General features: G+C 67.9%; 47 protein-coding genes (2 of these 47 cut by a window edge). 37 read left to right on the forward strand and 10 right to left on the reverse strand.

Annotated elements, in window-relative coordinates; all coding sequences use genetic code 11:
* The 3 genes from cobN to P0Y43_RS13555 form a co-directional block, all read left to right on the forward strand.
* Window positions 1-1,071: the end of a cobaltochelatase subunit CobN gene (gene cobN, locus P0Y43_RS13545; protein ID WP_275637756.1), read on the forward strand. The gene continues 2,691 nt to the left of window position 1, outside the view; the window shows 1,071 of its 3,762 coding nt (coding positions 2,692-3,762); its start codon lies off the left edge, out of view; it ends in the stop codon at window positions 1,069-1,071.
* 1 nt (window position 1,072) lies between these two features.
* On the forward strand, window positions 1,073-2,074 hold the full coding sequence (locus P0Y43_RS13550; protein WP_275637757.1) for an ATP-binding protein: 1,002 nt from the start codon (window positions 1,073-1,075) through the stop codon (window positions 2,072-2,074).
* An 83-nt stretch (window positions 2,075-2,157) separates the two neighbouring features.
* Entirely contained in the window at window positions 2,158-2,745 is a 588-nt protein-coding gene (locus P0Y43_RS13555) for a vWA domain-containing protein (RefSeq protein WP_430540250.1), read from the forward strand.
* Window positions 2,746-2,851: 106 nt separating this feature from the next.
* Here P0Y43_RS13555 and P0Y43_RS13560 read toward each other — a convergent pair whose 3' ends face one another.
* Complete coding sequence (locus tag P0Y43_RS13560) at window positions 2,852-3,118, reverse strand: hypothetical protein (RefSeq protein WP_275637758.1); 267 nt, start codon at window positions 3,116-3,118, stop codon at window positions 2,852-2,854.
* A gap of 333 nt (window positions 3,119-3,451) precedes the next feature.
* Between P0Y43_RS13560 and P0Y43_RS13565 the strand changes: the two genes are divergently transcribed.
* The 22 genes from P0Y43_RS13565 to P0Y43_RS13670 all read left to right on the forward strand — a co-directional run bounded on the left by P0Y43_RS13565 (window position 3,452) and on the right by P0Y43_RS13670 (window position 27,758).
* The gene (locus P0Y43_RS13565) at window positions 3,452-4,777 is read left to right on the forward strand and encodes a sigma-54 dependent transcriptional regulator (protein WP_275637759.1); all 1,326 of its coding nucleotides are present in this window, start codon (window positions 3,452-3,454) and stop codon (window positions 4,775-4,777) included.
* A 281-nt stretch (window positions 4,778-5,058) separates the two neighbouring features.
* Window positions 5,059-10,905, forward strand: a complete 5,847-nt coding sequence (mnxG, locus tag P0Y43_RS13570; protein WP_275637760.1) for a manganese-oxidizing multicopper oxidase MnxG — start codon at window positions 5,059-5,061, stop codon at window positions 10,903-10,905.
* 19 nt (window positions 10,906-10,924) lie between these two features.
* Window positions 10,925-12,901: a cytochrome D1 domain-containing protein gene (locus P0Y43_RS13575; RefSeq protein ID WP_275637761.1), complete on the forward strand. Its 1,977-nt coding sequence runs from the start codon at window positions 10,925-10,927 to the stop codon at window positions 12,899-12,901.
* Window positions 12,898-13,545 (forward strand): SCO family protein, encoded by a 648-nt coding sequence (locus P0Y43_RS13580; RefSeq protein WP_275637762.1) that lies wholly within the window; start codon window positions 12,898-12,900, stop codon window positions 13,543-13,545. Before P0Y43_RS13575 ends, P0Y43_RS13580 begins: the two co-directional genes overlap by 4 nt.
* Entirely contained in the window at window positions 13,542-14,198 is a 657-nt protein-coding gene (locus tag P0Y43_RS13585; protein WP_275637763.1) for an SCO family protein, read from the forward strand. The genes P0Y43_RS13580 and P0Y43_RS13585 overlap by 4 nt, the downstream gene beginning before the upstream one ends.
* A 5-nt stretch (window positions 14,199-14,203) precedes the next feature.
* Complete coding sequence (locus P0Y43_RS13590; RefSeq protein ID WP_275637764.1) at window positions 14,204-15,757, forward strand: cytochrome c/ABC transporter substrate-binding protein; 1,554 nt, start codon at window positions 14,204-14,206, stop codon at window positions 15,755-15,757.
* A gap of 12 nt (window positions 15,758-15,769) precedes the next feature.
* On the forward strand, window positions 15,770-16,399 hold the full coding sequence (locus tag P0Y43_RS13595) for a SurA N-terminal domain-containing protein (protein ID WP_275637765.1): 630 nt from the start codon (window positions 15,770-15,772) through the stop codon (window positions 16,397-16,399).
* Window positions 16,400-16,627: 228 nt separating this feature from the next.
* On the forward strand, window positions 16,628-17,161 hold the full coding sequence (locus tag P0Y43_RS13600) for a response regulator (RefSeq protein ID WP_275637766.1): 534 nt from the start codon (window positions 16,628-16,630) through the stop codon (window positions 17,159-17,161).
* A gap of 60 nt (window positions 17,162-17,221) precedes the next feature.
* Window positions 17,222-18,895: a GspE/PulE family protein gene (locus P0Y43_RS13605; RefSeq protein ID WP_275637767.1), complete on the forward strand. Its 1,674-nt coding sequence runs from the start codon at window positions 17,222-17,224 to the stop codon at window positions 18,893-18,895.
* Window positions 18,876-19,658, forward strand: a complete 783-nt coding sequence (locus P0Y43_RS13610; RefSeq protein WP_275637768.1) for a hypothetical protein — start codon at window positions 18,876-18,878, stop codon at window positions 19,656-19,658. Before P0Y43_RS13605 ends, P0Y43_RS13610 begins: the two co-directional genes overlap by 20 nt.
* Before the next feature lies 1 nt (window position 19,659).
* Window positions 19,660-20,202: a pilus assembly protein gene (locus P0Y43_RS13615; protein WP_275637769.1), complete on the forward strand. Its 543-nt coding sequence runs from the start codon at window positions 19,660-19,662 to the stop codon at window positions 20,200-20,202.
* Window positions 20,189-20,740 (forward strand): type 4a pilus biogenesis protein PilO, encoded by a 552-nt coding sequence (gene pilO, locus P0Y43_RS13620; protein WP_275637770.1) that lies wholly within the window; start codon window positions 20,189-20,191, stop codon window positions 20,738-20,740. The genes P0Y43_RS13615 and pilO overlap by 14 nt, the downstream gene beginning before the upstream one ends.
* The gene (locus tag P0Y43_RS13625; RefSeq protein ID WP_275637771.1) at window positions 20,740-21,255 is read left to right on the forward strand and encodes a hypothetical protein; all 516 of its coding nucleotides are present in this window, start codon (window positions 20,740-20,742) and stop codon (window positions 21,253-21,255) included. Before pilO ends, P0Y43_RS13625 begins: the two co-directional genes overlap by 1 nt.
* Window positions 21,252-23,111 carry a secretin N-terminal domain-containing protein gene (locus P0Y43_RS13630; RefSeq protein ID WP_275637772.1) on the forward strand — a complete coding sequence of 620 codons (1,860 nt, stop codon included), beginning with the start codon at window positions 21,252-21,254 and terminating at the stop codon, window positions 23,109-23,111. Before P0Y43_RS13625 ends, P0Y43_RS13630 begins: the two co-directional genes overlap by 4 nt.
* The gene (locus P0Y43_RS13635) at window positions 23,108-23,581 is read left to right on the forward strand and encodes a type II secretion system protein (protein ID WP_275637773.1); all 474 of its coding nucleotides are present in this window, start codon (window positions 23,108-23,110) and stop codon (window positions 23,579-23,581) included. Before P0Y43_RS13630 ends, P0Y43_RS13635 begins: the two co-directional genes overlap by 4 nt.
* A gap of 5 nt (window positions 23,582-23,586) precedes the next feature.
* The gene (locus P0Y43_RS13640) at window positions 23,587-23,961 is read left to right on the forward strand and encodes a type II secretion system protein (RefSeq protein ID WP_275637774.1); all 375 of its coding nucleotides are present in this window, start codon (window positions 23,587-23,589) and stop codon (window positions 23,959-23,961) included.
* The gene (locus P0Y43_RS13645; RefSeq protein ID WP_275637775.1) at window positions 23,936-24,454 is read left to right on the forward strand and encodes a type II secretion system protein; all 519 of its coding nucleotides are present in this window, start codon (window positions 23,936-23,938) and stop codon (window positions 24,452-24,454) included. Before P0Y43_RS13640 ends, P0Y43_RS13645 begins: the two co-directional genes overlap by 26 nt.
* Window positions 24,451-24,846 (forward strand): curli production assembly/transport protein CsgE, encoded by a 396-nt coding sequence (gene csgE, locus P0Y43_RS13650; protein WP_275637776.1) that lies wholly within the window; start codon window positions 24,451-24,453, stop codon window positions 24,844-24,846. The genes P0Y43_RS13645 and csgE overlap by 4 nt, the downstream gene beginning before the upstream one ends.
* Window positions 24,843-25,256, forward strand: coding sequence for a curli assembly protein CsgF (locus P0Y43_RS13655; RefSeq protein WP_275637777.1), 414 nt, complete (start codon window positions 24,843-24,845; stop codon window positions 25,254-25,256). The genes csgE and P0Y43_RS13655 overlap by 4 nt, the downstream gene beginning before the upstream one ends.
* Before the next feature lie 29 nt (window positions 25,257-25,285).
* The gene (locus tag P0Y43_RS13660; RefSeq protein WP_275637778.1) at window positions 25,286-26,128 is read left to right on the forward strand and encodes a CsgG/HfaB family protein; all 843 of its coding nucleotides are present in this window, start codon (window positions 25,286-25,288) and stop codon (window positions 26,126-26,128) included.
* A 236-nt stretch (window positions 26,129-26,364) separates the two neighbouring features.
* Window positions 26,365-26,835, forward strand: coding sequence for a YbjN domain-containing protein (locus P0Y43_RS13665; RefSeq protein WP_275637779.1), 471 nt, complete (start codon window positions 26,365-26,367; stop codon window positions 26,833-26,835).
* A complete protein-coding gene (locus tag P0Y43_RS13670; RefSeq protein ID WP_275637780.1) occupies window positions 26,832-27,758 on the forward strand; it encodes a peptidylprolyl isomerase in 927 nt (308 codons plus the stop codon). Before P0Y43_RS13665 ends, P0Y43_RS13670 begins: the two co-directional genes overlap by 4 nt.
* A 115-nt stretch (window positions 27,759-27,873) precedes the next feature.
* On the opposite strand, the gene alkB is transcribed toward P0Y43_RS13670, so the two are convergent.
* The 5 genes from alkB to P0Y43_RS13695 form a co-directional block, all read right to left on the reverse strand.
* The gene (gene alkB, locus P0Y43_RS13675) at window positions 27,874-28,518 is read right to left on the reverse strand and encodes a DNA oxidative demethylase AlkB (RefSeq protein ID WP_275637865.1); all 645 of its coding nucleotides are present in this window, start codon (window positions 28,516-28,518) and stop codon (window positions 27,874-27,876) included.
* 180 nt (window positions 28,519-28,698) lie between these two features.
* Window positions 28,699-30,144 carry a curlin gene (locus P0Y43_RS13680; RefSeq protein WP_275637782.1) on the reverse strand — a complete coding sequence of 482 codons (1,446 nt, stop codon included), beginning with the start codon at window positions 30,142-30,144 and terminating at the stop codon, window positions 28,699-28,701.
* Between the two features lie 16 nt (window positions 30,145-30,160).
* Window positions 30,161-30,631, reverse strand: coding sequence for a curlin (locus tag P0Y43_RS13685; RefSeq protein WP_275637783.1), 471 nt, complete (start codon window positions 30,629-30,631; stop codon window positions 30,161-30,163).
* A gap of 18 nt (window positions 30,632-30,649) precedes the next feature.
* Window positions 30,650-32,881 (reverse strand): Ig-like domain-containing protein, encoded by a 2,232-nt coding sequence (locus P0Y43_RS13690; RefSeq protein WP_275637784.1) that lies wholly within the window; start codon window positions 32,879-32,881, stop codon window positions 30,650-30,652.
* Between the two features lie 32 nt (window positions 32,882-32,913).
* Entirely contained in the window at window positions 32,914-34,260 is a 1,347-nt protein-coding gene (locus tag P0Y43_RS13695; RefSeq protein ID WP_275637785.1) for a hypothetical protein, read from the reverse strand.
* 408 nt (window positions 34,261-34,668) lie between these two features.
* On the opposite strand from P0Y43_RS13695, the gene P0Y43_RS13700 reads away from it, so the two are divergent.
* The 4 genes from P0Y43_RS13700 to qhpG are packed head-to-tail and all read left to right on the forward strand — an operon-like array spanning window position 34,669 to window position 40,274.
* Complete coding sequence (locus P0Y43_RS13700) at window positions 34,669-36,579, forward strand: sigma-54-dependent Fis family transcriptional regulator (protein WP_275637786.1); 1,911 nt, start codon at window positions 34,669-34,671, stop codon at window positions 36,577-36,579.
* Between the two features lie 3 nt (window positions 36,580-36,582).
* Window positions 36,583-38,316 carry an ABC transporter ATP-binding protein gene (locus P0Y43_RS13705; RefSeq protein ID WP_275637787.1) on the forward strand — a complete coding sequence of 578 codons (1,734 nt, stop codon included), beginning with the start codon at window positions 36,583-36,585 and terminating at the stop codon, window positions 38,314-38,316.
* Window positions 38,306-38,983 carry a subtilisin-like serine protease QhpE gene (qhpE, locus tag P0Y43_RS13710; protein ID WP_275637788.1) on the forward strand — a complete coding sequence of 226 codons (678 nt, stop codon included), beginning with the start codon at window positions 38,306-38,308 and terminating at the stop codon, window positions 38,981-38,983. The genes P0Y43_RS13705 and qhpE overlap by 11 nt, the downstream gene beginning before the upstream one ends.
* Window positions 38,973-40,274 (forward strand): flavin-dependent monooxygenase QhpG, encoded by a 1,302-nt coding sequence (gene qhpG, locus P0Y43_RS13715; RefSeq protein WP_275637789.1) that lies wholly within the window; start codon window positions 38,973-38,975, stop codon window positions 40,272-40,274. Before qhpE ends, qhpG begins: the two co-directional genes overlap by 11 nt.
* Window positions 40,275-40,341: 67 nt before the next feature.
* On the opposite strand, the gene P0Y43_RS13720 is transcribed toward qhpG, so the two are convergent.
* Window positions 40,342-41,835 carry an aldehyde dehydrogenase family protein gene (locus P0Y43_RS13720; RefSeq protein ID WP_275637790.1) on the reverse strand — a complete coding sequence of 498 codons (1,494 nt, stop codon included), beginning with the start codon at window positions 41,833-41,835 and terminating at the stop codon, window positions 40,342-40,344.
* 501 nt (window positions 41,836-42,336) lie between these two features.
* Here P0Y43_RS13720 and peaA point away from each other — a divergent pair.
* From peaA to P0Y43_RS13745, 5 genes are all read left to right on the forward strand, one after another.
* Complete coding sequence (gene peaA / locus P0Y43_RS13725; protein ID WP_275637791.1) at window positions 42,337-43,902, forward strand: quinohemoprotein amine dehydrogenase subunit alpha; 1,566 nt, start codon at window positions 42,337-42,339, stop codon at window positions 43,900-43,902.
* A gap of 48 nt (window positions 43,903-43,950) precedes the next feature.
* Window positions 43,951-45,381, forward strand: coding sequence for a quinohemoprotein amine dehydrogenase maturation protein (gene peaB / locus P0Y43_RS13730; RefSeq protein WP_275637792.1), 1,431 nt, complete (start codon window positions 43,951-43,953; stop codon window positions 45,379-45,381).
* A 1-nt stretch (window position 45,382) separates the two neighbouring features.
* Entirely contained in the window at window positions 45,383-45,706 is a 324-nt protein-coding gene (qhpC, locus tag P0Y43_RS13735) for a quinohemoprotein amine dehydrogenase subunit gamma (protein WP_275637793.1), read from the forward strand.
* Window positions 45,707-45,738: 32 nt separating this feature from the next.
* A complete protein-coding gene (gene peaD, locus P0Y43_RS13740; RefSeq protein ID WP_275637794.1) occupies window positions 45,739-46,866 on the forward strand; it encodes a quinohemoprotein amine dehydrogenase subunit beta in 1,128 nt (375 codons plus the stop codon).
* Between the two features lie 95 nt (window positions 46,867-46,961).
* Complete coding sequence (locus P0Y43_RS13745) at window positions 46,962-48,644, forward strand: fatty acid CoA ligase family protein (RefSeq protein WP_275637795.1); 1,683 nt, start codon at window positions 46,962-46,964, stop codon at window positions 48,642-48,644.
* 73 nt (window positions 48,645-48,717) lie between these two features.
* Here the strand turns inward: P0Y43_RS13745 and mobA are convergent, their stop codons facing one another.
* The 3 genes from mobA to P0Y43_RS13760 form a co-directional block, all read right to left on the reverse strand.
* The gene (gene mobA, locus P0Y43_RS13750) at window positions 48,718-49,290 is read right to left on the reverse strand and encodes a molybdenum cofactor guanylyltransferase MobA (protein ID WP_275637796.1); all 573 of its coding nucleotides are present in this window, start codon (window positions 49,288-49,290) and stop codon (window positions 48,718-48,720) included.
* Window positions 49,291-49,351: 61 nt separating this feature from the next.
* Complete coding sequence (locus tag P0Y43_RS13755; protein ID WP_275637797.1) at window positions 49,352-52,474, reverse strand: efflux RND transporter permease subunit; 3,123 nt, start codon at window positions 52,472-52,474, stop codon at window positions 49,352-49,354.
* Between the two features lie 11 nt (window positions 52,475-52,485).
* On the reverse strand, window positions 52,486-53,661 hold the full coding sequence (locus tag P0Y43_RS13760; RefSeq protein ID WP_275637866.1) for an efflux RND transporter periplasmic adaptor subunit: 1,176 nt from the start codon (window positions 53,659-53,661) through the stop codon (window positions 52,486-52,488).
* 193 nt (window positions 53,662-53,854) lie between these two features.
* Between P0Y43_RS13760 and P0Y43_RS13765 the strand changes: the two genes are divergently transcribed.
* The 3 genes from P0Y43_RS13765 to P0Y43_RS13775 all read left to right on the forward strand — a co-directional run.
* Window positions 53,855-54,556 carry a response regulator transcription factor gene (locus tag P0Y43_RS13765; protein WP_275637799.1) on the forward strand — a complete coding sequence of 234 codons (702 nt, stop codon included), beginning with the start codon at window positions 53,855-53,857 and terminating at the stop codon, window positions 54,554-54,556.
* Between the two features lie 6 nt (window positions 54,557-54,562).
* Window positions 54,563-55,861, forward strand: coding sequence for an ATP-binding protein (locus P0Y43_RS13770; protein WP_275637800.1), 1,299 nt, complete (start codon window positions 54,563-54,565; stop codon window positions 55,859-55,861).
* A 278-nt stretch (window positions 55,862-56,139) separates the two neighbouring features.
* Window positions 56,140-57,671 carry the 5' end (the start) of an RHS repeat-associated core domain-containing protein gene (locus P0Y43_RS13775; RefSeq protein ID WP_275637801.1) on the forward strand. Its footprint extends 6,097 nt past the window's final position, so only the first 1,532 of its 7,629 coding nucleotides appear in the window; the start codon lies at window positions 56,140-56,142; its stop codon lies beyond the right edge, outside the window.

Raw genomic sequence — 57,671 nt, forward strand, 5'->3', positions numbered from 1 at the left:
CAGCTCGGCCTGTCGGTGTGGGGCACCGCGACCATGCGCACCGGCGGCGACGACATCGCACAGGCCCTGGCGCTGATGGGCGTGCGCCCGGTATGGGCCACTGGCAGCCAGCGCGTCGACGATTTCGAGATCCTGCCCCTGAGCCTGCTCGACCGCCCACGGGTGGACGTGACCCTGCGCGTGTCGGGGTTCTTCCGCGATGCCTTCGGCAACCTGATCCGCCTGTTCGACGCGGCGGTGCAGGCGGTGGCGGGGCTGGATGAGCCGGACGACCTCAACCCCCTGGCCGCCCGCGTGCGCGCCGAGCGCGTAGCCTTGCAGGCCGAGGGCGTGGACGCTGAGCAAGCGGCACGGCAGGCCGGCTGGCGGGTGTTCGGCGCCAAGCCTGGGGCCTACGGCGCCGGGGTGCAGAACGCCATCGACGGGCGCCTGTGGCAGGACCGCGCCGACCTGGCCGAGGTCTACCTCAACCACGGTGGCTACGCCTACGGCGGCGCCGACGACGGCACCCCGGCGCGCGCCCAGTTCGCCCAACGCCTGGCCCAGGTGCAGGCGGTGCTGCAGAACCAGGACAACCACGAGCATGACCTGCTCGACTCCAACGACTACTACCAGTTCCAGGGCGGCATGCTGGCCGCGGCCGAAACCCTGGCCGACACCCGCCGAGCGAGCTACCACGGCGACCATAGCCAGGCCGACCGCCCGCGCATCCGCACCTTGAAAGAAGAGCTCAACCGGGTGATCCGCGCCCGCGCGCTCAACCCCAAGTGGATCGACGGCGCCAAGCGTCATGGCTATAAAGGTGCTTTCGAGCTGGCGGCGACGGTCGACAACCTGTTCGCCTTCGACGCCACCACGCACCTGATCGACGACCACCACTACCAGGCCCTGGCCGATGCCTACGTGCTCGACCCGGCGACCCGTGACTTCATGCGCCAGCACAACCCCCACGCCCTGCACGACCTCACCGAACGTTTGCTGGAAGCTCAGCAGCGCGGCCTGTGGCAGGCGCCGGGCGATTACCAGGAAGCCCTCGAACAGCAGCTGCTCGACGGCGAGGAAGCGTCTTGAAATGAGTGAACCCCTGCAATTCCCCCTGGCCGCCGTGGTCGGCGCCGACGACCTGAAACTGGCGCTGTGCCTGACCGCTATCGACCCGAAGATCGGCGGTGTGCTGATCGAGGGCCCGCGCGGCATGGCCAAGAGCACCCTGGCACGCGGCTTGGCCGACCTGCTGGGTTCCGGCCCGTTCGTCACCTTGCCGTTGGGCGCCACCGAAGAGCGCGTGGTCGGCACCCTCGACCTCGACGCTGCGCTGGGGCAGGGCCAGGCGCGTTTCTCGCCCGGCGTGCTGGCGCAGGCCGACGGCGGGGTGCTGTACGTCGACGAGGTCAACCTGCTGCCCGACCCGTTGGTGGACCTGCTGCTGGACGTGGCCGCCAGCGGCACCAACCGGGTCGAGCGCGACGGTATCTCTCATCGGCATGACGCGCGCTTCGTGCTGATCGGCACCATGAACCCCGAGGAAGGCGAGCTGCGCCCGCAGTTGCTCGACCGCTTCGGCCTGAACGTCGCCCTCGCGGGGCTGCCCGCGCCGGACGCGCGCCAGCAGATCATCCGTCGGCGCTTGGCGTTCGACAGTGACCCGCAGGCCTTTTGCGCGCAGTGGGCCGATGCCCAGGCCGAACTGCGTGCGCGTTGCCAGGCGGCGCGCGAGCGGCTGGGACGGATCGCGCTGGACGACCTGGCCCTGGCCTGGATCACCGAGCGCTGCTTCGCTGCTGGCGTGGACGGCCTGCGCGCCGACCTGGTCTGGTTGCGCGCCGCCCGCGCCCATGCGGCCTGGCGTGGTGGCCAGGCGATCGAGGAGGGCGATGTGACGGCGGTGGCCGAGTTCGCCTTGCGCCACCGCCGTCGCGAGCCGCAGCCCGCGCCCGCCAGCACCGCGCCGCCGCAGGGCGGTGGCCAGCGCGCCGAGGGCCAGGGCGGGCAGGGCGATTGGGGGGCGCTGGCGCCGCAGCCGGTCAGCAGCAGCGCCCGGCGCGAGGTGCCCAGCTGGGTAAAAAAGCCCTGAGCATCCGCCCGCGTGACGCCCTGGCGGCGGATGCCAGACCCCGCGTCGGCAGCCTGATCGGCGCCAGCCGTGGGCGCGCACAGGTGGCCGCGCGTGGCCACAAGGTCGCCTGGGCCGCCACCTTGCAGAAGGGGCGCCCACGCCAGTTTCAGGACCTGCGCTGGCAACAGCGCCATGCTCAGGCCCCGCAACTGTGGCTGGTGATCGTCGATGCTTCGGCGTCAACCCGCCGTCACCAGTCCCTGGCCCAGGCCAAGGGCGCTTTGGCCGAGCTGTTCGACCAGGCCTACCGCGCCCGCGCGCGCCTGGCCTTGCTCACCGCCAGCGGGCACTCGCCGCAGTGGCAGCGCCATGGGCTTAAGGCCTCGGCGGCCTTGCAGCCGTGGTTGCGCGCGCTGGGGGCGGGGGGTGGCACGCCATTGTTCGCCGCCCTGGAGCAGGCCCGCCAGTGGCTGCTCACCCGGCGTCAACGCTACCCGCAGGAGCTCCAGCGCTGCCTGGTGTTCACCGATGGGCGCCTGCAACGTTGGGACGCGCCACGGCCGCTGCCGTGCCCGTGCCTGCTGGTGGACATCGAGACCGCGCCGGTGCGCCTGGGGCGCGCACGCTTGCTCGCCGAGCAACTGCAGGCCCAGTACCAGCATGTCGAACAGTTCAAAGTGCTTGATTGAGATAACAAAAGTGCGACGCGCTGTGGCACTTTCAAAGTTGCCGTGGTGGCAGAAGGGAAGTTGCCCAAGTGCGTGACAAGACACGCACTTTGGGTGATCGCCGTTATTACTTAGGCATCGACCAGGGTTGCAGGGCGTAACCTTTCTCGAAGAGTTCGGCACGGACTTCCTCGATCAGGCTGGCCCATTGCGCCGGGTCGGAATAAACGCGCGAAGATACCTGCTTGCTGCCAATGCGGGTGCTGGTCCGGTCAATCACTGCCAGGCTTAGCTCGCCGGTGCCGTTGGGGGCATCCCAGGCGACGCACTGGAAGGGTTCGAAAGCGTGGTCGGCGATCAGCAGGGCTTCGTTGACACGCAGCGGAGCATTCATGGTTCGGTCTCTCTTGTTGTCCCAAACAGCAACAGGTGTGTCCGCGGTGCTATAGAAAGTAAAGGTGGCAGCGCGGGGTTATTCGTACTGATGCTCCGAGTCGAAGGTGAAGTCACACGGGCGTTGAAATTTTTTTTGCAGGCCTGGAAGTTGGCCCGGTGTGTGCCGCCTCAGACGCCAACCCTTGAAAAAGATTCCCGGATTATCCTGGGGCGAGGGTAATTGGCAGACAAACGGTAGTGGGCGCCGTCAGGTTCGTTGCTACTGTTAATTCGGGCGCCGCAACTTACTGTTTCTAATTAAAAAACTGAAAATTGGCGCCAAGGATAGGTCATGCTTGAACCTGCATCCCAACGCCGCCTGCTGATTGTCGACCCCTGCGACGATTGCCACCGTCTACTGCCAGGCCTTAGTGGCTCGGGTTGGGATGTGCGCAGTTGTACCCTGGGTATGGCCCTGGAGCACCCCTGCGATGTCGGCCTGCTGCGTTTGCAGGCCTCGCACCTGCGCCACCCGGATGCCGTCAAGGATTTGATCAAGCGCAGCAACACCGAATGGATCGCCGTGCTCAGCGCCGAAGAGTTGCGCATGCAGAACGTCGGTGATTTCGTCTGTGAATGGTTCTTCGACTTCCATACCTTGCCGTTCGATGTGTCGCGGGTGCAGGTCACCCTCGGCCGCGCCTTCGGCATGGCGCGCTTGCGCGGCAAAGGCGCGGTGCGGGTCGATGAGCCCGAACACGAGTTGCTGGGCGAGAGCCGACCGATCCGCGAATTGCGCAAGTTGCTCGGCAAGCTGGCGCCCACCGAGTCGCCGGTGTTGATCCGCGGCGAGAGCGGCACCGGCAAGGAACTGGTCGCGCGCACCTTGCACCGCCAGTCGCAGCGCCACGACAAGCCGTTCATTCCAATCAACTGCGGGGCGATTCCCGAGCACCTGATCCAGTCCGAGCTGTTTGGCCACGAGAAGGGCGCTTTCACTGGCGCGCACCAGCGCAAGGTCGGGCGCATCGAGGCGGCCAATGGCGGTACGCTGTTCCTCGACGAGATCGGTGACTTGCCGCTGGAGTTGCAGGCCAACCTGCTGCGCTTCCTGCAGGAGAAGCACATCGAGCGGGTCGGCGGCAGCCAGCCGATCGCGGTCGACGTGCGGGTACTGGCGGCGACCCATGTGGACCTGGAGCAGGCGATCGAGCGTGGGCGCTTCCGTGAAGACCTGTATTACCGGCTCAACGTGCTGCAGGTGGTGACCGCGCCGTTGCGTGACCGGCATGGCGACCTGTCGATGCTGGCCAACCATTTTTCCCATTTCTACAGCCTGGAAACCGGGCGCCGGCCGCGCTCGTTCAGCGACAATGCATTGGCGGCCATGGGCCGGCATGACTGGCCAGGCAATGTGCGCGAGTTGGCCAACCGCGTGCGCCGTGGGCTGGTGCTGGCCGAAGGGCGGCAGATCGAGGCGCAGGACCTGGGGTTGCAGGTGCTCGAGCAGCAAGACGAGCCGCTGGGCACCCTGGAGGACTACAAGCACCGCGCCGAACGCCAGGCCCTGTGCGACGTGCTCAACCGGCACAGCGACAACATGAGCATCGCGGCCAAGGTGTTGGGGGTGTCGCGGCCCACGTTCTATCGGTTGTTGCATAAGCATCAGATTCGTTGAGGCGCTGGCCTGTCTTGAGTTCTATGGTGGTTTCGAGATCGAGCCCCGCGCGGGCGGCGCTCGATTTCAGCGGCACTAAACAACTCAAGCACCCCTTCGCGATACCCCTATAGAACCCACGCCAGCCCATTCCCCCCACCCCGATTCAGGGGAACCCACTGGGGAATCTTCCCCAACTCCCTCCGCAATCCCCCGCAACCAACTGAAAAACCAAACGATTTTTTATGGCATGCGCCTTGCTCCGGCCCTTCGCAGAGTCCCTGTGTACCCGGAGGTGCAGCATGAAGACCCCGCTCAAAGGCTCCGTCCTGACGTCCCTCGTGCTCGCCCTGCTGGGCTGGCAGGCCACCAGCGAAGCGGCGGTGCAGTGCCAGCGCACCCTGGTGGCCAACGTGGTGGCCCTGGACCAGCCGCTGATGTTCAACCGCCTCGGCGCGCAGAACGCCAATGGCATGATGTTCGCCCTGCGCCAGGACGTGGTCGACGAACACCACGTGCCGCTGACCCGCGGCGGCGCCGCCGTGCCGGGCAAGGTCACCCTGCGCCCCGACAAGCGCCCACGGCCGATCGTGCTGCGCGTCGCCGCCGGCGACTGCCTCACCGTCAACCTCGCCAACTTGCTCGCCTACCAGGCCAACCCCAACAAGCACGGGGTCGACCATGACGAAAACGAAGTCGAGGGGGAGGAAGAAGAGGGCGTGGAGGTCGAGAACGAAGGCGACGAGCATTTTGTCGCCGACGAGCAGGTCAGCGACCGTCATGTGGGGTTCCAGGTCAACGGCCTGCAGGCGGTCAACAGCATTGGCGACATCGCCGCCAACACCGGGCGTAACGGCAATTTCCTGATCGCCCCGGGCGCTACCCGCAGCTACACCCTGTACGCCGAGCGCGAAGGTGCGTTTGCCGCCACCAGCCAAGGTGCCACTTTTGGCGGCCAGGGCGGGGCGGGCAACGTCGCCAACGGCCTGTTCGGCCAGGTGGTGGTGGTGCCCAAGGGCGGGCGCACCTACCGCAATACCCTCAGCGAAGAGGAAATGCGCCTGGCCACTACTGGCCGTACCCCCACCGGTCAGCCGGTGATCGACTACGAGGCGCGTTACCCGCAGGCCGAGCCGTGGCTCGCCGAAGGCAAGGCCGGCAAGCCGATCATCGCCATGCTCGACGGCAACGAGATTCTTCACAGCGAGGCCGACGCCATCGTCATGGGCCCCAACCCGGACGGCAGCTTCCCTCGCTCGACCTACCCGCTGGAAAGCGTCGGCAAGCGCAACCCGGCGCTGCCCAACCGGCTGGAGGCGTTTCGCGACTTCACCGCGCAATTCGCCGACGAGGTGGCCGGCACCCAGGCCTTCCCCGGCTACTGGGCGGACCCGGTGATGGGCCATGTGCTGGAACCGGCGCGCGACTCGTTCATGATCAACTACGGCTCCGGCGGCATGGGCGCCGAGGTGGTGGCCAACCGCCTCGGCGTGGGGCCGATGCACGACTGCCTGTCGTGCGCCTACGAGGAATTCTTCCTCAGCGCCCACACCGTCGGTGACATCGGCACCCTGGTGGACGTGCCGGCCAACGTCGGGCTGGAGCGCATCCGCCCCGGTGAAACGCCACCGGCCAGCGCGGTCGGGGTCAAGGCCAGCATGGCCCTGTACCCCTCGGAGCCGGCCAACGTGCACCACAGCTACATCGGCGACTTCACCAAGTTCCGCAACACCCACAACGGCCACGAGCAGCACATCTTCCACCTGCACGGGCACCAGTGGCTGTTCAACCCCAACGACGACAACTCCGACTACATCGACGCCCAGGGCATTGGCCCGGGCGTGGGCTACACCTACGAGATCGCCAATGGCGGTTCGGGCAACCGCAACCGCGTGGCGGGCGATGCCATCTACCACTGCCACTTCTACCCGCACTTCGCCCAGGGCATGTGGGCCATGTGGCGGGTGCACGATGTGTTCGAGCCTGGCACGCGCCTGGAGGTCAGCGGCGACAGCGAAAACGGCTTCCACACCACGCCGTTCGCCCTGCGCAGTGGCAAGCCGGCGATCGGCGCACGGGCGCTGCCCGATGGCGAGATCGTCGCCGGCACACCGATCCCGGCCATCGTGCCGCTGCCAGGCAAGGCCATGGCACCGATGCCGGGCAAGGTCGTGGTAGTGCCCAAGCTGGCCGAGGAAAGGGTGGCCGAGCACGACGATGAACAGGAGCACGAGGAGGAGGGTGGCGACGACCACGGCGCCGCGCCCCGGGCCATTGGCTCGCTGGCCCTAGTCGACCGCAGCGAGACCAACCGCAACGCCGACGGCAGCCTGAAGAACCCCGGCTACCCCTTCTGGATCGGCGGCATGGAAAGCAGCGTCGGCCAACGCCCACCGACTCCGCCATTGGACATGCTCGACCCGGCGTTGGCGCGCCAGCTCAAGGACAGCGGCAACGCCCTGTGGGCCAACCTCGACCCCAACCAGGTCGACGGCTGGGACGGCGGCCTTGGCCGACACACGCTGGACGGCGTGGCCTCCGGCGGCGAGGCGGTGACCACCACCACCAAGCTGGACTTCTCCAAGGTGGTGCACAAGGCCAAGCCGATCTACCTGCCCGAGCAGGGCACCGACGTCGAGCAGGCCGCCATGCAGTTCCACGCCAAGGCCGAGCATGCCAGCTATGCCCTGGTCCCCGGCAGTGCGCCGGTGGCCAAGGCGTTCCGCACCAACGGCGCGCTGCCCACCGCCGGCGCGCCGTTCTACGAGCCGTGCATGGACGACCGGGGCAAGCGCCTGACGCAAGGCTCGGGCGTGGGCGAGTTCTTCAGCGGCGAGAGCCTGAACGGCCTCAACTTCCGTGGCACCTCGACGTTCACCGCCGACCGCCCGCGTATCTACAAGGGCGCCAACATCCAGTTCGACGCGGTGTACAACAAGGTCGGCTACCACTTCCCGCAGGCACGCATCCTCGCCTTGTGGGAGGACGCCTGGCCGGTGATCACCAAGCAGCGCCCGCCAGAGCCGCTGGTGATGCGCATGAACACCTTCGACTGCACCATGTACCAGCACACCAACCTGATCCCGTCGTTCTATGAAATGGACGACTACCAGGTGCGCACGCCCACCGATGTGATCGGCCAGCACATCCACCTGCCCAAGTGGGACCTGACCGCCGCCGATGGCTCGGCCAATGGCTGGAACTACGAGGATGGCATCCTCTCGCCCGGCAGCGTGGTCGAGCGCGTGCACGCCATCCGCAGCTTCAACGGCTGCACCCAGGGCGATGCCCGCGACGGCAGCGCCGCCTGCCCGAACGCCAAGCAACACCCGTACTTCGGGCGCTTCGGCCGCGCCGACTGGCTCGGCGCGCGCACGGCGATGCAACGCTGGTTCGCCGACCCGCTGGTCAACGTGCACAACGTCGACCGCGGCCTGGGCACCATCTTCACCCACGACCACCTCGGCCCATCGACCCACCAGCAGCTCGGGCTGTACGCCACCGTGCTGGCCGAGCCTGCCGGCTCCACCTGGTACCACGCCGAAACCGGCGAGCAGCTGTACAACCCGGCGGTGCGCCAGGACGGCGGGCCGACCTCGTGGCAGGCGGTGATCCAGACCGGCGACCACGATGGCGACGGGCGCAACGACAGCTACCGCGAGTTCTTCCTGGAATACAGCGACTTCCAGCATGCCTACGAGGCCGGTGTGTACGTCGGCGCCGGCCCCGACGGCATCCCCAACGGCCAGGCCTACCCGGCCACCGCCGACAGCTTCCGCTTCGCCATCAACCCGCCGGTGCGCCAGGCCGCCTCGAACCTGCTCGAGTCGGTGGTCGAGTCGCGAAGCGGGCTGAGCCCGGGTTGTCCGACCCGGCCATGCCCGCAGGCGATCTCGGTGGACGACCCCGGCATGTTCGTCGTCAACTACCGCAACGAGCCGCTGGCCCTGCGCGTGTTCGACCCGAACAAGGTCGGCCCCGACGGCAAGCGCGGCATGCAGGCCGACGGCCTGGGCGGCGATCTGGCCTACGCCCTGCAAACCCGCACCGACCGCGCCATCCCGGCGATGAACCTGGCGCCCTCGGCGATCACCTCGGCGGTCGGCCCCACGGGCGGCACCACGCTGTTCCCGCCGCACATCAACAAGGGCAGCGAGCCGGGCGACCCGTTCACCCCGATGCTGCGCACCTACTCGGGTGACAACGTGCGCCTGCGGGTGCATGCCGGCGGCCACGAAGAGGAGCACAACGTCAGCCTGCATGGGGTCAAGTGGCTGCAGAACGGCTCGGGCTTCGGCAGCAGCTCCAACTCGGGGTGGAAGGCCTCGCAGATGGTCGGCATCTCCGAGCAACTGGGCTTCATGGCGCCGGTGTCGATGATCTCCAGCGCCGCGGCCACCAACGGTGACTACCTGTACACCCTCGACGCTGCCCTGGAGGGCTACTGGAACGGCATCTGGGGCGTGATGCGCAACTACACCGCGCAGCGCCCGGACCTGTTCCCGCTGCCGAACAACCCACAGCCGGTGGCCATGCGCAACACCGTGGCGTTCGACGGCATCTGCCCCCGCACCACCGCCAACCCCAATGGCATCGGTACTCGGCCAACGGTCAAGCGCAGCTACGAGATCGTTGCCGCGCTGGCCAACGACATCCTGGAGAACCGCCACGGCGTCAGCATCGCCGACCCGGCCGGGGCCAACCAGCATGTCGGCGGGCCACTGAAGGCTGGCGGCGGCACCCTGGTGTTCAACAGCCGCCGCACCAGCATCCCGCTGGCCACGGTGACCGACGAGGAAGACGGTGCCACCTTCACCGTCGGCGGCCACAGCGCCCCGCTGCACGACCCGACCGCCGTGCTGTACGTGCGCAAGGCCGACCTCGACCCTGCCACCGGCAAGCTCAAGGCGGGGGTGCCGATCGAGCCGCTGGTGCTGCGCGCCACTGCTGGCGACTGCATCAGCATCACCCTGGAAAACCGCCTGCCGCTGGTGATGCCAGACCTGCCCAGCACCGCCGTGATGCAGAACGTGGTCAAGCGCGACCGCAACGGCAGCGAAGGCGCCACGGCGTTCAACAACAACCTGATGCGTCCGTCCAGCCACGTGGGCCTGCACGCCCAACTGCTGGCCTACGACATCACCAAGTCCGATGGCGCCAACGTCGGCACCAACCCGGTGCAGACCGTGCCGCCGCGCGCGGGCAACAGCGGCGCCTACCCGAGCAAGGTCTACCAGTACTACGCCGGGCACCTGGAACGCGAAGGCAAGCCGGTGCTGCAACTGGGCCGCACGGTGGACAACATCAACACCACCGCCATCGAGTTCGGCGGCCTCAACCTGACCCCGGCGGACGTCATCAAGCAGCCGCAGAAGGGCTTGGTCGGTGCCATGAGCGTGCTGCCACAGGCCGCCACCTGGACCGAGGACGGCGCCAGCCGTGCCCAGGCCACGGTCAAGGTCAGCGGCCAGGCCGACTACCGCGACTTCGTCACCGTGTGGCAGCGCGCGTTGAACATGCGCTGGGCCGATGGCCGACCGGTGGAAGGCATCGCCACCGAAGGCAACGGCGTGCCGGGCGATCCGAAGGACAACGGCAACATGGCCATGAACTACAAGACCGAGCCGCTGTGGCTGCGCTTCGGCCTGGCCCCGGACGCGCCGTTCGGCCGCGCCGACGGCCACGGTTTCGGGGATGTGCCCAACGCCCACATGGCCTACAGCAACGCTCTGGTCGGCGGCGACCCGCAAACCCCGGTGCTCTGGGCCAAGCCCGGCCAGCCGGTGCGCAGCCACGTGCTGATGCCCAGTGGGGGCAGCCGCGGCATCACCTACCAGCTCGACGGGCACCTGTGGCCGCTGCACGCCTACCAGGCCGAGAAGAACGACGTGGATGGCTACCCCATGGGCCTGCCGGGCATCGGTTCGGTGCGCTTCGGCTACAACCCGATGTCGGTGTACATCGGGGCCCAGGAAAGCGTGCTGCCGGCAGCGCACTTCAGCTTCATGCTGCCCAGCGCCGGCGGGGCCAACGGTGTGCCGGGGGACTACCTGTTCCGCGACTACGCCGCCTACGGCAACGTCTCGGGGTTGTGGGGGATCCTGCGGGTGACTAACGAAACGCCGCCCGCCACCGCGCCGGCGCAATGAGCAAGGGGGAACGCGAGCCATGAACAAGAAGACTCGCCCCGCGTACCTGGGGCTGTTGCTGGGGGTGGCGCTGATCGGCCTGGGGGTGGCCTACGAAGAACTCTGGTGCGACCCCCGCGAGCTGCTGCAAGCGCCTGCCGACCCGCAGGCCCTGCACCGGCTCAGCCGGGACGGCGTGACCGTGGAGTTCGAGGCACGGCCACTGGTCGGCGAGCAGCTGCGTGAAGGCGGCTTCGCCAACGTGCGCTTCAAGGTCAGCGACCAGAACAGCGGCCAGCCGCTCTCGGGCATGGCCCCAGGGGCCTGGCTGGACCCGGCGCAGTCGGCCCCCGCGGGCGACCGCGACAGCAGCTGCAAGGCACGGGTGGCGCTGTTCCTGAAAAGCAGCATCGGCGCGCGCCCGCTGCTGGACCTCAATAGCTACTTCCTGCTGGTGCTGAACAAGGACGCCAGCCTCACGGTGATCGATCCCACGGTGTCGGTGGGCGGGGTCACCAGCACCTTGGCGCGCATCGAGCTGCCGGGCCGGCCCATGGACTGGGTGGCCACCGGCGACGACAAGCAGGTGTTCGTCTCGCTGCCCGAGCGTGGCCAGGTGGCGGTGATCGACACCGAGACCTTCCGCCGGGTGGCCACCCTGGAGGCTGGCGAGCAACCGCTGCGCGTGGCCCTGCAACCGGACCAGCGCCGGCTGTGGGTCGGCAACAACAGCGCCGACCCGGCCAAGGGCGGGGTGACGGTGATCGACGTGCCCAGCCGGGCGATGCTCAAGTCGTTCGCCACCGGCTCCGGCCACCATGAAATCGCCTTCAGCGCCGATTCGCGCTACGCCTTCGTCAGTAACCGCGACGGCGGCACCCTGAGCATCATCGACAGCGCCGAGATGCGTCTGGTCAAGACCCTCGAGGTTGGCCCGCACCCACTGTCGGTGGCGTATTCGCCACTGTCCCAGGCGGTGTACGTGGCCGACGGGCGCGAAGGCACGGTGCGGGTGATCGATGCGCGCAGCCACCAGTTGCGCCACGTGGTCAAGGCCGAGGCGGGGCTGGGGCCGATGCGCTTCAGCAGCGACGGGCGCTACGGCATCGTGCTCAACACCCTGGAGCACCAGGCGCTGGTGATCGACGCCAGCAACGACCGCTTGATCCACCGCATCCCGGTGGCCGCCGAGCCCTACCAGCTGACTTTCACCAAGGGCTATGCCTACGTGCGTGGGCTGGCTTCGCCCAAGGTCAGCATGATCAACCTTTCAAGCCTCGGCGAAGGTCGCCAGCCGATCGTCCAGGGCTTCGAGGCCGGGCCCGCCGCGCCGCGCCAGGCCGGTGACCTGCCGTTGGCCCAGGGCCTGAGCGTGGCCCGTGACGACAATTCGGTGTTCGTGGTCAACCCGGTGGACAACACCACCTACTTCTACGCCGAAGGCATGAACGCGCCGATGTCCGGCTACAACAACCGCGGCCACCAGGCCCGCGCGGCGATCGTCATCGACCGCAGCCTGCGCGAGCTGGCCCCGGGCGTCTACGGCTCGACGGTCAAACTGCCAGCGGCGGGCCAGTTCGACGTGGCCTTCCTGCTCAACCAACCGCAGATCATCCACTGCTTCAGCACCGAGGTGGCCGAGGCGCCCGAGGCGCACGCGCACAAAGGGGCGCGCGCCGAGTTCATCGGAGCCGAGCAGCCATTGCTGCAGCACACGCCCTTCGTCGCCCAGGTGCGCATCCTCGGTGATGACGGCAAGCCCCGCCTGGGCCTGCGCGACCTGAGCCTGCGCTACTTCCTGGCGCCGTCGTCGCTGCCACGCAGCCTGGCGCTGGAAGAGGTGGGCGAGGGCGTGTACCAGGCCTCGCTGCAACTGGCCGAGGCCGGGGCGTGGTACCTGCACGTGCAGTCGCCGAGCCTCGGGCGCAGTTTTGCCGAAAACAACTACACCAGCCTGCGCGTCCTGCCGGCCGCAGCGCCCACCGCTTCCCAAGGGGAACCCAGGAGTGTGCGATGAACCGCCCAAACCACTTGATCGCTTGCAGCCTGCTGCTGGTCAGCAACCTGGCCCTGGCGCACGCGGGGCATGACCACGACGGGCACGCTGAGCAAGCGCCGCCCGCTGCGCACCAGGAAAAGGCCAGCGTGCGTTTCGCCGACGTGCCGTTGCTCGACCAGGACGGCATGCCGGTACGCTTGGAGAAAGACCTGGTAGGCGAGCGCCTGGTGGTCATGGGGTTCATCTACACCAGTTGCACCACGGTGTGCCCGGTGGTCTCGTCGATCATGAGCAAGGTTCAGCAGCAGTTGGGCGGGCGGGTGGGCGAGGACGTGCAACTGGTGTCGATCAGCGTCGATCCGCAGCGCGACGACGCCAAACGCCTGCAAAGCTACGCCCGGGCTTTCCAGCATGGGCCGGGTTGGCGCTGGCTGACCGGCTCGCCCTACGCCGTGACCGAGACCCTCAAGGGGCTGGGCAGCTTCAGCGCCGACCTGACCCAGCACCCGCCGTTGATCCTCGTCGGCGACGGGCGCAGCGGCCACTGGACACGCTTCTACGGCTTCACCGACCCCAGCGTGCTCATCGCCGAAGTCAACCGCCTGAGCGCCCGCCGAGTGCACGCCAAGAGCACCGCCATCGCCCACGAGGTGCAGCCATGAGTACCTTCAGCCCCCGGCGCAATGGCATGCGCGGCCTGGACTGGCTGGCCCTGGCCGGCTGCTTGTGGATCCTCGCTTCGGTGGCCTGCGCCCACGAAGGCCATGCCCCGCAAGCGCAGCCGGCGCCGCAGCCGATGGTCAGCGGCGTCGGCACTCGCGACGCCCAGGCCTGGTTCACCGACACCGTGCTCAAGGACCAGGACGGTCGTGAACTGCGCTTCTACAGCGACGTGCTCAAGGACAAGGTGGTGATGCTCAACGTGATCTTCACCCACTGCAACGACGCCTGCCCGTTGATCACCCGCAAGTTGCGCGAGGTACGCGAGGCCATGGGCGCGGAGCTGGCCGCGCAGGTAACCTTCGTCTCGGTCAGCAGCGACCCGCTCAACGACACCCCTGAAGTGCTCAAGGCGTTCGCCCGGAAGCAGGGGGTGGACGGCCCGAATTGGCTGTTCCTGACCGGCGACAAGGCCAGCGTCGACCTGGTGCTGGGCCGCCTGGGCCAGTTCCTGCCCAGCCCCGAGCAGCATTCCACACAACTGATCGCCGGTGACGTGGCCGGCAAGCGCTGGAGCAAGATCCGCCCCGATGCGCCGCCCACCGCCATCGCCCAGCGCCTGCGGTTGCTGGCCCAACCGCTGGCCGGGCGGTGAGTGCGATGGCCCGTGCAGTTGGCAAAGGCAAACCGAAAGGGCCCAGCCGCCTGGCGCTTTGGCTCATCCTGGTCCTGTGCCTTCCAGCCCTGGCCCTGGACCTCAGCCCCCAGGAGCAGGCCGGCAAGCGTCTCTACCGCGAAGGCCTCTCCAGCAGCGACGCCCAGCTCACCGCCCGGGTCGGCGCCAGCGACCTGAGCGTACCTGCCAGCGTGCTGCCTTGCGCCAGCTGTCACGGCATCGACGGTCGCGGCCGCGCCGAGGGTGGGGTACGCCCCCCCAGCCTCGACTGGCAGCGCCTGGCTGCCGGCCAGGGTCTGCGCCAAGCCAATGGCCGCCGCTACCCTGCCTACCGCGAGGCCACCTTGGCCCGTGCCATCCACCAGGGCCTGGACCCCGCTGGCAATCGCCTGGACCCCGCCATGCCGCGCTTCGACCTGACCGCCACCGACCAGCGCAACCTCGCCGCCTATCTCAAGCGCCTGGCCGACGAGCGTGACCCCGGCGTGGAGGAGGGCGCCTTGCGCCTGGGCACCCTGTTGCCCGCCAGCGGCCCCCTGGCCGAGCCCGCCCAGGTGATCCGCGCCGTGCTCGAAGATGGCCTCGAACAGCTCAACCAACAGGGTGGCCTGCATGGCCGGCGCCTGGAGCTGCGGGTCGTGGACCCAGGCGAGACCCCAGCCAGCGCCGAAAAGGCCCTGGCGCGGTTGGTGCAAACCGAGCAGGTCTTCGCCCTGGTCATGCCCCTGGCGCCGATGCTCGACGAGCGACTGGCCGCCTTGCTCGACCAGTACGGCATACCCTGGGTCGGCAGCACGCCCCGCGCCGGCGGCGGCCTGCTGATCTTCGACCCCTTGCCCGGCGTGCCGGCACAACTGCTCAGCCTCGCCAGCCATGCCCGTGAGCGCCTGGGGCTGGCCCTGGGTGCCCTGCAAGTGGTCTACGCCGATGCCGAACAGGCCGCCGCCGCCGAGGCGGTGCGCACCCGCCTGCAACAGTGGGGCGCGGCCCCGCCAGCGGCCCAGGCTTTCGACGGCCAGGCGCCGACGGGCGAGGGTATCTTGTTCCTCGGTCGCCCCCAGGCCTTCGCGCGCCTCGCCGAGGCCTTGCGCGAGCGCGGGCGCACGCCGTATCTGTTCGCGGCTTCGAGCCAAGTTGCCAGCGTCGTGGCGGACTTGCCCGCGCAATGGTCGGACAGGCTGTTCCTGGCCTATCCCTTCGTGCCTGGCGATTGGACCGACCAGGGCCGTGCCACCCTGGCCGGCCTGCAACAGCGCCAGGGCCTGGACCCACGCCAGGCATCGCTGCAGATCAACACCCTGTGCGCCCTGCGCCTGCTCACCGAGGCCCTGCGCCAGGTCGGCCGCGACGCCAGCCGCGAAGGGCTGGTGCGCGCCCTCGAAAGCCTGCACGGCGTCGACATCGGCCTGACCCCGCCCCTGGGCTTTGGCCCCGGCCGTCGCCAGGGCCTGGCCGGCGCCCACGTGGTGGCCGTGGCGCTGCCCGGCCCGCGTTTCCAGCCCGTCGCCGCCTACCGCCCGCTGGCGGACAACCCTTGAACGGAGGTGCCCATGCGTATCGTGCTGCTGTGTGTGTTGCTGGCCCTGGCCAGCGCCAGCCACGCCGACCAGCCGGCGGCGCGGGTCAATGGCGTGGAGATCGGCGTCACCCGCCTGGAGCGCTACTTCAGCGAATACCTGCAAGCCCAGGGCAGGGCGCTGACCAGCATCCGCAACCCCAACCTGTACAAGCGCCTGCGGGACGAAGCATTGGACGAGTTGATCGACAAGGAATTGTTGTGGCAGGCCGCCCAGCGCGAAGGTATCGCCATCGACGACACCCAGGTCGCAGCCCAGGTCGCGCAGCTGGAGCAGGCATTTGGCGGCCCCGAGGTGTTTACCCGGCGCCTGGCCGAGGCCGGCTTCGATAGGGCAGGCTTCGCCGACTACACTCGTCACGAGATGGCCGCCCAGCAGGCCTATGCGCGGATGAGCGCCATTGACCCGCCCAGCGAGGCGCAGGTCGAGGCCTTTCGCCGGCAACTACAAGACATGCAGAACCAAAGTGATAACACTTCGGTCATAGGGGAACAGGGCCTGGCCCTGGCCAGAACCCTGCTCGTCGAGCAGTTGCAGGCCCAGGCCCGGCAGACGGTGCGCCAACGATTGCGCGAGGGGGCACGCATCGAACGTGCGCAGTGACGGTATTCCCCAACACTGGGGAATGCGCCCAGGGCAAAGTGCCATCTAGTTCCCCGTAACTGGGGAAAAGATTGCACGCCTGGCTTTCCCGCACTGGGCCAGCCCTGCAATATCAACGACTTGAACGTGGTGCGACATGACTATTCACGCCTGGCACGAAGCCTGCTCAAGCCTCTACAAGGCCGCACTTCGCAGACCGGGAAACCGGGCAGTTCATGGGAGTGGACCTTGGTGAACAGAGTTTTGGTGGTCGATGACGAGCAGACCCTTGCGCAGAACTTGCAGGCTTACTTGCAAGCGCAAGGCCTGGACGTCCAAGTTGCCCACGACGGTGCCACGGGGATTGGCCTGGCCGAACGCCATGCACCGGACGTGATCGTGCTGGATTACCGCTTGCCCGACATGGAGGGGTTTCAGGTCCTGGAGACCGTGCGCAGGAACAGGCAATGCCATTTCGTGCTGATCACCGCCCACCCGACCGTCGAGGTCCGTGAGCGGGCCGCCGAGCTTGGCGTCACGCATGTCCTGTTCAAGCCGTTCCCGTTGGCGGAACTGGCCCGCGCGGTGTTCGACCTGATGGGCATCGAGCGCCAGCGCAGGGCCACGGACACCCCGGCCGAAGGGTTCGTCGAGCGACGCCAGAACAGGAACCAGACGTTCCCCCTGCAGTTGTACGATGGCAGCTGGGTCCTGGCCGACCGCCGACGCAATGGCGCCAAGCCCCCCGAACCTGACGACGACCAACTGCTCACCGGGGAATAGCGGCGCCCGCGGCCTTCCCTGAACCAGCCTGCGACGCGCCCCTGAGCGGAGTCGCAGGTCATGAGCCTTGATGCAGCCCCCAGCGTCGCCTACCCCCGCGAACTGCTCAACCAGGCCCGTGCCGAGGCCAGCGACGAGCGCCTGCTCAGCCGCCTTGAGCGCCTGAGCGGCGACGCCCCGGCGACCTTCCTCCAGCGCCTGGCCGCCACCCTGCATTACCCGGCGCTGGACACCCAGGCGCTGTTCGCCAGCCAGCCCTGTTTCGAGCAGGTCGGCCTGGCCCAGTGCCTGAAGCGCGAAAGCGTGCTGGTGGAGCAGGGCGGCCATCGCCTCGGCGTGTTCGCCGACCCCTTCGACAGTGCCCGCCTGGCCTGGATCGACGACTGCCTGCAAGGCGCGCCGCTGTACCTGGCCCACGCCGCCGACCTTGCCGCCTTCCTGGCCCGCCACGAAGAAGCCTTCCACGCCGTCGACGCCCTCGGCCAGGACGCCGAGCCCGGCACCGAGGCCGACGCCTTGCAACGCCTGTCGCTGACCAGCATCAGCGAAGACCAGAGCCGCGTGGTCAAGCTGGTCAACTCGACCCTGTACGACGCCCTCAAGCTGCATGCCAGCGACATCCACCTGGGCATGACCGGCCAGGGCCTGACCATCAAGTACCGCATCGACGGCGTGCTCAACGGCGCCGGCAAGGCCAGTGGCAGCGCCTTCGCCGAACAGGTGATCTCGCGCATCAAGGTCATGGCCGAGCTGGACATCGGCGAGAAGCGCGTGCCCCAGGACGGTCGTTTCAAGGTGGCGATCGGTGAACGGCAGATCGATTTCCGCGTGTCGATCATGCCCAGCATCTTCGGCGAGGACGCCGTGCTGCGTGTGCTCGACAAGCAGGACCTGTCCGACCAGGTCAGCGGCGTGCGTCTGCAAGCCCTGGGCTTCGCCGACGACACCCTGCGTGCCCTGCGCCGGCTGGCCAGCGAACCCTACGGCATGATCCTGGTCACCGGCCCCACCGGCAGCGGCAAGACCACCACCCTCTACGCCATGCTCAGCGAGATCAACCACGGCATGGACAAGATCATCACCATCGAAGACCCGGTGGAGTACCAGTTGCCGGGCGTGTTGCAGATCCCGGTCAACGAGAAGAAGGGCCTGACCTTCGCCCGGGGCCTGCGCTCGATCCTGCGCCACGACCCGGACAAGATCCTGGTCGGTGAGATCCGCGACCCGGACACCGCGCAGATCGCCGTGCAGTCGGCGCTCACCGGGCACCTGGTGTTCACCACCATCCACGCCAACAACGTGTTCGACGTGATCGGCCGCTTCAGCCAGATGCAGGTCGACCCCTACAGCTTCGTCTCCGCGCTCAACGCCGTGCTGGCCCAACGCCTGATCCGCCTGGCCTGCCCGCATTGCGCGGTGCCCTGCGAGGCCGATGACCCGGCCCTGGCCGCTTCTGGCCTGACCCGCGAGGCAGTGGCCGGCTGGCGCTTGGTCCGCGCCCAGGGCTGCGGCCAGTGCCGTGGCAGCGGCTACCGCGGGCGCAGCGCGATCGCCGAGCTGCTGCACCTGGACGACGACCTGCGGCAGATGATCGTCGAGCGCCGCCCGCTTTCGCAGATCAAGACGCTGGCCTGCCAGCGTGGCCTGCGCCTGCTGCGTGCTTCGGCCTTGGACCTGGTCCGCGAGGGCCGCACCACACTCGAGGAGATCAACCGTGTCACATTCATCGCTTGATCGAAACCACACCGGCTACTGCGCCGTGCTCGGCGCCGACGGCGTGGGCCTGGGCAACCGCCGGCAGTGGCTGGGCAGCCAGGCCTTCGCCGCCGAGGCCGCGCAACCGGCCTGGGCCCCGGCCCTGGAGGCCCTCGGCGCGCTGCTCGAGGCGCACGGGGCCAGTGCGGCGCCTTTGCAGGTGCTGCTGTCGGCGCGCTACAGCCGCTTCTGCCTGGTGCCCTGGAGCGAGGCCATTGGTCACCCGCGCGAACTGCACGCCTATGCCCGAGCCTGCTTCGAGCAGCTCTACGGCCAGGCGCTGGACGACTGGCGCATCGTGTTGTCAGCGGAACCGGCGGGCGCACCGCGCATCGCCACGGCCTTGCCCGAGGCGTTGCTGCAAGGCCTGCAAGCCTTGGGCAAGCGTCGCCGGCTGCGCCTGCATTCGGTGCAGCCATACCTGATGGCCGCCTACAACCGTTGCTTGGCGCAGCTTGCGCAGGGCGACTTCCTGTTCGTGCTCGCCGAACCCCGGCGCAGTGTGTTGCTGCTGGCCGCCGGCGGCGCCTGGCAGCAGGTGCTGGCCCAGGGCTGCGCCGACAGCGACCAGGCCCTGCGCGCGCTGATCGAGCGCACCTGCGAGTTGTATGGCGAGCACCTGCCACGGGTCTACCTGCATGCCCCAGGGCGCCAGGACGCGGTGGGCCTGGGGGCGGTGCAGTTGTGCGCGGCCGGTGGTGACAGCGACCCGCTGTGCGCCATGTGGCGGGCGGTGGCCTGACATGCGCCGCCTGGACCTGGAATTCCAACCACGGCGCAGCAGCCCGCTGGCCTGGTCGCTGCTGGCCTTGGGTAGCGCGGTGCTGGCGCTGTTGCTGCTGGCCCAGCAGCACTTGCAACGCGAGCAAGTCGAGCTGGAAGCGCGAGTGCACCAGCTCGAACTCAAGCTCGGCCGCCGCCCGGCCACCGCCGCGCCGCAGAGCAGCGCCGCCAGCCGCGAGCAGGCCGAGCAACTGGCGCAGATGCGCAGCGTCTCGCAGCAGTTGCAGCGGCCCTGGGAGCAACTGTTCGCCATGCTCGAAGCCCAGCCCCAGGAAGACGTGGCGCTGCTCAGCCTGACCCCGGACGCGCGCAAGGGCCAGGTGCGCATCGCCGCCGAGGCCCGCAGCCTGGAGGCGATGCTGCAGTACCACCAGCGCCTGGAACGCAGCGCGGAGCTGGCGGATGTGTCGCTGCTCAACCATGAGGTGCTGGCCGGGCAGGCCGCGCACCCGGTGCGCTTCAACCTCACCGCCACCTGGGAGACCGGCCATGCGCGTCCCTAGCCTGATCCTTCACGAACGCCTGCGCGGCCTGGGCCGGGCAGGGCAGGCGGCTTTGCTGGTCGGTGCGCTGGCCGTGCTGTTCGCCGTCGCCGCAGTGCTGCCGCGGTGGCAGGCGGTGCGCACGCTGCAGGCCAGCGAGGCGGATGCCCGAGCGCAGGTGCAACGGGTGCTGCGCGGCGAGCTGAAGGTGGCCGCCAGGCCTGAGCAGCAGACGCTGGACAGCCTGCGCCAGCAACTGCCCGGCCAGCCGCAGGCCAGCGAACTGATCGAGCGCCTGTACCGCCTGGCCAGCGCCGAGCGCATCAGCCTGGCGCGGGGTGAATACGCCTTGGGCGTGGACCCCAAGACCCAGCTGGCGCGCTACCAGATCGTGCTGCCGGTGCGTGGCAGCTACCCACAGATCCGTGGCTTCCTCCAGGCGTTGCTCGGCCAGTTGCCGACCCTGGTGCTCGAAGACCTGGAGCTGCAACGCAAACGCATCGGCGACAGCGAGCTCAATGCCCGGCTGCGCATGACCCTTTACCTGTCGAGGTCGTGATGAACACTCAACGCGTGGTGAGGTGGGTGGGCTTCCTGGGCGTGAGCGCGGTGTTGGCGTGGGCGCCAGGGCATTGGTTCGGTGGGGAAGAGGGGATGGCCCTATCACGGGGCAAGCCCGCTACGGAGGCAACTGCGCACGACACTCCCCGTGCAGGAGCGGGCTTGCCCCGTGATAGGGCCGACCATGCCCCCGCGCCCCGCGACCTGTTCCCTGCGCAACGCTGGGCTCCCGCGCCCACCCTGGCCAGCGTCACCGAACAACCCATCGCCCCGGCACCGGTAGCTCCCGCAGCCCCCACCGCCCCGGTCCTGCCGTTCCAGTTCATCGGTCGCCTGGGCGACCGCGACGACCTGCAGGTGTTCCTGCAAAGCGGCGAGAAACTCTACGTCGTGCGCCAGGGCGACGTGATCGACGACACCTACCGCCTCGATCGGGTCTCGGCCAACGAACTGAACCTGGTCTACCTGCCATTGCACCAGTCGCAGACCCTGTCTGTCGGGAGCGCACCATGAAGCCATCGAAGCTGTGCAAGCCTGCCCCGTTCATGCTCCTGGTCCTGTGCGTGGCCCTGGCCGGTTGCGGCACCAGTGCCGCGCGCAAGGACGGCCAGGCCCTGATCCAGGAAGGCCAGTACGAAGCCGGCATCACCCGCCTGCAAGAAGCCCTGCGTGAAGACCCGCGCGACACCGAGTTGAACATCGCCCTGGCCCACGGTCGCCAGCAGGCCGTCGAAGCGCTGCTGACCCAGGCCGACAGCGACCGTGTCCGCCACGACTTCAGCGGCGCGCGCATGGGCTACGGCCGGGTGCTGACGATCGAGCCGAACAACCGCCGCGCCCAGGAGGGCATCCGCCAACTGGAGCTGATCCGCACCCTCGACGACCGCGTCGCCCTCGGCCAGGCGGCCCTGCGCCAGGGCGACCTGTTCGGCGCCGAGCGGCACATGCGCGAGGTGCTGCGCCTGGACCCGCAGAACCAGAAGGGGATCATCCTGCGCAGCGACATCGAGAACGTCCAGGCCCGCACCGCCCAGCCTTACCCACAACTACGCAGCCGCCTGGAGCGGCCGGTCACCCTGGAGTTTCGCGACGCCAACCTGAAGACCATCTTCGAGGTGCTGGCCCAGGTCGCCGGGATCAACTTCATCTTCGACAAGGACCTGCGCCCGGACATGAAGGCCACGATCTTCGTGCGCGAGGTGCGCATCGAGGACGCCGTGGCCCTGCTGCTGGAGCAGAACCAGCTACGGCAGAAGATCGTCAACGACAACACCCTGCTGATCTACCCCGACTCGCCGCAGAAGACCAAGGACTACCAGGAGCTGGTCATGCGCACCTTCTACCTGACCAGCATCGACGCCAACACCGCATTGAATATGGTCAAGACCCTGCTCAAGACCCGTGACGTGTTCGTCGACGAGCGCCTCAACACCCTGACCCTGCGCGACACCCCCGACGCCGTGCGCATGGCCGAGAAGCTGTTGCAGTCGCAGGACCAGTCCAACCCCGAGGTGGTGCTGGAGGTGGAGGTGATGGAAGTGGCGCGCTCGCGCATCCTCGACCTCGGCCTGCAATGGCCCAACACCTTTGGCGTGATCAACAGCGACGGCAGCGCGGTGGGGGTGCTCGACCAACTGCGCGGGATCAACTCCAGCCGCATCACCCTTTCCCCGTCGCCGCAGGCCAAGATCAACGCCCAGGACAAGGACATCAACACCCTGGCCAGCCCGGTGATTCGCGTCAGCAACCGCGAGCAGGCGCGCATCCACATCGGCCAGCGGGTGCCGATCATCAGCGCCACCTCGGTGCCGTCCACCCAGGGGCCGGTGATCACCGAGAGCGTCACCTACCTGGACGTCGGCCTGAAGCTCGAAGTGCAGCCCACCGTGCACCTGAACAACGAGGTGGCGATCAAGGTGGCGCTGGAGGTGAGCAACGCCACGCCCCTGGAGCCGACCCGCCAGGGCACCATCCCGGTCCAGGTCGACACCCGCAACGCCCAGACCAGCCTGCGGCTGCACGACGGCGAGACCCAGGTGCTGGCCGGCCTGGTGCGCAACGACCACAACGCCAGTGGCAACAAGATTCCGGGCCTGGGCGATATCCCCGGGCTGGGTCGGCTGTTCGGCAGCAACAAGGACGACATGAGCAAGTCCGAGCTGGTGCTGGCGATCACCCCGCGCATCGTCCGCAACCTGCCGTACCAGAGCCCGTCGGACATGGAGTTCGCCACCGGCACCGAGTCGGCCTTGCAGGTGCGCCAACTGGCCCAGCCGCTGCCTGCCAGCGCCGAGCCCACCGAGGCGCCCGCCGCCGGGCCGGTGGTGGAAGGGCAGATGGCCGTGGTGCCGCGGAGCCCACGGCCATGAAACGCCGCCAGCAGGGCTTCAGCCTGATCGAAGTGGTGCTGACCCTGGCGCTGCTCGGGCTGCTCGCCAGCATGGCCGCACCGCTGGCCGAGACCGTGGTGCGCCGGCACAAGGAGCAGCAACTGCGCGCGGCGCTGTACCAGGTGCGCGACGCCATCGACGCCTACAAGCGCGCGTTCGACGCCGGCTACATCGAAAAACGCCTGAACGCCAGCGGCTACCCGCCGAGCCTGCAGGCGCTGGTGGACGGCGTGCGCGACGTGCGCAGCGCCAAGGGCGCGAAGTTCTACTTCCTGCGGCGCATCCCCCACGACCCGCTGCGCCCGGCCAAGGCTGGCGATGAGGGCGGCTGGGGCCTGCGCAGCTACGACAGCAACCCGGACAACCCACGCGAGGGCGACGACGTGTTCGACGTGTATTCCAAGGCGCCAGGCAAGGGCCTGGACGGCACCCCCTACGGGCAATGGTGAAGGCGATGAAACGGGCCAAGGGCTTCACCCTGATCGAGCTGCTGGTGGTCATGGCGATCATCGCCACGCTGATGACCATCGCCATGCCGCGCTACTTCAACAGCCTCGAAGCCAGCCGCGAGGCGACCCTGCGCCAGAGCCTGGCGGTGTTGCGCGAGGCGCTGGACCACTACTACGGCGACACCGGGCGCTACCCCGAGTCGCTGGAGCAATTGGTCGAACAGCGCTACCTGCGCAACACCCCGGTCGACCCGCTCACCGAGCGCAGCGACGCCTGGCAACTGCTGCCACCACCCGAGGGCGTGGCCGGCGGGGTGGCTGACATCAAGAGCGGGGCAACCGGGAGGGCGCGTGATGGCAGCCTCTATGCCGAGTGGTAACGCCGGCTTCACCTACCTGGGCGTGCTGCTGTTGATCGCCAGCAGCGGCCTGGCCCTGGCCGCCACCGGCACGCTATGGGCCACCGCCGCCCAGCGTGAGCGCGAGCGCCAGTTGCTGTGGGTCGGCGGGCAGTACGCCCAGGCCCTGCGCAGCTACTACCGCGCCTCCCCAGGCCTGGCCCAGTACCCGCACGACCTGGCCGAGTTGCTGGAGGACAACCGCTTCCCGGCGCCGCAGCGGCACATCCGCCGGCTCTACCGCGATCCGCTCGGGGGCGAGGACTGGGGCCTGCTGCGCGCGGTCGACGGGCGCATCACCGGTGTGCACAGCCGCGCCCAGGGCACGCCACTCAAACGCAGCGGCTTCACCGCGCAGTGGTCGGGTTTCGAGGGGCTTGCGCACTACAGCGACTGGCAGTTCGTCGCCGAGCAGGCCTTCGCCGAGGGCGGCAATGGCGCGCGCCGGCACGCTGGGCCGGGAGACGCGCCATGAAGCGCCTGGCCGCCGTTGCCTGCCTGCTGCTGTCGCTGGCCCAGGCGCCGGCCCGCGCCGGGGCCGAGGACGAGATGATGGGCTTCATCGTCGACAACACCATTTCGCACATCGGCCACGACTTCTACGCCGTCTTCACCGACCGCCTGCGCGCCACCAGCCGCCTGGATTTCAACCTGGTGGTGCGCGAACGCCCGGACGCCCGCTGGGGCAGCCTGGTGACCGTGGAATACGAACGCGAGGTGCTCTACCGGCGTTTCCTGCCGCCGAACACCACGCAGCTCAACGACGAGGCCATCGCGGCCGCCGACCTGGTCCGCCAGCAGATCGTCCAGCGCAAGCTGCAACGCCTGCTGCAGGACACCACCGACCTGGAGAGGGACGAGCTATGAACACCCCGATTGCCCGCTGCGCCGCAGCTTGCCTGATGGTCGCGGGCCTCACCGCCCAGGCCACGGAACTGGTGTACACCCCGGTCAACCCGGCCTTCGGCGGCAACCCGCTGAACGGCACCTGGCTGCTGAACAACGCCCAGGCGCAGAACGACCACGACGACCCGGACTTGAAAAGCCGCAGCTCGGCGTTCTCCGGCACCTCGGCGCTGGAGCGCTTCACCAGCCAACTGGAGTCGCGGCTGCTGTCGCAGCTGCTGGACAACATCAACACCGGCAACACCGGCAGCCTCGCCACCGATGCCTTTTTGGTGGACGTGATCGACGACTCGGGCGCCCTGAGCATCCGCGTCACCGACCGGGCCACCGGGGAAGTCTCGATCATCGAGGTCAGCGGCCTGAACCCCTGAGAGGGTGCGGCCAACTGGGGAGAACCGCCATGAAACGCCTGCTGAGCACACTGTTGATCCTCGCCACCCTGCAAGGGTGCGGCCTGCGCGAACCGATGCCCGCCGAACAGGACCCCGACACCCCGACCCTGACGCCCCGCGCCTCGACCTACTACGACCTGCTCAACCTGCCGCGGCCCAAGGGCCGGCTGATGGCGGTGGTGTATGGCTTTCGCGATCAGACCGGGCAGTACAAACCGACCCCGGCCAGTTCCTTCTCCACCAGCGTGACCCAGGGGGCGGCGAGCATGCTGATGGATGCGCTCAACGCCAGCGGCTGGTTCGTGGTGCTGGAGCGCGAGGGGCTGCAGAACCTGCTGACCGAGCGCAAGATCATCCGCGCCTCGCAGAAAAAGCCCGACGTGGCGCCGAACATCCAGAGCGAACTGCCGCCGTTGCAGGCTGCGAACCTGATGCTCGAAGGCGGCATCATCGCCTACGACACCAACGTGCGCAGCGGCGGTGAGGGCGCGCGCTACCTGGGGATCGACATCGCGCGCGAGTACCGGGTCGACCAGGTCACGGTGAACCTGCGCGCGGTGGACGTGCGCACCGGCCAGGTGCTGGCCAATGTCATGACCAGCAAGACCATCTACTCGGTCGGTCGCAGCGCCGGGGTGTTCAAGTTCATCGAGTTCAAGAAGCTGCTGGAGGCGGAGGTGGGCTACACCACCAATGAGCCGGCGCAGCTGTGCGTGCTGTCGGCCATCGAGGCGGCGGTGGGGCACTTGCTGGCGCAGGGGATCGAGCGGCGGTTGTGGCAGGTGGCGGGGGATGGCAGCGGGGACAAGGCCGTGGTGGAGAAATACCTGAGCCAGTACCAGCAGCAGTGAGTTCCATGGCCCTATCCTGTGTAGGCGCGGGCTTGCCCCGCGATAGGGCCAGCCTGTCAAACAGCAATTTCCTGGCCCATTTGGATCCATGTGCTACTACTTGAATTCGACACGCGCGATTGCAAAAGGATGGTCGCAGAGGCAGGGAGTTCGCCAGCGCTGATGTCCCGCCCCATGCCTGCCTTCCTGCGTCGTGTGTATTCGTGACGATTTCATCCCCACAAGGAAGGCAATACATGACCGAAGTCACCCTCATCGAAACCGTGAGCGCCGATTCCCTGACCGCACTGCTGCAGGATGCCGGCTGCCGGGTCAATCGCAGCGAGCAGAACGCCGTGGTCCAACTGCTCAGCGCCAGCCAGGGCGTGGGTTATGCCGTGCGCTTCGGCAACCGTGCGCCGGGCAAGGACGGCGAGTTCCTCGACTTCACCTTCAGCTGCGCGCTGCGCATCCAGGGCGAGTTGCCGGCGGGCCTGGCCGAGCGCTGGAATGCCACGCGGCGTTTCGCCCGGCTGTCGGTGCAGGGTGAGTTCCTGGTGATGGAGAAGGACGTGGTGGTCGCCGATGGCGTGAGCCAGAAGCACCTGCTGGGCAGCCTGCTGCTGTGGGATCGCCTGCTGCAGGAATTCATCGTCTACCTGCGTGACTACAGCCGCAACGTCGCCGAACAGGTGCCCGTCGTGGCTGATGCGGTGAGCGCCTCTTGACCTCGCGCACCTTGTGGGCCGGCGCTGGCGCGTTGGCCCTGGTGGCGATCGCCGTCGCCCTGGCGTTGCGCCCGGGCAGCGAGCCGGTGGCAGCGGCGCGCAGCGCCGTTTCCGGGCCGGTGCTGGCGAGTCTCGGCGAGCAGCGGGTCGGCAGCGACGAGCTGAAGGACTTGCTGGCGCAACTGCCGCAGGAGACCCGCGAGCGCCTGCGCGGCGATCGCCCCGCGCTGGAGGCGTGGATTCGCGCGCGTCTGGCGGAAAAGGCGCTGTATCGGCAGGCCGAAGCCAAGGGCTGGCCGAAACGGCCCGAGGTGCAGGCGCAGACCCGCGCCGCCAGCGAGCAGATCGTGTTGCGCGACTACCTGGTGTCGGTGAGCGCCGTGCCTGACGACTACCCCAGCCAGGCGGAACTCGAGCAGGCCTACCAGGCCAGCAAGGGCGAGCTGCAGCTGCCGTCGCGTTACCGCCTGAGCCAGATCTTCCTGCGGGTGGAAAACCCCAAGGACGAGGACGCCGTGCTCAAGCAGGCCCAGGCGCTGGCCAAGCAAGCGCGCGATGGCGACTTCCCGGCATTGGCCCGCGAGCACTCGCAGGACACCGGCAGCGCCGCCCAGGGCGGCGACACCGGCCTGCAGCCGCTGGCGCAGTTGCTGCCGGAAGTGCGTGAGGTGGTGACGCGGCTGAAGGTCGAGGGGGTCAGCGAGCCGGTGCGCAGCGCGGCGGGTTGGCACATCATCAAGCTGGTGGAGCAGCAGACGGCGAGGGCGGCCACACTGGAGGAAGTGACGCCGCAACTGCGCCAGGTACTGCGCGCTCAGCGCCAAGAGCAGTTGGTCAAGCAGTATGTGGACGGCATGTTCGACAGCGCCACGCTGAGCATCGATGGCGCGGCGTTGAACCAGGTGCTGGAGGCCAGTCGCTAGCACTGCCCCCATCGCGTGCAAGCCCGCTCCCACAGGTGTCCCGCAGCCCTCAAGGTGCGGTTAACCCGTGGGAGCGGGCTTGCCCCGCGATAGGGCCGGCGAAACCCGCGTGAATCTATCCCGCCTTGCGCAATGTCAGGTTGATCCGTCGCTCCCCCAGCCGTGGATGCAGCCCCGGCTTGATGGGCAACACCCCATGAAAGCGCAACCGATCTTCGCCACCCCACACCAGCACATCTCCATGACTCAGCGGCACATGCCGAGGCCGCTCGCCGCGTTGCAGCCCACCCAGCAGGAACACCGCCGGCAACCCCAGTGAAACCGACACGATCGGCTGTCCGAAATCCCGTTCGTCGCGGTCCTGGTGCAGGCTCAGGCGGGTGCCCGGCAGGTAATGGTTGACCAGGCAGGCATCCGGCACGAAGCCCTCGAACCCGGCCAGCGCCGCCGCGCGTCCGGCCAGGGCCAGCAATACCGGGGGCAGGGCGGGCCAGGGGTTGCCGGTCATTGGGTCGACGGGGCTGTAGCGATAGCCCTTGGCGTCACTGACCCAGCCCAGCGCGCCGCAGTTGCTCAGGCCCACGGCCATGCGCAGGCCGCCGGGGGTGTGCATGTGCCGGAACGGCGCGGCGCGCAGCACCGGGCGCAGGGCGTCGAGCACGGCTTCGACCTCGGGCAGGGCGAAGCCCGGGAGCAGCACGGTATGGCTGGCCAGGTGCTGGGGCTGGGGGCCGAAAAGGTCGAGGTCGGATTGGATCATGGCGGGCATTGTAGCGCGCCTGGCGAGAGGGCCCAATTGCGCGGCAAGCCCGCACACAGGTACAGCGCTATATCCAGAATCAGCGGTTTAGCTGTGGGTTTGCGCCGCGATTGGGCTTCAAAGAATAAAAAGGAACCGCGGCGCCAGGGAGGGAGCTACCGCGGTCCAAGGGGGAGCGGATCACTGCTGGGTCACGGTCGCCCGGTTGCCATTGCCGTACTGGCTGATGGTCGCGTTCATGTTGGCGCCGCTCTGGTCGACGAAGGCCTGGTTGGCATTGCCGCCCTGGGTCACGTAGGCGACGTTGACGCCGTCGGCCTGCTTGATGCTCGCCTCGTTGCCGCTGCCGTACAGCTGGTAGGTGTAGCTCTGGTTGCCGCTGCCCGACTGCTCCACGCTGATGCTGCCGGCGTTGCCCGCCGCCAGGCCCTCGGCGTAGTTCAGGCTGCCGCGCTGGTCGGCGATCAGCAGGTTGTCGCTGCCGTTCTGCTCGAAGTACAGCTCGTTGTTGCTGTCGACCTGGCGCGTTTCCATCTGGTTGCCGCTGCCGTTCTGGTTGAGCCGGGCCAACTGCGAGGCGCCTTCCTGGGTCAGGTTGACGCTGTTGCCGGTGCCGGTCTGGTTGAGTTCGGCGCGCTGGTGGCTGCCGAACTGGCCGCCGGATTTCTCGCCCTTCCAATTGCTGGCCATGACCTTGTTGCCGTTGCCGGTGGTGCTGATCACCAGGCTGTGGTTGTCGCCGGTCTGGTAGGTGAAGTGCAGGTTGTCCTTGCCGTTCTGCGAAATGCGGGTGACCGACTGGGTGGTCTCGTACTGGTCGGACCAACTGGCGTTGCGCTGGCCGTTCTGCGCCAGGGTGGCGCTGTTGCCCTGGCCGAAGCTCTGGTCGATGTAGCCTTCGTTGAGTTGGCCTTGTTGCATGACTGCGGCCTGGCTGCCGATCTGGTTGTCCTGCCATACCTCCATGGAGTGGCCGGTACCGTACTGCTGGATGCCGATGCTGCCGCCCTGGCCGTCGCGTTGGTCGCCATAGGCCCAGTTGCCGTTGCCGTCCTGGTAGATCTCGATGTTGCCGTCCTGATGGGTCAGGTGTTCGGCGGCGGCGAAGTTGCCAGTGCCGCCCTGCATGATCAAGCTCTTGTTGTGGCTGCCGCCGAACAGTTGCTCGACCACCGCTTCGTTGGCCTGGCCCCACTGCATCGTAGTGGCCTGGCTGCCCAGCTGGGTGTCCTGGTAGACCATCGAGAAGTTGCCGCTGCCTTGCTGGGTTTGCAGGGCCTGGTTGTTCTCGCCCACCGACTGGCTGGCGAAGCTGTCGTTGAGGCTGCCGCCAGACTGTTGGGTGATCTGGCTGCCGTTCTCGTACAACTGCTCGGCGTAGCCGGCGTTGAAGGAGCCGGTGGCGCTCTGCTGGATATGGCTGGTGCTGGTGTCCTGCACCGCCAGGTGGTTGTGGTCGTGGCCGGCCTGGTGCTGCGTGGCCGAGGCGAACGGCGCCAGGCTCTGCTGCACTTCGGCGATGTTCTGGTTGCCCTGCTGGGTCTGGGTCGAGGTGCTGTCGTCGGCCATGACCTGGCCGGCCAGGGCCAGGGCGATGGCGGCGCTCAAGGGTGCGAGCTTGTTCATGGTGGTGCCTCCAGGTCTATCGGTATTGGGTGATCTGTACGTGCTGGCCGTTGCCGGCCTGGGTCACCGAGCTGTTCAGCCCTGTGCCGCTTTGGTCGATCCGCGCGCTGTTGCCGTTGCCGATCTGCTCGATCTGCGCGTTGTTGTGGCTGCCGCTCTGCTGGATTGACGCGCTGTTGCCGTAGCCCTGCTGGCGGATGCTGGCCATCAGGTCGCTGCCTGCTTGCAGGATGAACGCCTCTTGCGCGCCCCCGGCCTGGACGATCTGGCCCAGCAGGGCCTGGCCGTTCTGGTCGAGGGCGGCGCGGTTGCCGCTGCCTTGCTGCTCCACCCACGCCACCTGGCCGGCGCCCGCCGGCAGCAGGCGGACCACCAGCGGTTCGCCGAGGTCGTTGCCGGCCGCGAGGTCGGCGTTGTCCAGCAGGTCGTCGGCCCAGGTGGCGGGAGCCACCAGCAGCAGGCCGAGAAGCAGGGCGGGCAGGCGCATGGCGTTGTCTCCTCTCGGCTACTGCACGTTGACCGGCACGGTGCGCACGGTGCCCTGGCTGCTGCGAATGGTCGCCGTCGGGTTGGCCGTCGGGATCACCGTGGTGCTGTTGCTCACCGCCAGGCGCCAGCGGCCAGTCACCGGGACCGTGGTGCTGCCCAGGGTCACCAGGCCGTCCGGGGTGGTCACCTGCACCGTGATGGTGTTGCCGGTGGTCACCGAGGAGGTGCCGCTGATGTCCCAGTTGAAGCGGTTGTTGGAGCGCGCCGTGACGCTGGCCGCGGTGACCGCGAAGGTCTCCTGGGCTGGTCGTGGCGACACCTGGACCGTCACCGTGCCGGTGTTGGACAAGGCACCGAGGCTGTCACGCGCCACGTAGCCGAAGCTGGTGGTGAACGGTGCGCTGATGGTCGCTGGCGGCGTGTAGGTGACCTGGCTGCCGTCATGGCTGACCGTGCCGCGCCCGGCCGGGGGCTGGGTGACGCTGGCGATGGCCAGTGGCAGGTTGCCTTCGGGGTCGGTGTCGTTGCCCAGCACGTTGAGGGTCAAGGGCACGCCGAGGGTCGCGGCGGTGTCGGCCACCGCGGTCGGTGCCTGGTTCGGCGCGACGTTGACGGTCACCGTGGCCGGGGCCGACTTCAACCCCTTGGCGTCCTGGGCGCGGTAGCTGAAGGTCGCGACGAAGGCCGTGGTGGCGCCGGGCGGCGGGGTGTAGGTGACCGCCGTGCTGCCGTTGAGCGCCACAGAACCGAGGCCGGTGCCGGGTTGGGCGAGGTCGCTGATGCTCAGCGGCACGTCGCCGTCCGGGTCGCTGTCGTTGGCCAGCAGGCTCAGGGTCAGCGGCACGCCGACGCTGGTGCTGCCGCTGTCGGCCTGGGCCAGCGGTGGCTGGTTCTCGGCCTCGACCGGCGCGCTGCCGACCACCACCACCGGCTCCACGTCGCTGCCGCCGGCGGCGGACTTGACCGTGACGGTGGCGGGCGGTTGGGCGAGGTCGTTGACCGTCAGGCTCTGCAAGGTGCCGGCTTTGGACAGGCGGCCGTAACCCTGGGCGACCAGGTCCGGCACCTGCACCTCGTCACTGGAGCTGGCCTCGATGAACAGGCGCTTGTTGGCCCAGTCGTAGCGTGCGGTGCGCACCTTGACCACGTCGGCGAGCTTGCTCGACAGCGCGGTCGGCCGGGTGCCGCCGGTGGCGCTGCTGGCGGTGACCACCACCACCGGTGGCGGCGCGGCCTGGCTCAGCTGCTGGCTGAAGAACAGCCCGTTGTTGTCGGCCAGCAGGTTGAACTGGCAGGGCGAAGGCGGCGAGCCGACCAGCGCCAGGCCGTTGCGCAGGCACAGGCTGGCGCTGTTCGGCGCCTTGGCGAACACCTCCACGCGGGTACCGGCGGCGTTGCGTTGGTAGGTGGCGCGTTGCAGCTCCACCGGGGTTTGCGCGCGGGGGTCGAGGACCTTGCCGGAAACCGTGAAGACGTTGGTCTGGAGGGTCCCGGCCGGGCCCTGGATACGCACGAAGTTGGTGTTGAACGGGCTGCCCGTCACCGCCTCGGTGAGGTTGGGGTCGCCGACGAAGGTCTCGGTGGCGCCGGTGTCGGGGTTCACCTCGGTGTAGGGGCCGTTGACGCTGCGCAGGAACGGGCCGAGGTTGCCGTTCAGCGCACCGCTGAAGTCCCCCGGGGCGCCGATGCCGATGTCACGGGTGAGGTTGATCGCCCGCCGCCCGGTGGTGGTGACGTTGATCGTTTCCACGCCGTAGGGGTGGGTGATGGTGTAGGTGCCGGTGCGCGGGATCGAGGCGCGGATACGCACGCGCGCAAAGCTCAGCTGGTCGCCGTCCACCGGGTTCTCGGCGGCGAACGCCGCTTCCAGGCCGGCGACGTAGACCTCCAGTTCATAGCCGCTGTTGCCGACCTGGGGGATTTCGGTCTCGGCCAGGAACCAGAACATCTCCGGCGGCCAGTTGTCGGGGAATACCAGCGGCAGGGTGTCGTCGTACACCCCAGGCTCCGGCAGCAACGTGCACATGTAGGCCGGCGCGCCGGGGCCGCCGGGGTTGCGCGAGCTGGTGGCGCGGGACTGGCACAGCTCCAGCGACAGGTCGGTGGCGTCCTTGTACCACATCGGGTAGCGCCCGGTGGCCAGGGTGTAGGGGCCTGGGTCGACCTCGGACAGCGCGGCCCAGGCCACGCCACTGAGGGTGAAGGAAAGCCCGGCGGCGCATAGCGCCCGGCGTGGCCAAGTGTTCATGCTGCCTCCTTGAAGGCGGGGCCTTGGAATGTTCATGGCACCAGCACCACGTCTTCGCTGTCGCTGCCGCCGTGGGCACTGGTGACCTGCACCACGGCCGGCGGGATCGGCGAGAGCCCGGTGGTGAGGGTCTTCACCGCACCGTTGCCGGACAGGCTGCCGATCAGCGCGCCATTGCCGGTGCGGGCGGTGAGGGCGGGTGGGCTGGTCTCGTCGCTGGTGCTCGCCACCAGGGTCAGTTGGCCGCTGGCCAGGCTGTACTCGGCGCGGCTGATGACCACCAGGTCGGTGAGCGGCAGGCTGGCCGTGGTCGGGCTGCTGGTGGCGATCGCCAGGCTGTTGTCGGCGGTCACTTGCAGGTTCAGCGGCAGGCTCGGGTTGAGCGCCGACTGGGCGTACCAGGCGCCGGTGCCGTTGGCTTCACTCAGGGCCAGGGTGGGGGCCTGGCTGGTCAAGGTGACCGTGGCCGGCGCCGGCGGGGCCATGACGAAGACATCCTGCTGGGCGCGCAGGTCGCCGTTGTCGCTGTGGCGCGAGTAGGTGCTGCGCAACGGGATCATCGGCGTCGGGCGGTTGACCGTGGACAGCTTGCCGGACACCGCGAACAGCTCGGTGCGCAGGTCGATGCCATTGGGCCCTTCGATGCGCACGAAGTTGGTGTTGAACGGGCTGCCGGTCACCGGCTCTTCCAGGTTCGGGTCGCCGATGTAGCGTTCGCTGGCGCCGCTGCCTGGGTTGGTTTCGGTGTAGGGGCCGTTGACACTGCGCAGGAACGGCCCGACGTCGCCCTTGAGCGCGCCAGTGAAGTTGCCGGCGCCGGCGATGCCGATGTCGCGGGTCATGTTGATCGCCCGGCGCCCGGCGGCGGGTACGTCGAACACGTCCACACCGTAGGGGTGGGTGACCACGTAGGTACCGGCCACCGGCACATCGACGCGGATGCGCACCCGGGCGAAGCTGACCTGGTCGCCCTCGACCGGCTCCTCGGCGGCGAAGGCGGCCTCGATGGCGGTGCCGTAGCTCAGGTCGATGCCGCGCGCGGCATCGACGATGGCCGCATCGGCGGTGAACCAGAAGGCTTCATCGGGGAAGTTGCTGGGGAACTGGATCGGCTGGGTGTCATCGAACACGCCCGGCGTCGGCAGCAGCGTGCACATGTACGAAGGCGCCCCGGGGGCGCCGGCCACGCGTGAGCTGACCGCCTTGGACAGGCACAGGTCCAGGACCCGGCCATGGCTGTCCTGGTACCAGGCGGCGAAGTTGCCGTTGGCCAGGGTGTAGGGCCCGGTGTCGACCGCGTACAGCGCAGCCTGGGCCGGTAGCTGGAGCAGGCCGGCGAAGATCGCCACGGCCAGCGGGTGAGGTGTCGGTCGGTGCATGAGAACTCCCTCCTGCAAACGGGCCCATGGGGTTGGGGCGTCTGAAGGGGGATCGGCAACTGTTGTGCCAGGTGCCTGTGAATGGGCTGGAGGGCGCGTAGGGCAAGGGTTGGGGCGAGGTGGTGGGGAAGGGCTTGGGTGGCTGGGGGATGGGCGGTGGTCCCCAGGGTTGGGGAATTGGGGGCGCAGGTTTCCCAGGCGTAGAAATCGAGGGGCGCCTGCGCGGCGTATCGCGAAGTGTGCGCTTGAGTTTGTTAGAGCCGCTGAGCCCGAGCGGCGCCCGCGCGGCACTCAATCACTACCTTTACGTAAACGTCACCTTGTGCCACCCTCCCAGCCAGCCTTGATGACGCCCGGCATTTTCTGACGCACACTGCGGAAAATTCCGGGGCATAGCTGGAGTAGACGATGGCGCGACAATTACCCATAACAGACGCCCACGACCCGATGCAGCAAGCCCGCCAGGTGCGCCTGCGCCTCGCCAGCGAGGGCGAGCTGCCGCTGGGCATGCTGCGCGACGAGATCGATGCCTCGTGGCGGCGCAGCCACGGCCATGGCCTGGATTGCCTGCAAGGCGAGCAGGTGGGCCTGGGCATCGCCCACAGCCAAGACCTGCAGATGCTGCTGCACCTGAACCGCACGCTGATCGACGCGGTCACCCCCGAACTGGACTACCTGGTCGCGCGCCAAGGCAAGGGCGGCATCATCATCCTCGGCGATGCCCAGGCCAACGTGCTGGCCATCGAAGGGCAGAAGCACACCCTCAACCGTGAAGGCCTGCGCGACCTGCACCCCGGCAGTTGCTGGAGCGAGGCGCTGCGCGGCACCAATGCCATCGGCACGGCGGTGGTCGAAGGCCGCCCAACCCTGATCAACTGCGGCGAACACTACCTCGACCGGCTCAGCCCGTTCTCCTGCACCTCGGTGCCGCTACGCGACCCGCACGGCGAGGTGGTCGGCGTGCTCGACATCACCCGCGAAGGGGTGATGAGCCAGCCGCAGGACAGCCTTTCCACCCTCCTGCTGGCCGCCGGCAACATCGAAAGCCGGCTGTTCGGCCTGTACCATCCCGAGCACCTGGTGCTGGCCTTCCACAGCCGCCCGCAATACCTGGGCAGCGCCTGGCATGGCCTGTTGGCCCTGAGTCTGGACGGTGAAGTGCTGGCGGCCAACGACAACGCCTGCCAACTGTTGCAACTGGCGCGCCAGGGCCTGATCGGCCGGCGTTGCAGCGACCTGCTCGGCGAGCGCTCGCCGGCGTTCCTGGCGCGTCTGTGGCAAGGCGGCGTGAGCAGTGTGCAGACGGCCAAGGGCGAGTTCTTCTTCCGCGCCCTGCAACTGCCACGCCACGGCAACCTCGGCGGTGGCGCGACGGCGCGGTCGGCGCCGTCGGCCAAGTCGCCGCAGCTCGAGGCCCTGGCCGGTGGCGATGCGCGTCTGGCCCGCGGCCTGCGCATGGCGCGCCAGGGGCTGAGCAATGGCCTGCCGGTGCTGCTGTTGGGCGAGACCGGCACCGGCAAGGAAGTGGTGGCGCGTGCGCTGCACCAGGCCAGCCCGCGTGCCGACAAACCGTTCGTGGCAGTGAACTGCGCGGCGATCCCCGAGGGGCTGATCGAGTCGGAACTGTTCGGCTATCGCGACGGCGCCTTCACCGGCTCACGCCGCGGCGGCATGGTCGGGCGGCTGATGCAGGCCCACGGCGGCACCTTGTTCCTCGACGAGATCGGCGACATGCCGCTGGCCTTGCAGGCCCGCCTGTTGCGGGTGCTGCAGGAGCGTCGGGTGGCGCCGCTGGGCGCGGGCGAGGAGCAGGAGATCGACGTGGCGGTGATCTGCGCCACCCACCGCGACCTCAAGCACTTGGTGGCCGAACAGCACTTCCGTGAAGACCTCTACTACCGCGTCAATGGCGTGTCCCTGCGCCTGCCGGCGCTGCGCGAACGCGACGACCTGGCGAGCATCGTCGAAGGCCTGCTGGGCAAGTTCGGCGCCCGCGAGGTGACCCTCGACCCGGCCCTGGCAGAGTTGCTCGAAGGCTTCGACTGGCCGGGCAACATCCGCCAGCTGGAAATGGTCTTGCGCACCGCGCTGGCCATGCGCGAGGACGGCGAGCAGGTACTGGGCCTCGATCACCTCACCGACTGCCTGCTGGACGAACTGGCCAGCGGCGCCCCGATGGCTGGCAGCCTGCGCGAGAACGAGCTGGAACTGATCCGCGGCGCCCTGGCGCGCCACCAGGGCAATGTCTCGGCCGCCGCCGAGGCCCTGGGCATCAGCCGCGCCACGCTGTACCGCAAGCTCAAGCAGTTGCGCGGCTAGGCCATGGGCGGGTGGTTCTCAAGGCTCGTCGAGTCCACTGACCCCGTGCTCATGCGCCAGGCGCTGGCCTGGCTGTACGGCTTCGTGCGCCCGCAGCGCAAGGCCATCGGCGTGCTGCTGGGGCTGTCGCTGTCGGCCTCGCTGCTGGCGCTGGCCCAGCCTTGGCTGGTCAAGACCCTGATCGACGACGGCCTGCTGGCGCGCGACTACCAGACGCTGTGGCACATGGCGGCGTTGATGATCGGCGCCGGGTTGCTCGGCACCGTGCTGGCCGGCGTCAACCGCTACCTGCACACGCGCTTGTCCGGGCGCATCCTGTTCGCCCTGCGCGACGACCTGTACCGCCACCTGCAACAGCTGTCGCCGACTTTCTACGGGCGTCGGCGCACCGGCGACATCCTCTCGCGGCTCGATGGCGACGTCGCCGAGATCCAGCGCTTCGCCGTCGACTCGCTGTTCTCTGCGGTGTCCAGCGTGATTGGCCTGCTCGGTGCGGTGGCGCTGATGCTGATGCTGTCGTGGCAATTGTCGCTGCTGCTGGCGTTGTTGATCCCCCTCGAGGTGCTGTGGCTGCGCTGGATGCGGCGCAAGGTCGAGCGTGAGGTGCGCAGCCTGCGCGAGCGTTCGGCGGACGTGTCGTCGTTCCTGGTCGAGACGCTGCCGGCGATGAAGTTCATCCAGGCGGCGGGCCAACAGCAGCGCGAGGCCGCGCGCCTGGACCAACTGGGGCAGGGCTACATGGGCCAGTTGCTGAAAGTCCAGGTCACCGAATTCTTCACCCAGGCAGTGCCTGGCACCCTGACCTCGTGGTGCCGCGCCTGCGCCTTCCTGGTCGGCGGCTGGTGGGTGATCCAGGGCACCTGGCAATTGGGTGCGCTGATCGCCTTTTCCACCTACCTGGGCATGGCTGTGGGCCCGGTGCAGAGCCTGCTGGGCCTGTACGTGGCGGTGCAGCGCATGGCCGTGAGCCTGGGCCGGGTGATGGAGCTCAAGCGCGAGCCGGTGGCGGTGTGCGAGGCTGCCACGCCTCGGCCAATGCCCGACGGGCCTGGCGAGCTGCGTCTGGAAGGCGTGGCGTTCGCTCACCAGGGGCGTCAGGGCGCCGTGCTCGACGCTGTCGACCTGAGCGTGGCGGGGGGGCTCAAGGTGGCGATCAGTGGTGCCTCGGGGGTCGGCAAATCGACATTGATCGACCTGCTGCAACGCTTCTACGACCCCGATGCCGGGCGCATCCTGCTCGATGGCGTGGACGTGCGCGAACTGGACCTGGCCGCCCTGCGGCGGCGTATCGCCGTGGTCAGCCAGGACATCGTGCTGTTTCGCGGCACCCTCGCCCAGAACCTGGCCTACAGCGCGCCCCAGGCCAGCCGCGCCGACCTCGAACGGGTGGTGCGCCTGACCCGCTTGGACAGCTTGGTGCAAAGCCTGCCCCTGGGCCTGGACGGGTTGCTCGGCGAGCGCGGGCAGCAGCTTTCCGGTGGGCAGAAACAGCGCATCGCCATTGCCCGTGCATTGCTGCAGGACCCCGCAGTCCTGGTGCTCGACGAAGCCACGTCGGCCGTGGACGAAGCCACCGAGCGCGAGGTGATCGCCGCCATCGACCAACTGTTCGCCGGGCGCACGCGCATCCTCATCAGCCACCGTCCTTCGACCCTCGCCGACGCCGACCTGCACCTGCGCTTGCACGACGGCGCCTTGCAGGTGCTCGATCCGGAGGCTGCCCGTCATGGCCATTGAAGCGCGCCTGGGGCTGATCGACAGCGGCTGTTCGCAGGCGCAAGCGCCGTGGTTGCTGGAGGCGCGCCGCTTCTGGCTGGAAGACGGCCTGCTGCGGGAGGGCGAGGTGCAGGCCGATAGCCTTGGCCATGGCAGCGCGGTGCTGGCCGCCTTGCGCGCCGAAGCCGGCGAGGCGCCGCTGCTGATGGCCCAGGTGTTCACCGGGCAGGCCAGCACCAGCGCGTTGCAGGTGGCTGCCGCTTTGCTGTGGCTGGTGGAGCAGGGCGCGACGTTGATCAACCTGAGCCTGGGCCTGCACCAGGACCGCCCGGTACTGCGCGATGCCTGCGCCGCCGCCCAGGCCGCCGGGGTGTTGCTGTGTGCCTCGAGCCCAGCGCGCGGCGGCCCGGTGTACCCCGCCAGCTACCCCGGCGTGCTGCGCATCACGGGTGATGCGCGTTGCACAGCGGGGCAGTGGTCGTGGCTGGGCACGGCGCAGGCGGATTTTGGCGCGCCCGTCGGCGCAGCGGGGCAGGCCGGTGCGAGCCTGGCCTGCGCCACCCTCAGCGGGCGCATCTTTGCCCTGCTGCGCGCGCAGCCTGGGCTCAAGCATGCGGCGCTGCTGGCGTGGTTGAAGGACAACGCGGCCTATCACGGGCCGGAGCGGCGAGGTGGCCATGGCCAGTGAACCGCGCATCCTGGTGCTCGGCGCCGGGCCTGCCGGCGCGGCCACCGCGATCGGCTTGCGGCGCCTGGGCTACCCGGTCACGCTGGTGTCGGACTGGCGCCGCTTCGCGGCGGTCGAAGGGGTATCGCAGCGGGTGCTCGACGGTTTGCGTCACGCCGGGCTCGGTGCAGCCCTGGCCGAAGCGGCACAGCCAGCCACCCGGCAGGTGCAGTGGAATGGCGAACACCTGCGGCTGAACGAAGAGTTCCTGCTCGACCGACAGTGTTTCGACCGCGCCCTGCGAGACGATGCGCGGGCTGCGGGCGTGACGCTGATCGGGGGGCGGGTGCGCGAGGTTGGGCGCGACCAGGGCCACTGCGTGCGCCTGGACGACGGCCAGGCCCTGCACGCGGACTTCCTGGTCGAGGCCCGTGGCCGCCAGGCGCCACTGGCCGCCGACCGCCTGCGTGGGCCGGAAACCGTCAGTCTGCTGAACACCTGGCAAGCCACGCCGGGCACGCCGGCCTCGGCGGTGGAGAGCCTGGCCGATGGCTGGGCGTGGATGGCGCGGCTCGCCGATGGTCGCTGCTATTGGCAGGTCTCGCTGGATGCAGGTTCCGCGCAACTGCCGGGCAAGACGGCACTGGCCGACTACTGTGCCGGTCGGCGTCAGCAATCGGCGCTGGTGGCGCAACTGTTCGGTGAAGCGGCGTTGCAACCGGCGCAGGTGCATGCGCGCAGCAGCACGGCGATTCTCGCGGGCGAGTGCGCGGGCGAGGACTGGCTGCGTGTCGGTGATGCCGCCATGGCCGTGGACCCGCTGTCGGGCAATGGCATCTTCCAGTCGCTGTCGTCGGCCTTGCAGGCGCCGGTGGTGATCAACACCTTGCTCAAGCGTCCTGAGCGGGGGGCGTTGGCGCGCCAGTTCCACCAGCAGCGGGTAGAGCAGCTGTTCCTGCGCTTTGCGCGCATTGGCCGGGATTTCTATCGCCAGGAACAGGGCCGGGCAGGGCAGGCGTTCTGGGCGCGGCGCCAGGCGTGGCCGGACCTTGAACCGATGCACCTGGCGCCGGACTGGCAAACCGTGCGCGTCGAGCGCCGGCCAGTGTTGCGCGAGGGTTGGGTGGATGAGGCCGAGGTGGTGGTGACGGCGGACCAGCCGCTGGGGGTGTGGCACCTGCACGGGATCGAGCTGGCGCCCCTGGTGCGCGGGTTGCAGGCGGGCGGGGCGCTGGATGAGGTGCTGGCGGGCAGCTCGGCGCAGGCGCAAGGGTTGTGTCGACAGTGGTTGTTGAACCAGGGGTATCACTGAGTCAGGGCCGACCCTGTCGCGGGGCAAGTCGGATCGCCGCACCGCGATAGGGCCGCCCCTGCGGGCATCAGAGCTTGATCAACACCGACTTGAGCTCGGTGTAATGCTCGATCGCCGCCGCGCCCATCTCGCGGCCGACGCCCGAGAGCTTGTAGCCGCCGAATGGCAGGGCTGGGTCCAGGGCGCTGTGGCAGTTGACCCACACCGAGCCGGACTTGATCCGCGGGATCATCCGGTGCACCGCGCCCAGGTCGTTCGACCAGATGCTCGCGCCGAGGCCATAGGGGTTGTCGTTGGCCAGGCGCACGGCTTCGTCGATGTCGTCGAACGGCATGGCCACCAGCACCGGGCCGAAGATCTCTTCCTGCACCAGGCGGTGGCGCTGGTCGACGTCGACGATCACCGTCGGCTTGACGAAGTAGCCAGGGCCGAAGCCTTCGCCCCCGCAGGCGATGGTCGCGCCCAGTTCACGGCCCAGTTCGATGTAGCCGGTGACCCGGTCCTGTTGCTTGGCCGAGATCAGCGGGCCCATTTGCACGGTCGGGTCCAGGCCGTTGCCCAGCTTCATGCCGTTGGCGATGTTGGCGATGTCGGCCACCACGTTGTCGAAATGCTTGCGGTGCACGTACAGCCGCGAGCCGGCGCAGCACACCTGGCCCTGGTTGAAGAAGATCGCCGTGGCGGCACCGGCGGCGGCCTCTTGCAGGTTGGCGTCGGGCATCACGATCGTCGGCGACTTGCCGCCCAGCTCCAGGGTGACGCGGGTCATGTTGTCCATGGCGGCCTTGCCGATCAACTTGCCCACCTCGGTGGAGCCGGTGAAGGTCAGCTTGTCCACGCCGGGGTGGCGGCTGAGGGCGGCGCCGGCATTCAGGCCGGTGCCGGTGACCACGTTGAACACCCCGTCCGGGTAGCCGGCCTCGGCCACCAGCTCGGCCAGCTTGAGGGCGGTGAGCGGGGTTTCGTCGGCGGGCTTGAGGACCACGGTGCAGCCGGTGGCCAAGGCCGGGCCGAGCTTCCAGCAGGCCAGCAGCAGCGGGAAGTTCCAGGCGACGATGGCGCCGACCACGCCCACCGCCTCGCGCCGCACGAAACCGTGGAACTGCTCGTTGGGCATCAGCGGCATCGACGGCTCGACGGTGCTGCCTTCGATCTTGGTGGCCCAGCCCGCCATGTAGCGTAGGAAATCGATAGCCAGTTGCACGTCCATCACCTGGGCGACGGCGGCGCTCTTGCCGTTGTTCAGGCATTCGAGTTCGGCCAGCTCGCGGGCATCGCGTTCCATCAGGTCGGCCAGGCGCCACAGCAGGTTCTGTCGCTCGCGCGGGCGCAGACGGCTCCAGGGCGAGTCGTCGAAGGCCTGGCGCGCGGCGCGCACGGCGCGGTCGACGTCTTCGGGATCGGCCGAAGGCACCTCGCCGAGGATTTCGCCAGTGGCCGGGTTGCGCAAGCTCAAGGTGCGGCCGCTGGCGGCATCCTGCCAGTCGGCGCCGATGCGCATCTTCAGCTTGCGTTCCAGAAAGGCGCGGGTGGCCGGGAGGATGGGCAGTTCGGAAAGCATGGGGCGATGCCTCTTGTCTTTGGAATGTGGCGGGGGTGGCGCAATGCGCGTGCCAAGGTCGCAATGGCTCTGTAACTGATTGATGCGTATCGTATTTGTGGTGATGCAAGGGCCCGGTTGCAGGCGTGCGCTGTTGCACATTGAGACGCTGTGAGACGGTGGTGAAACAGCTGGACAGCGGCGCGGCCAATGCGGGGCGAGCCCGCTTCCACAGGGGCCGCGTGATCCCGTGTGCAGCGGGGCACCTGTAGAGCGGGCTCCCCCCGCGATGAGGGCCGTCCAGGCCCAAAAACCTACTGTCTCAACCTGAAACAACCTGTCTCGAATTGGGACGTTCCCACCCGCCGGCAACCCCTCCGGTTTATCGGTTAACCCGGCTCAACCATCTGATAAAACACACGTTTCACCCACCTGGCACACTTTCTGTATCACGACTGCCACATGCACCTGCGGTACCAGAGCGTGCGAAAACGATAAGAACAACACCGTGGAGGTCTGACCTTGAGAACGACTCGACTCCGGCGGCATGCGGGCAAACTGGCGCTGGTCGCCGCCGCACTGCTGGGCACCCAGGCCATGGCGGCCGAGCAGGGCCCCAACCTGTTGCAGGCCAAGTGCATGGGTTGCCATATCCCCGAAGGCAACGACACCTACAGCCGCATCAGCCACCAGCGCAAAACCCCCGAAGGCTGGCTGATGAGCATCGCGCGGATGCAGGTGATGCATGGCCTGCAGATCAGCGACGACGACCGCCGCGCCCTGGTCAAGTACCTCGCCGACCAGCAGGGCCTGGCGCCCAGCGAGACCGACGGCGTGCGCTACGCCATGGAGCGCCGGCTCAACACCGTCGAGCAGTTCGACGAGCAACTCAGCCAGACCTGCGGCCGTTGCCACTCCGGCGCCCGCGTCGCCTTGCAGCGGCGCCCGGCCAAGGAGTGGGAGCACCTGGTCAACTTCCACCTGAGCCAATGGCCGTCGCTGGAGTACCAGGCCCAGGCGCGTGACCGCGACTGGCTGAAGATCGCATTGGAGCAAATGGTCCCTGACCTGGCCAAGCGCTTCCCGCTCGACAGCCCCGAGTGGGCCGCCTGGCAGAAAGCCAGGCCCAAGGCCGATGCGCTGCCGGGGCAGTGGGCGTTCAGCGGGCATATGCTGGCCAAGGGCGACGTGCGCGGGGTGATGAGCGTCAGTGCCGAGCCGGGCGACACCTTCAAGGTCGAGGTCAAGGGCCAGTACGCCGACGGCACGCCGTTCAACGGCAGCGGCTCGGCGATCCTCTACAACGGCTATGAGTGGCGCGGCAACGTCAAGGTCGGCGATACCACCCTGCGCCAGGTGTTCGCGGCCATCGACGGGCAGATGAAAGGCCGCATGTACGAAGCCGAGCACGACGAGCGCGGCCTCGACTTCAGCGCGGCGAAGGCCGGCACGCCACGCCTGCTGGCGGTGCAGCCGGCGTTCATCAAGGCCGGTAGCGAAAGCGAGATCACCCTGGTGGGCAGCGACCTGTCCGGCAAGCCGGTGCTTGGTGACGGCATCGAGGTCAGCGAAGTGCTCGAAGCCACCCCGACCCTGGTGCGGGTCAAGGCCCGCGCCGCCGCCAACGCCACGCCTGGCCAGCGGCAAGTGGCGGTCGGGGCGGTCAAGGGGCTTGAGTTGGCGGTGTACGACAAGGTCGAGGAGGTCAAGGTGGTGCCGGCCTTCTCCATCGCCCGTGTCGGTGAGAACGGTGGCTCCACGCCCAAGGTCCAGGGGCGCTTCGAGGCCGAGGCCTGGGGCAAGGACGCCAAGGGCCAGCCGCTGCGTATCGGCTACCTGCCGGCGAAGTGGTCGGTGGAGCCGTTCAACGAGCGTGCCATCGAGGACGAGGACGTCAAGTTCGCCGGCAACATGCAGGCCGACGGCGTGTTCGTGCCCGGCGGCGCCGGCCCCAACCCCGCGCGCAAGATGATGACCAACAACGCCGGCAACCTGAAGGTCATCGCCGAGCTGGAAGACGGCGGGCACAAGGGCGAAGGCCACATGATCGTCACCGTTCAGCGCTGGAACAACCCACCCCTGCCATAGGGGTGGTGTTGACGCGCTACGCCACGCATCGATTTTCGGGAGGTCGCCATGGGCGCGCTACTGAACCTGGTCGAACGCAACCTGCATGAAGTGCAGGTCGACGCCGACCGCATGCTGTTCCATATCCCCAGCAGTTCGCTGTTCACCGCCGACGCGGTGACCGGGGGCATCATCGACACCCTGCGCCAGCAAGGCTGCTCCGCCGAGGAGCTGGTGCAACGCCTGGGCCTGCGCTTCGCCGGCCAGGACATCCACGACACCCTGCGCGAGCTGATCGCCCTGGAACTGGTCAGCGACGGCTCGCCGCTGACCCCGGAGATCGCCCTCAAGCAGGTCGAGCGCACGGCGCTGAACACCGTGGTGCTCAACGTCAACACCGGTTGCAACCTGAGTTGCACCTACTGCTACAAGGAAGACCTCGACAAGCCTTCGGCCGGCAAGAAGATGAACACCGCCACCGCCGAGGCCTCGGTGGAGATGCTGCTCAAGGAATCGCCCGATGAGCAGCGCTACAGCGTGGTGTTCTTCGGCGGCGAGCCGCTGTCCAACCGGCCGCTGATCGAGCACATGGTGGCCTACTGCGAGCGGCGCTTCGCCGAGGCGGGCAAGCAGGTGGAGTTCATCATGACCACCAATGCCACGCTGCTCACCGAGGAGACCGTCGACTGGCTCAACGCCCACCGCTTCGGGCTGTCGGTGAGCATCGACGGGCCGAAGACCGTGCACGACCGCAACCGCATCACCGTGGGCGGGCAGGGCACCTACGACGTGGTGCGGCGCAAGGTCGGCATGCTGCTGTCGCGCTATGACAGCCGCCCGGTGGGGGCGCGGGTGACCTTGACCCGCGGCATCACCGACGTCGAAACCATCTGGAACCACCTGTTCAACGAACTGGGCTTCGCCGAAGTCGGTTTCGCCCCGGTCACCTCCGGCGACATGAGCGACTTCAACCTCACCGGCGACGAGCTGGTGCAGGTCTTCGCCAACATGAAGGCCCTGGGCCGGCGCTACCTGGAGGCGGCGCTGGAGCACCGCAATATCGGTTTCTCCAACCTGCACCAGCTGATCACCGACATCCACGAAGGGCACAAGAAGGCCCTGCCGTGCGGCGCCGGGCTGAAGATGCTGGCGGTCGACCACCAGGGCGAACTGAACCTGTGCCACCGCTTCACCGGCTCCAGCCTGCCGACCTTCGGCAACGTGCACGCCGGGGTCAAGCAGGCCCAGCTCAATGACTTCCTGTCCCAGCGCCTGGACCGCAGCGGTACCGGCTGCGACAGCTGCCGCATCCGCAACCTGTGCTCCGGCGGCTGCTACCACGAAAGCTACGCGCGCTACGGCGACCCGCAGCACCCGACCTACCACTATTGCGAACTGATGCGCGACTGGGTCGACTTCGGCATCGAGGTCTACACCCGCATCATGGCCGCCAACCCGGCCTTCATCGATCGCTACATCACTCCGCGGAAGGCGCACTGACATGAAGCATTTGAAGCCGATGAACAACAAGGCGCGCATCCTCGAGCAGGCCGCCGCCGAAGACCGCATCGAAGAGGTCATGGCCATGAGCGCCGTGGCCGGTTGCACCGCCACCACCGACCCGGGCTGGGAGGTGGATGCTTTCGGCGGTGTCAGTTCCCTGTGCCAGCCGATGGAAGCGGACCTGTACGGCTGCTCCGACCCTTGCTGGTGGCCGGCCCAGGTGCCGGACATGATGAGCACCTACCAGGACTGGAACGCCCAGGCCAGCAACTCCGGGGACGACTGGCGCAACCTCGGCACCGTATTCCCGAAAGACAAGTGACCGGCCCGACAAGAACGACAAGGGGACACCGCATGAAACCTGGATTCTGCGCGCAACTGGCGCTCACCGTGGCCGCCTGTGCCGGCGCCCTGGCCGCCCACGCCGCCGACGACACCACCGGCAAGGCGCTCAAGCCCGGCCTGGAGTACATGATCGTCACCAACTACCCGAACAACCTGCACGTGGTCGACGTGGCCAGCGACGCGGTCTACAAGAGCTGCCGCATGCCCGATGCCTTCGGCCCGGGCACGGCGATGATGGCGCCGGACAACCGCACCGCCTACGTGCTGAACAACCACTACGCCGACATCTACGGCATCGACCTGGACACCTGCAAGACCACCTTCCACGCCAACCTCTCCAGCGTGCCGGGTGAGATCGGCAAGTCGATGTACTCCTTCGCCATCAGCCCGGACGGCAAGGAGGTGTATGCCACGGTCAACCCCAGCCAGCGTCTGAACGACCACTACGTGGTCAAGCCGCCGCGCCTGGAGGTGTTCCGCACCGCCGATGGCCTCGACGCCAAGCCCGTGCGCACCTTCCCGATGCCGCGCCAGGTCTACCTGATGCGCGCCGCCGACGACGGCAGCCTGTTCGCCGCCGGGCCCGACATCTACAAGATGGACGTCAACACCGGCAAGTACGAGGTCGCGCTACCGCTGCGCAACTGGAACCGCCCCGGCTACAGCGCCCCGGACGTGCTGTACTTCTGGCCGCACCAGAGCCCGCGCCACGAGTTCTCGATGCTCTACACCATCGCCAAGTTCAAGGACGACAAGCAGGACCCTGCCACGGCCGAGTACCTGTACGGCTACCTGAGCATCGACCTGAAGACCGGCAAGACCCACACCCAGGAGTTCGCCGACCTGACCGAGCTGTACTTCACCGGCCTGCGCTCGCCGAAGGACCCGAACCAGATGTACGGCGTGCTCAACCGCCTGGCGCGGTACGACATCAAGCAGCGCAAGCTGGTCAAGGCGGCCAACCTGGACCATAGCTACTATTGCGTGACCTTCAACAAGTCCGGCGACAAGTTGTACCTGGGCGGCACCTTCAACGACCTGGCGGTGTTCGACCCGAACACGTTGGAGAAAGTCGGCAACATCAAGCTGCCTGGGGGTGACATGTCCACCACCACGCCACAGGTGTTCGTCAGGTAAGCGCGCAATACCGGGCCCTGCCACCCTTCTGTAGGCGCGGGTCTGCCCCGCGACAGGGCCCGCCCGACCACCACGAAAACAACCAGGGAACCCCCATGACCCACCCCAGCCACACCCAGGGCAACCCGGACAAACCTTTGCTCAAGCACTGCATCGGCGACGCCTTCGACGCCACCGTGGCCCGCTTTCCCGACCGCGAGGCCCTGGTGGTGCGTCACCAGCGACTGCGCTACACCTGGCGCCAACTGGCCGAGGCCGTCGACCAGCACGCTCGCGCGCTGATGGCGCTCGGCGTGCAAGCGGGCGACCGCCTGGGCATCTGGGCACCGAACTGCGCCGAGTGGTGCATCACCCAGTTCGCCAGCGCCAAGCTCGGCGCGATCCTGGTCAACATCAACCCGGCCTACCGCACCAGCGAACTGGACTACGCCCTGGGCCAGTCGGGTTGCCGCTGGGTGGTCTGCGCCGACGCCTTCAAGACTTCCGACTACCACGCCATGTTGTTGAGCCTGGTGCCGGGCCTGGCCGACAGCCAGCCCGGTGCGCTGCACTGCGAGCGCCTGCCCGAGCTGCGCGGGGTGATCAGCCTGGCCCAGCGACCGCCGGCGGGCTTCCTCGCCTGGCACGCGCTGCAGGCGCGGGCCAGTGAAACCCGCCCAGAAGCCTTGGCCGAGCGTCAAGCCAGCCTGCACCCTGAGGAGCCGATCAACATCCAGTACACCTCCGGCACCACGGGTTTCCCCAAGGGCGCCACGCTGAGCCACCACAACATCCTCAACAACGGCTACATGGTCGGTGAAAGCCTGGGCCTGACCGAGCACGACCGCCTGGTGGTGCCGGTGCCGCTGTACCACTGTTTCGGCATGGTGATGGCCAACCTCGGCTGCATGACCCATGGCAGCACGCTGGTCTATCCCAACGACGCCTTCGACCCGCTGCTGACGTTGCAGGCCGTGGCCGAGGAGCGCGCCACCGCGCTGTACGGCGTGCCGACCATGTTCATCGCCGAGCTGGACCACCCACGGCGCGGCGAATTCGACCTCTCCAGCCTGCGCACCGGCATCATGGCCGGCGCCACCTGCCCGATCGAAGTGATGCGCCGAGTGATTGGCGAGATGCACATGGCCGAGGTGCAGATCGCCTATGGCATGACCGAGACCAGCCCGGTGTCGCTGCAGACTGGCCCGGACGACGGCCTGGAGGTGCGGGTGACCAGCGTGGGCCGAACCCAGCCACGCCTGGAGAGCAAGGTCATCGACGCCGACGGCAACACCGTGCCACGCGGCGAAATCGGCGAGCTGTGCACCCGGGGCTACAGCGTCATGCTCGGCTACTGGAACAATCCCAAGGCCACCGCTGAAAGCATCGACCAGGAGGGCTGGATGCACACCGGCGACCTGGCGGTGATGGACGAGGCTGGTTTCGTGCGTATCGTCGGACGTAGCAAGGACATGATCATTCGCGGCGGCGAGAACATTTATCCGCGTGAGCTGGAGGAGTTCTTCTTCACCCACCCGGCGGTGGCCGACGTGCAGGTGATCGGCATTCCGTGCAGCAAGTACGGCGAAGAGATCGTCGCGTGGGTGAGGCTGCACCCAGGGCACAGCGCCAGTGCCGAGGAGTTGCGCGAATGGGCGAAGGCGCGCATCGCGCATTTCAAGGTGCCGCGGCATTTCCGCTTCGTCGACGAATTCCCGATGACGGTGACCGGGAAGGTGCAGAAGTTCAGGATGCGAGAGATCAGTGTCGAAGAATTGGGCGGGGTGTCAGCCGGTTGATTGGGTGCGGCTGATGGCCCTAAGCGCCGCGGGGTGCTTGTGGGGGGCTTGACCCGCGATAGGGCCGGCATGGTCAACGCAACCACTCCGGGCTATTGAAATTGCTGAGCCGCGCATCGTCGGTGGCGCATTCCAGCGCCTTCAGCGGTTCGCGCGACAAGGCCCGTTGCAGGCTCCGCTCACCGTCCTGCCAGGCCTGCTCCAGGCGTGGCAACAGGCGCGTCGGCAAGACGCTGAACATCGGTTGCCAATATCCGCCCTGGCTTACCATCGCCGCATTGTCGCTGCCTGTCGCAAGCGCCAGCAGCGCTTCGAGCAGCGCGCGGTCGATGCGCGGCGCATCGCAGGCCAGCACCACCACCCACGCATGCCGTGCCACCGCCAACCCGGCGATCACCCCGGCCAGCGGCCCGGGGAAATCCGCATCGGCATCGCCCACCAATCGGTCGGCATAGGCGCCGTAGGCGTCGTGGTTGCGGTTGCAGGAAATGATCAGGTCGTCGGTCAACGGCCGCACCACGCGCTGTACATGCGCCACCAGCGGCTCGCCGTGCCAGGCTACCAGCCCCTTGTCACGCCCGCCCATGCGTTGGCCACGCCCGCCGGCGAGGATCAGGACAGAGCAAGGGGGTAGGGGGGTGGACATGAAAAAGGGCTCCAGGCAGTCAATGCCTGGAACCCTCCCATGTCGCCCAGTGCTTGTCCAGTCAGCCTTCGCTGCTGGCCGGCAGCGCCGCCTTGGCCCGGCCCTGGCCGGTCAAACGCATCACCACCACGAAGAACACCGGCACGAACACCACTGCCAGCGTCGCGCTGAGCATCCCGCCGATCACCCCGGTGCCGATCGCCTGCTGGCTCGCCGAGCTGGCGCCACTGGCGATGGCCAGCGGCACCACGCCGAGGATGAACGCCAGCGAGGTCATGACGATCGGCCGCAGGCGCAGGCGCGCGGCCTGCTGGGCCGCGTCCTTGGCATCGACGCCCTGGTCCACCAGGTGCTTGGCGAACTCGATGATCAGGATCGCGTTCTTCGCCGACAGGCCGATCAGGGTGATCAGGCCCACCTTGAAGAACACATCGTTGGGCATGCCGCGCAGGGTCACCGCCAGCACCGCGCCGAGCACGCCCAGCGGCACCACCAGCAGCACGGCGGTGGGGATCGACCAGCTTTCGTACAGCGCCGCCAGGCACAGGAACACCACCAGCAGCGACAGCGCTATCAGCAGTGGCGCCTGGCTGCCGGATAACCGCTCCTGCAGCGACAGGCCGGTCCATTCCAGGCCCGCGCCAGCCGGTAACTGGTCGACCAGGCGCTGGATCTCGGCCATCGCCTCGCCGGAGCTGAAGCCTGCGGCCGGTTCGCCGGAGATCGACACGGCCGGGTAGCCGTTGTAGCGGGTCAACTGCACCGGGCCGCTGAGCCAGCGGGCCTGGACGAAGGCATTGAGCGGCACCATCTTGCCGCTGCTGTTGCGCACGTGGATCTTCAGCAGGTCTTCGACCTGGCTGCGCTGGTCGCCCTCGGCCTGCACCACCACCCGCTGCATGCGGCCCTGGTTGGGGAAGTCGTTGACGTAGTTCGAGCCCACCGCGGTGTTCAGCACCGCGCCGATGTCGGCGAACGACACGCCCAGGGCATTGGCCTGGCGCCGGTCGACCTCCAGTTGCACCTGCGGGCTTTCGGCCAGAGAGGCTTCGCGCACGTTGGCCAGCACCTTGCTCTTGCGGGCATTGGCCAGCAGTTCGTCGCGCGCCGCCATCAGCGCCTCATGACCCATGCCGCCACGGTCCTGCAGGCGGAACTCGAAGCCGGTGGACTCGCCCAGGCCATCCACCGGGGGTGGCAGCACCGAGTAGGCCACGGCGTCCTTCAGCTGGCTGAAGGCGACGGTGGCGCGGTCGGCGATCGACTGGGCGCTGTCGTCGGCGCCGCGTTCGGACCAGTCCTTGAGCGTGGTGAAGGCCAGCGCGGCGTTCTGCCCGCTGCCGGAGAAGCTGAACCCGAGGATCAACGTGGTATTGCCCACCCCCGGCTCCTGGGCATTGTGTGCCTCGATCTGCGCCGCCACCTGCTCGGTGCGCATGCGGCTGGCACCAGGCGGCAGTTGGATATCGGTGATGGTGTAGCCCTGGTCTTCAGTAGGCAGGAACGCGGTCGGCAACTGGCTGAAGCCGTAGCCCAGCACCGCCACCAGTACGCCATACACCAGCAGGTAGCGGCCGCTGCGTGCCAGGGCATGGGCCACCCAGCGCTGGTAGCCGTTGCTCATGCCCTCGAAGCGGCGGTTGAACCAGCCGAAGAAACCTCGGCGCTCATGGTGTTCGCCCTTGGCCAGCGGTTTGAGCAGGGTGGCGCACAGCGCCGGGGTCAGGCTCAGGGCGAGGAACGCCGAGAACAGGATCGACACGGCCATCGACAACGAGAACTGTTGGTAGATCACCCCCACCGAGCCCTTCATGAACGCCATCGGCAGGAACACGGCCACCAACACCAGGGTGATGCCGATGATCGCCCCGCTGATCTGCCCCATGGCCTTGCGCGTCGCCGCCTTCGGCGGCAGGCCTTCCTCGGCCATGATGCGCTCGACGTTCTCCACCACCACGATGGCGTCGTCGACCAGGATGCCGATGGCCAGGACCATGCCGAACAACGTCAGCACGTTGACCGAGAAGCCCAGCGCCAGCATCACCGCGAAGGTGCCCATCAGCGCCACCGGCACCACCAGGGTCGGGATCAGCGTGTAGCGGATGTTCTGCAGGAACAGGAACATCACCGCGAACACCAGCAGCATGGCCTCGAACAGCGTGCTGATGACCTGCTGGATCGACACCTTGACGAACGGCGAGGTGTCGTAGGGGATGTCGTATTTCACCCCGGCAGGGAAGTAGCGCGCCAGCTCGTCCATCTTCTGCCGCACCAGGGTGGCGGTTTCCATGGCGTTGGCGCCCGGCGCCAGCTTGACGCTGAAGGCGCTGGTGGGCTTGCCGTTCAGGCGCGTGCCGTACTGGTACTCCTGTGCGCCGATCTCGACCCGGGCGACATCGCCGACGGTGACCACCGAGCCGTCGGGGTTGGCGCGCAGCACGATCGCGGCGAACGCCTCGGGGGTGTTCAGTTGGCCGTGCACCACCACGTTGGCGGTGATTTCCTGGGTCGGCCGCGCCGGCAGGTCGCCGATGCTGCCAGGCGCCACCTGCGCGTTCTGCGCGGCGATGGCGTCGGCCACGTCATTGGGGGTGAGCTTGAAACCGACCAGCTTCGCCGGGTCGATCCAGACGCGCATGGCCCGTTCCGAGCCATACAGCTGCGCCTTGCCGACCCCCTTGAGGCGGCGAATTTCGTTCATCACGTTGCGCGCCAGCAGGTCGCTCAGGGCGATCTCGTCGACGCTGCCGTCCTCGGACGTGAGGGTGCCCAGCAGCAGGAAACCGGTGGACACCTTCTCGACCTGCAGGCCCTGTTGGGTGACGGCGCGGGGCAGGCGCGACTCGACCACTTTCAGGCGGTTCTGCACATCGACCTGGGCCAGGTCGGGGTTGGTGCCCGGCTCGAAGGTGGCGGTGATGGTGGCGCTGCCCAGGCTGCTCTGCGACGAGAAATACAGCAGGTTGTCGGCGCCATTGAGCTCCTGCTCGATCAGGCTGACCACGCTTTCGTCCATGGTCGCCGCCGAGGCGCCGGGGTACACGGCGTAGACCTCGACCTGTGGCGGCGCCACGTCGGGGTACTGGGCCACCGGCAACTGGGGAATGGCCAGCGCGCCGAACAGCAGGATGAACAAGGCGACCACCCAGGCGAAGATCGGGCGTTCGATGAAGAACTGCGGCATGGGTCAGGCCCTCACTGGCCGTTGTGCTGGACGACGGGCAGCGCGGCCTTGTCGGCCTCGACGCGCACCTGGTCGCCCGCCTTGATGTGTTGCAGGCCCTCGACCACCACGCGTTCGCCCGGTGCCAGGCCTTCGCTGACGATCCAGCGGTCGCCCTGGGCGCTGCCCAGCACCACCTGGCGTTCGCTGACCTGTTGCTGGTCGTCGACCACCAGCACCTTGGGCACCCCGGCGCTGTCGCGCAGGATCGCCCGCTGCGGCACGCTGATGCCCTTGGGTTGCACGGCCTGGTCCAGGCGCACGCGCACGTAGCTGCCCGGCAGCAGGTCGAGGTCGGGGTTGGGGAACTCGCTGCGCAGGGTGATCTGGTTGGTGCTGGGGTCGACGCTGACGTCGGAGAACAGCAGCTTGCCCGGCAGCGGGTAGGCGCTGCCGTCATCCTGGATCAGCGTGGCGCGGGCCTGGCCGTCGCCGACCTGTTGCAGCTCGCCCGCGCGCAGGGCTCGGCGCAGGGCGGTGAGCTCGCGGGTCGACTGGGTGACGTCGGCGTGGATCGGGTCGAGCTGCTGGATGGTCGCCAGTGGCGTCGGCTCGTTCTGGCCCACCAGCGCGCCCTCGGTGACCAGCGCGCGGCCGATGCGCCCGGCGATGGGGGCGGTGACCGTGGCGTAGCCCAGGTTCAGGCGCGCACGCTCCAGCGCGGCCTTGGCTTCGCCGACCTGGGCGTCGGCCTGCAGGAAGGCCGCGCGGGCGTTGTCGTACTCCTGGCGGCTGACCGCCTTGTCGTCGACCAGCTCGCGGTAGCGCTGCTCTTGCAGGCGTGCCTGGTACAGGTTGGCCTCGGCTTTGGCCAGGGCGGCGCGGGCGCTGTCGTGGTCGGCCTTGAAGGGGGCGGGGTCGATGAGGAACAGCACGTCGCCCTGCTTGACGTCGCTGCCTTCGCGGTAAACGCGCTTGAGCACCACGCCGGCCACCCGCGCGCGCACCTCGGCGGTACGCGGCGCGAGAATGCGACCGTTGAGCTCGGTGCTGATGGCCCACGGTTGCAGTTGCACGGTTTCCACGCGCACCTGGGGCGCGGGGGCCTGGGCATCCTGCTCGGTGGCGTCGCCACAGGCGGTGAGGGTGCCCAACAGCAGGGCCAGCAGCGCCAGGGGGCGCAGGGAAGGGGAGATAGACATAGGGATCTTCCGGAAAGGACCGAGCGTATGCTAAGGCAGCTGTTCCTGACGCGGGTGTTAAGCTGTGTAGGAGGTGTGTGAAAAAGTGTAAGGATCGTGCCTGGGGGTTTGTAGGATTCTATATTCTGCCCATCCGGTGACGCCACGCGATGAGGCTCACACCAACACCGCTACCCTTCACCCAGCCCCAGATGCGCCTATGCCCAACATTCTCCTGGTCGAAGACGACAGCGCCTTGTCCGAACTGATCGCCAGCTACCTGCAACGCAACGACTTTCACGTCCGGGTGATCGCCCGCGGCGACCACGTGCTCGACGAGTTCAGCCGCCAGCGCCCGGACCTGGTCATCCTCGACCTGATGCTCCCAGGCCTCGACGGCCTGCAACTGTGCCGCCTGCTGCGCCAGGAGTCGCAGACCCTGCCGATTCTCATGCTGACCGCCCGCGATGACAGCCACGATCAGGTGCTGGGCCTGGAGATGGGGGCCGACGACTACGTCACCAAGCCCTGCGAGCCACGGGTGCTGCTGGCCCGGGTGCGCACCCTGCTGCGCCGCAGCAGCGTCAACGAACCGCGTCTTGACAGCGACTTGATCCAGGTCGGCGGCCTGTGCATCGACCTGGCCGAGCGCAGCGTCAGCTGGCGCGGTGCCGAGGTCGAACTGTCCAGTGGCGAATACAACCTGCTGGTGGTGCTGGCCCGCAACGCCGGCGAGGTGCTGAGCCGCGACCGTATTCTCCAGCAGTTGCGCGGCATCGAGTTCAATGGCACCGACCGCTCGGTGGACGTGGCCATCTCCAAGTTGCGCCGCAAGTTCGACGACAGCGCGGGCGAGGCGCGCAAGATCAAGACTGTGTGGGGCAAGGGCTATTTGTTCAGCCGGCTCGAGTGGGAGTACTGATCCACCATGCTGAAGATCCTGGTGCGCCTGTACCTGGTGATCATCGTCGCCTACGCCGGTGCCTTGCTATTGATTCCCGACAGTATCGTCGGGCTGTTCCACGACCGTTTCATGGCCTACAACCTGGACCAGGCCAAGGGTGTGCAGTCGCTGATCGTCGAGCAGTTCCACGGTGCCCCGCGCGAAGACTGGCCGAAGGTCGAGGCGCGCCTGGCACAGAGCTTCGCGCCGTTGCAGGTGGTGGTGCAGCGCATCGACCAGGCCGAGCTGTCCGACGAGGAGCGGGCGCGCCTGGAGCATGGCCTGAACGCGGTGCGTATCAGCGACTGGGGCTACTACCAGACCGCCCTGGCGCCGCTGGACCGGGAGTGGCTGGTGGTGCTGCACAACCCGCCGGACCCGCTGGACATCAACGTGATTTCCTGGGGCGTGACGGTGTTGATCGGCGCGGCCATGCTCGGTTGCCTGCTGCTGTGGGTGTGGCCGCACTGGCGCGACCTGGAGCGGCTCAAGGACACCGCCCGGCGCCTGGGCCAGGGTGAGATGAGCGAGCGCACGCAGATCTCGCCGCGCTCGAACATCGGCGAGCTGGCCGGGGTGTTCGACACCATGGCCGGTGATTTGGAACGCCATGTCAACCAGCAGCGCGAGCTGCTCAACGCGGTGTCCCACGAGCTGCGCACACCACTGACCCGCCTGGACTTCGGCCTGGTGCTGCTGTTCGACGAAGTGCCCCCGGCCAGCCGCAAGCGCCTGTTGGAACTGGTCGGGCACGTGCGCGAGCTGGACGAACTGGTGCTGGAGCTGCTGTCCTACAGCCGCCTGCAAAACGCCGACCAGGCGCGTGAGCGGGTCGAGGTCTCGTTGCTGGAGCTGGTCGACAGCGTGCTCGGGAGTTTTGCCGAGGAGCTCGATGGTCGCGGCATCCTGTGGGAGGTGCGCGCCGATGACAACCTGCCGCGCTTCGTCCTCGACCCCAGGCTGACGGCCCGTGCGGTGCAGAACCTGGTGCGCAACGCCATGCGTTATTGCGATGAGAGCCTGCTGTTGCGCCTGCGGCTGGAAGTGGATGGCGCGTGCCTGCTAACGGTCGAAGACGACGGTATTGGCATTCCGCCCCAAGAGCGCGAGCGGATTTTCCAGCCGTTCTACCGCCTGGACCGCAGCCGTGACCGCAACACGGGCGGGTTCGGCTTGGGCCTGGCGATCAGCCGGCGGGCCATCGAGGGGCAGGGTGGGACGTTGACCGTGGCGCAGTCGGCGTTGGGGGGGGCGCAGTTCAGGATCCGCTTGCCTCAGATGTGATGCGCCTTTCGCAGACATGCCCTCTTTGTGTCGTTTCGCCTGTGCTGAGAGGCACAGACGAGCAGCATCGCTTGAAGCAGCGCATTGGATCCCCAGCGGTACGACCTTGAAGAGTTCTGAGCCCACCGCGGGGGCAGGGTTGCCCTGATATTTTTGCTAGTTGTGCGTTGTCGAACAGGGGCTTTCAATTGCCAGAGGTTGGCGATTGGCTATGTGCCCGTCTGCCATGGCGCGCTGGACGAGTATGTCCAGGCAACACTAGGGATGGGAGACACAACATGGCCAGTTCAGAGACGACAGCTGTCAATCAGGTCGATACAGTCACCAACACGGGTGGCGAAGTCAGCACGCCCTACCTCATCACAAACCTGCCCGACGGCTACCTTCCTGATATGAGCGGGTTCACGATGGTGCGTGTGGGCAGTACCGAGTCGGGATGGCTGAGCACGTGCCCGATCGAAAGCAGCCGCGATCTGGTCAAAGGCGAGACGCTCACCGCTTGCTTGGTAAATCCACTGGATGGTGAGCTGACGACCCTTCAATACACCGCGCAGGACGATAAACTTTCCGCTGCGGATTGGCCAAAGGCGTTCGCCGCACATATTGCAAAAAACGGTAGATCGTTGACGGCAGGGCAGTGGCAAGACGGTGAATTCACGGCAGACGGTGACGCATTGCGCCTGTGGAATCATGCGCAATATCGGTCATTCACCACAGCGCCGTTTGCTCGGAACCTGGTGCAGGGGCTGGCCTGTAACGACGATTTCGAATTGGCTCCAGAGCAAACACTCTCTCTGCAGGTGCGCGATCTGAAGACCCAGCATCTTTACGAGCAGCATTTCTTCACTCCGACTAAGGAACATGCCGGTAAGGCGTGGTCCGAAGCGCTGTGCACACAAGTGAACACCAACAGCGTCCTACTGCGCGCAGGCATCCTGGATGCGGGGTGTAACGTAGTTGCTGCTGCTGCGGGCAACGCATTCTGGGTTGCCCAGTGCTCCGAACTCTGCGTGACCTTGACTGAGAGTCACTGGTGGGCGGCGCGTGAGTTCACGGCTACCGAGGCACTCACCGAAGGTGAGGCGCTCCAGGTCTTCGTCTATGACGCTTTTTCTCATCGCTTGCTCGACCAATTCAGTTGGACCCCGGACGAAAGCCAACGGGCAAAGGACAAATGGCCGAGTGCCTGGGCAGGCGCGGTGAATGGCTCGTCACTGGCGCAGTGGTTGCACGTGGGGGCAAAGGGTACAGCGGGTAGTACTGAAGTCCCTGCCGACAGTATCAGGGCCACGCTTTGGCAACGTGGCGATGCCGTTCGAATCTTTACCACGTTGCCAGATGCTGAGAACTGGATCCCAGGACCTCGCCTGGATGAGGCGTGGGCCAACGCCTGCGATGCCGTGCTGCTGTGCGTGCGTCACCCTTATAGCCTCAAGTTGATGCATCTGGACGTTTTCACCCCGCAATCGGCTGCTTCCGACGTCGAGGATCAAGAGGGCTGGCTTCAGGCGTGGAAAACTCATCTCTCTGAACGACATTGGCCGCAACTTATCGTCGGGCGTGAAAATGCGGCTGGCCAACTTGACCTCAGCGCCAGTGCGACCGGGCCAGTGCGCTTGTGGTCGCCGCGCTTTGCCGAACTACTCATCGAGGTCGAGAATGTTGGCGATGGGGCGCAATGGGAAACATCACGCTACCAAGACTATTTATTGCCGACCGACACCTTCCCAGGACAACGAGCGCCTTCAACTTTTGTGAATTCGTTTCTCAATATGGACACCCGCTTCAGTCGAGGCCGCGCTTGCGTCAT

The sequence above is a fragment of the Pseudomonas entomophila genome (assembly GCF_029193575.1).
Taxonomy (GTDB): Bacteria; Pseudomonadota; Gammaproteobacteria; order Pseudomonadales; family Pseudomonadaceae; genus Aquipseudomonas; species Aquipseudomonas entomophila_G.

Bases quoted from the DNA above. Each gene is read 5' to 3' on its own strand.
- P0Y43_RS13550 (WP_275637757.1), top strand. From the start codon at position 1,073: ATGAGTGAACCCCTGCAATTCCCCCTGGCCGCCGTGGTCGGCGCCGAC.
- P0Y43_RS13560 (WP_275637758.1), bottom strand. From the start codon at position 3,118: ATGAATGCTCCGCTGCGTGTCAACGAAGCCCTGCTGATCGCCGACCAC.
- P0Y43_RS13565 (WP_275637759.1), top strand. From the start codon at position 3,452: ATGCTTGAACCTGCATCCCAACGCCGCCTGCTGATTGTCGACCCCTGC.
- mnxG (WP_275637760.1), top strand. From the start codon at position 5,059: ATGAAGACCCCGCTCAAAGGCTCCGTCCTGACGTCCCTCGTGCTCGCC.
- P0Y43_RS13575 (WP_275637761.1), top strand. From the start codon at position 10,925: ATGAACAAGAAGACTCGCCCCGCGTACCTGGGGCTGTTGCTGGGGGTG.
- P0Y43_RS13580 (WP_275637762.1), top strand. From the start codon at position 12,898: ATGAACCGCCCAAACCACTTGATCGCTTGCAGCCTGCTGCTGGTCAGC.
- P0Y43_RS13585 (WP_275637763.1), top strand. From the start codon at position 13,542: ATGAGTACCTTCAGCCCCCGGCGCAATGGCATGCGCGGCCTGGACTGG.
- P0Y43_RS13590 (WP_275637764.1), top strand. From the start codon at position 14,204: ATGGCCCGTGCAGTTGGCAAAGGCAAACCGAAAGGGCCCAGCCGCCTG.
- P0Y43_RS13595 (WP_275637765.1), top strand. From the start codon at position 15,770: ATGCGTATCGTGCTGCTGTGTGTGTTGCTGGCCCTGGCCAGCGCCAGC.
- P0Y43_RS13605 (WP_275637767.1), top strand. From the start codon at position 17,222: ATGAGCCTTGATGCAGCCCCCAGCGTCGCCTACCCCCGCGAACTGCTC.
- P0Y43_RS13615 (WP_275637769.1), top strand. From the start codon at position 19,660: ATGCGCCGCCTGGACCTGGAATTCCAACCACGGCGCAGCAGCCCGCTG.
- pilO (WP_275637770.1), top strand. From the start codon at position 20,189: ATGCGCGTCCCTAGCCTGATCCTTCACGAACGCCTGCGCGGCCTGGGC.
- P0Y43_RS13625 (WP_275637771.1), top strand. From the start codon at position 20,740: ATGAACACTCAACGCGTGGTGAGGTGGGTGGGCTTCCTGGGCGTGAGC.
- P0Y43_RS13630 (WP_275637772.1), top strand. From the start codon at position 21,252: ATGAAGCCATCGAAGCTGTGCAAGCCTGCCCCGTTCATGCTCCTGGTC.
- P0Y43_RS13635 (WP_275637773.1), top strand. From the start codon at position 23,108: ATGAAACGCCGCCAGCAGGGCTTCAGCCTGATCGAAGTGGTGCTGACC.
- P0Y43_RS13640 (WP_275637774.1), top strand. From the start codon at position 23,587: ATGAAACGGGCCAAGGGCTTCACCCTGATCGAGCTGCTGGTGGTCATG.
- P0Y43_RS13645 (WP_275637775.1), top strand. From the start codon at position 23,936: ATGGCAGCCTCTATGCCGAGTGGTAACGCCGGCTTCACCTACCTGGGC.
- csgE (WP_275637776.1), top strand. From the start codon at position 24,451: ATGAAGCGCCTGGCCGCCGTTGCCTGCCTGCTGCTGTCGCTGGCCCAG.
- P0Y43_RS13655 (WP_275637777.1), top strand. From the start codon at position 24,843: ATGAACACCCCGATTGCCCGCTGCGCCGCAGCTTGCCTGATGGTCGCG.
- P0Y43_RS13660 (WP_275637778.1), top strand. From the start codon at position 25,286: ATGAAACGCCTGCTGAGCACACTGTTGATCCTCGCCACCCTGCAAGGG.
- P0Y43_RS13665 (WP_275637779.1), top strand. From the start codon at position 26,365: ATGACCGAAGTCACCCTCATCGAAACCGTGAGCGCCGATTCCCTGACC.
- alkB (WP_275637865.1), bottom strand. From the start codon at position 28,518: ATGATCCAATCCGACCTCGACCTTTTCGGCCCCCAGCCCCAGCACCTG.
- P0Y43_RS13680 (WP_275637782.1), bottom strand. From the start codon at position 30,144: ATGAACAAGCTCGCACCCTTGAGCGCCGCCATCGCCCTGGCCCTGGCC.
- P0Y43_RS13685 (WP_275637783.1), bottom strand. From the start codon at position 30,631: ATGCGCCTGCCCGCCCTGCTTCTCGGCCTGCTGCTGGTGGCTCCCGCC.
- P0Y43_RS13690 (WP_275637784.1), bottom strand. From the start codon at position 32,881: ATGAACACTTGGCCACGCCGGGCGCTATGCGCCGCCGGGCTTTCCTTC.
- P0Y43_RS13695 (WP_275637785.1), bottom strand. From the start codon at position 34,260: ATGCACCGACCGACACCTCACCCGCTGGCCGTGGCGATCTTCGCCGGC.
- P0Y43_RS13700 (WP_275637786.1), top strand. From the start codon at position 34,669: ATGGCGCGACAATTACCCATAACAGACGCCCACGACCCGATGCAGCAA.
- P0Y43_RS13705 (WP_275637787.1), top strand. From the start codon at position 36,583: ATGGGCGGGTGGTTCTCAAGGCTCGTCGAGTCCACTGACCCCGTGCTC.
- qhpE (WP_275637788.1), top strand. From the start codon at position 38,306: ATGGCCATTGAAGCGCGCCTGGGGCTGATCGACAGCGGCTGTTCGCAG.
- qhpG (WP_275637789.1), top strand. From the start codon at position 38,973: ATGGCCAGTGAACCGCGCATCCTGGTGCTCGGCGCCGGGCCTGCCGGC.
- P0Y43_RS13720 (WP_275637790.1), bottom strand. From the start codon at position 41,835: ATGCTTTCCGAACTGCCCATCCTCCCGGCCACCCGCGCCTTTCTGGAA.
- peaB (WP_275637792.1), top strand. From the start codon at position 43,951: ATGGGCGCGCTACTGAACCTGGTCGAACGCAACCTGCATGAAGTGCAG.
- qhpC (WP_275637793.1), top strand. From the start codon at position 45,383: ATGAAGCATTTGAAGCCGATGAACAACAAGGCGCGCATCCTCGAGCAG.
- peaD (WP_275637794.1), top strand. From the start codon at position 45,739: ATGAAACCTGGATTCTGCGCGCAACTGGCGCTCACCGTGGCCGCCTGT.
- P0Y43_RS13745 (WP_275637795.1), top strand. From the start codon at position 46,962: ATGACCCACCCCAGCCACACCCAGGGCAACCCGGACAAACCTTTGCTC.
- mobA (WP_275637796.1), bottom strand. From the start codon at position 49,290: ATGTCCACCCCCCTACCCCCTTGCTCTGTCCTGATCCTCGCCGGCGGG.
- P0Y43_RS13755 (WP_275637797.1), bottom strand. From the start codon at position 52,474: ATGCCGCAGTTCTTCATCGAACGCCCGATCTTCGCCTGGGTGGTCGCC.
- P0Y43_RS13765 (WP_275637799.1), top strand. From the start codon at position 53,855: ATGCCCAACATTCTCCTGGTCGAAGACGACAGCGCCTTGTCCGAACTG.
- P0Y43_RS13770 (WP_275637800.1), top strand. From the start codon at position 54,563: ATGCTGAAGATCCTGGTGCGCCTGTACCTGGTGATCATCGTCGCCTAC.